The following is a 47,229-nucleotide window of genomic DNA, read 5'->3' as shown; positions in this document are numbered from 1 at the left end:
AATAAAATAATAACGTTCCTTAAACAAAAAACCTGATTTAATAGTTAAATTTTCACAAAATTCAAACAAATCAAAAAATATACAGCAATAAAGTTCAATTCTGTTTAGATTTTTAACGAATTGTTTTTTAGCTTTTTATAATTCATCTTCCAGCTTAAATCTAAATTTTAAAATAAGACTGTTTCTTTCTACTTCGAGATTTATCCAGATATCTTCTTCAGATTTTAAAAGGTTATTTATTTGCTGAAGACTGTATTTGTAAGGTGCATTTTTGTTTATACTTACAATAATATCACCCTTTTGTAATCCGCATTTTTCGGCAGCTGAGTTTTTCCGAATATTAACGATTTCATAAACAGGTTTTAATGAAAACTTGTATCTGAAATTACCATCTTTTACTTCATTCTTTGTAACTTCGTCTAATGTTGAAGCTACTTTTACCATCTCTAAATGCACCGTTTCCTGAACCCATTGCAAACCATTGTGCTGAACGGTGATTCCGCTTTTATTGTAAGTAAAGGGTTCAGAAAATTTACTGTTTTTTCTGAGATACATTTTTTTATCTGCATAGTCTAAAACTACAGTAAAGCGCTTTAAAACTTCGCCACCAACAGATCCTATCCGATCGGGAACCATTTTTACATTTCGGATAGATGTAGAATCAGGAAATGAAACAATTGGCTTTTTAAAATTAAAATCATCAATTAAGAAATTATCGATTTTAGCCCGATGTCCTTCAATATCACCACTAAATCCTTTGCCTAAAAAATCAGGAAAATTCTTTTTAGGCAATTTTATTTTATTATTCTCAAAAATCCAAAAGGCATCACTATTGCCTATATCAATGAGTAATTTTGCGGGTATTTTATCATCATTTACCACTGCTGTAGCATAAATATAAGGCTTCGATCTCTCGATAGTTATAGGAACTTCATTAAATTTCTTACTGAGCCTTTCATGTGTTGACTTATCGTTTACATGTACAACGACTCTCTTTTTTTGATAATTGATTTCGACTATATTATTTTTAAAAAACTTATAGCCTATTATTCCGTTTACAGGAATCCCAATATGCGAAGACAAATTAAAACTCTGATCTAAAATAATATATACTAAATGATTGCTGGATTTTAACCCGTGTGATTCTAAAACATTATTCGTCGATTTTAAGCCTTCTATTTCATCTTCGCTTCCTAAGCCTCGCAATTTTATTTTCTGAATGTTATGAAAACTCACTTCTTGTTTTTCTTCCATACTAAACAAAATAGTTTCTTCGACACCGGAATCGAGGAGAAAATTTAGTTCGATACCATTTACTTTTATTGGAATAAAAATAAGGTTATTTATCAGTTTGAAGGGAATAGTCACCTTCTTACTGTGCTTTTCGATCTCAAAATCACCCTGTGCCAGAAGTGATAAAGATGCTAAAAGCCCAAAAAACAACATGAAATATTTTTTCATTGATAATATTTTATGATAAAATTACTAAAAATATTGATAATTGTTACATTTTAATAAGTACCCGTAATGTTTACGTTAAATTCGAAAAAAAAATGCAAATTTGCACTTCAATAATAAAACTCATGCCAACAATTTCACACAAAGGCAGAAACATGCCCGAATCTCCGATACGTAAACTTGCTCCTTTTGCAGATGCTGCAAAACAAAAAGGAAAAAAAGTGTATCACTTAAACATTGGTCAACCGGATATCAAGACACCCGAAGTGGCCATCGAGGCGGTAAAAAATATTGACAAAACTATTATCGAATACAGTCCGTCTGCCGGATATGAAAGTTATAGAAAAAAATTAGCTCAATTTTACCAACGTCAAAACGTAAATGTTAACTCAGAAGACATCATTATTACTACTGGTGGCTCTGAAGCCTTATTGTTTGCATTGGCCACAATTACAGATCCGGGAGATGAAATTATTATTCCGGAACCTTTTTATGCTAATTACCATGCCTTTGCATCCTCTACGAGTGCAACTGTAATTCCGGTAATTTCGACTATCGAAAGCGCCTTTGCTTTACCAAGCATCGAGACTGTCGAGAAATTGATTACACCAAGAACTAAAGCGATATTAATTTGTAATCCTGGTAATCCAACAGGTTATTTATATTCAGAAGCCGAAATAAAACAATTGGCAAGCCTGATCAAAAAACACGATTTGTATTTAATTGCTGACGAGGTTTATCGTGAGTTTTTATACGATGGTGATGATGTTCATTATTCTGTAATGAATCTTGAAGATGTACAGCAAAATGTAATCATGGTCGATTCAGTTTCAAAACGCTACAGTATGTGTGGCGCAAGAATTGGATGTCTGGTTACTAAAAATAAAGATGTTCTGGCAACGGTTATGAAATTTGCTCAGGCGCGTTTGAGTCCCCCTACAATTGAGCAAATTGCCTGCGAAGCTGCAATAGATACGCCACAAAGTTATTTTGATGATGTAATTGCCGAATACAAAGGCCGTCGCGATACTTTAATTGCAGAATTGAATAAAATTGAAGGCGTAATTGTTACCAAACCGAAAGGTGCTTTTTATTGCATCGCACAATTGCCAATAGACAATGCTGATGATTTCGCACAATGGCTTCTTGAAACCTATGATCTTAACGGAGAAACGGTTATGGTAGCTCCTGCTGCAGGATTTTATTCGACCCCGGGAATGGGATTGAATCAGGTACGAATTGCTTATGTTTTAAACAAAAAAGATTTAGTAACTGCTGTAAACATTTTAAAAGAAGCGTTGCTGGTTTACAACAAAAAATAACAACAAAAAACAAAAACTCTCAAAAGACAATAACACCTTATGTTATTGTCTTTTGTCTTTTAAAAAAATACCATTTTGGTTTTAATTTAAATTATATCCAAAATGGAACAATTAAATAGTAAAAACGATAGAAAAGGTTTCCTTTTTATTAATTATCTTTACCGCCTTAAAAAGATATACCCATTATAATAGTAGTTTTTAATGATAAATAACGAAGATTTTTTAGACGAAATAGGAGACAATCATTTTAGCAGCAATGCACAAAACCCTGTAAGACAGGATGCTTTTGATCTAAGTGATGACGAAAAAATAGAAAAAATAAAAAAAGACGTTGAAAACATCCTACAGACTTTAGGAATGGATTTAACGGATGACAGCATAAAAGGTACTCCAAACCGAGTAGCAAAAATGTTTGTAAAGGAGATTTTTGGTGGTCTTAATCCTTCAAAACAACCAAAAGCTTCAACTTTTGATAATAATTACAAATACGGTGAAATGTTAGTAGAGAAAAACATTACCGTTTATTCTACCTGCGAACACCATTTATTACCCATTATCGGACGCGCACATGTTGCTTACATTTCCAGCGGAAGAGTGATTGGTTTATCAAAAATGAACCGAATTGTAGAGTATTATGCAAAAAGACCTCAGGTTCAGGAGCGTTTAACGATGCAAATTGTTCAGGAATTACAAAAAGCTTTAGGTACTGAGGATGTTGCCTGCGTTATCGACGCAAAACACCTTTGTGTAAACTCAAGAGGAATTAAAGATATCGAAAGCAGCACTGTAACGTCTGAATTTGGTGGAAAATTCAAAGATCCTCAAACTAAGAGAGAATTTTTAGACTATATTAAATTAGACACTCAGTTCTAGTTTTATACAATATTTCTATTATATTTATGGTCTAGCCCTGATAGCAGCGGTATCCTTTTATGGTGGGGTTCACCATAAAAGATATAGCGAATAGCAGGATTAGCTCCTAAAACATCAACAAACATTTATACAATGCCATTATATACAACCCAGCCACTAAAAATATACAATTCGCTTTCGGGTGAAAAAGAAAATTTCAAACCAATCCATGAAGGAAATGTTGGAATGTATGTTTGCGGACCTACGGTTTATAGCAATGTACACTTAGGAAATGTGAGAACTTTTATGTCGTTTGACGTGATATTCAGGTATTTTTTACACTTGGATTACAAAGTTCGTTATGTACGTAATATTACAGATGTTGGGCATATTGTAGATGATGTTGATGAAGGTGAAGATAAAATTGCAAAAAAAGCACGTTTAGAGCAACTAGAACCTATGGAGGTTGTGCAGCGCTATACGGTAGATTTTCATGATATTCTGAAATCTTTTAACTTTTTACCGCCAAGTATCGAGCCTACAGCAACAGGACATATTATTGAACAAATCGAAATCATCAAAAAAATCATTGATACGGGAATTGGCTATGAAGCCAACGGATCTGTTTATTTTGATGTTGTAAAATATAACGAAAATCATAATTACGGAATTTTAAGCGGCCGAAATATCGAAGATATGCTGGCTAATACCCGTGATCTTGATGGTCAGTCTGACAAAAGAAATCCTCAGGATTTTGCACTTTGGAAAAAAGCAGAACCGGAGCACATTATGAGATGGCCTTCGCCGTGGAGTGACGGTTTCCCGGGATGGCACTTAGAATGTACTGCGATGAGTACCAAATATCTTGGTAATCATTTTGATATTCACGGTGGCGGAATGGACTTGAAATTCCCGCACCATGAATGTGAAATCGCTCAAAACGAAGCTTGTACAGGTCAGTCTCCGGTAAATTACTGGATGCACGCTAATATGCTTACCTTAAATGGTAAAAAAATGGCAAAATCGACCGGAAATAATATTTTGCCTGGAGAGATTTTAAGCGGAGACAATACAATTTTAAGCAAACCTTTCTCTGCATCTGTAACTCGTTTTTTCATGTTACAGGCGCACTATAGAAGCATTCTTGATTTTTCTGATGACGCTATTGTAGCTGCAGAAAAGGGATATAAGAGATTAATGGAAGCGGTTGATGCTTTGCCAAATATTTCGGCAAGCGCAACAAGTTCTATAGATATTGCTTCCTGGAAACAATTGTCTTACGACGCGATGAACGATGATTTTAATACTCCTATTTTAATCGCACAATTGTTTGAAGCTGTTCGTTATATCAATTTATTGAAGGAAGGCAAAGAAACCATTTCTGCCGAAGATTTAACTTCATTTACAACTGCAATTAACGCTTTTGTATTTGACGTTTTAGGTTTAAGTGATGACAAAGGAGCTGATGCTAATAATGATAAATTAGAAGGGGTTGTAAATATGCTTATCGGGATGAGAAATCAGGCAAGAGCCGATAAAAACTTTGCACTTTCTGATCAGATTCGTGATCAGTTGATCGCTTTAGGTATTCAGTTGAAAGACGGGAAAGAAGGAACCAGCTTCTCTATATAATCAATTCATTTTCTAATAAATCATGAAAGTAACGACTCCATTTGTTTTATTAGTTCGTTTTTATCAAACTGCCATTTCGCCTTTTACACCGGCAAGCTGCAGATTCGAACCGACTTGCTCGACCTATATGATTCAGGCCTTGCAGACTCATGGATTATTTTATGGAGGATATCTGGGAATGAAAAGAATTTTGAGTTGCCATCCTTGGGGAAGAACGGGCTACGATCCTGTTCCGGAAAAGAAATGTTCACATAAACATTAACTTTTTATAAAGACCAACGACTCTTTAAATATTTATTTTTACAACATAAAAAAACAATTTAATATATGACACTTTCCTCAAATATCATTTGGAATCCTTCAGAAGGAATCGACTTAGGATTTTTTATGATTCGTTACTACAGTTTAATGTTCGTAATCGCTTTTGGTTTAGGCTGGTTAATCATGAAGAAGATTTTCGAACGCGAAAATGAATCACTTGAGAAATTAGATTCTTTATTTGTTTGGACTGTTTTAGCTACTTTAATAGGAGCGCGTCTTGGACATGTTTTATTTTATGATTGGGAATATTTCAGAAATCATTTACTAGAGATTTTCTTACCATTTAGATTTGAGCCTAAGTTCGAATTTACCGGTTTTCAGGGATTAGCTAGTCATGGAGCTGCAATCGCGATTATAATCGCGATGTATTATTACAGCAAAAAGATTTTAAAACGTCCGTTATTATGGATTTTAGACCGTGTAGTAATTCCGGTAGCGAGCGGTGCTATATTTGTTCGTTTGGGAAATTTTTTTAATTCTGAAATCATCGGAAAAGAAACTGACTCAGCATTCGGAATTCGATTTTTACATGATGCTTTTAGCAAAAACGAAGTGGTACAAAAAACCGGAATTGCAAATCCTAAAGAAGCTTACAATGCAATTATAAACGATCCTAAATTTGCTAGTTTATTGGCAGAAGTTCCTGCTAAACATCCTACTCAATTGTACGAAGGTATTGCCTATATATTTGTTTTTGCTACCTTATATTTCTTGTACTGGAAAACCAATGCAAGACTTAAATCAGGATTATTATTCGGATTGTTTTTAGTTCTTTTATTTGTAGTTCGTTTTATCGTAGAATTTGTAAAAGAAAGCCAGGGAGGTATTGAAGATCAATTAGGCATTTTCTCAACAGGACAATGGTTAAGTATTCCTTTTATCATTATTGGATTATTCTTTATCATAAGAGCACAAAGAAATCCTTTATCAGCATCTTAAAAAAACATTTCATTATATAAAAAATGCCCAATATTTAAAATATTGGGCATTTTCTTTTTACAAACATACCGAAACACCTATCTCAATATTCTTCGTATTATAGCCGGCATTTTCGCTATTTAATCCTGCATTAGATACATGCCGGACACTAGATCGGATATCAAAACTAAACTGATGTATTTTTGCCGAAATTCCTAAAGCTAAAACATCCGAAAAAGCGAATCCATCAGACATTCTTTCGGTTTCAGTATCTGTAATCATAGGCCCGATACTCGCCAAAGCATAAATCGAAAATGTTTTACCAATAGGTTTTCTTACCAGAAATCCCAGATTTAAAACATATTCATGTATATTCTTCAACTTTGTATATTCTTCTCTTTTTTGGATATAATCTGGCGTTTCAGGCTTTACAAAATAAAAATTAAGCAATTGATGTGTGGCAAAATTAATTTCGGGCTGAATTAGAATTTCATACTGAAAGTGTTTCGTTTCTTTTATTCGATAATACAATTGAGCTTTATAAAAGTGATTGGTAAAAGTGTAGTTTCTATTATTGAACTCACTTCCACAACCGTAATTAAAACCTATTGCAATTTTATCATTTTTACCTTGCGCAGCAACGAAAAATACAACACAAAGGAACAATATAACCAAAAGTAATTTTTTACTCATAAGCAATCTTTATAAGTTTAAATATAGCACAAAAAAAAGATCCAACTTCCGTTGGATCCTTTTTAATTTATATCAACTTGCAATTATGCTTGTTTGTGTTTTTCTTCAATTGTGTGTTTCTCATCAGTTGAAATCGTGTCTACCAATACTGGTGTAGCGATAAATAATGAAGAGTAAGTTCCTACCACAATACCTACTAACATCGCGAAGATAAATCCTCTGATAGATTCTCCACCAAAGATAAACATCGTCAATAATACAATGATCATCATTAATGACGTATTTAACGTTCTTGATAATGTAGTATTAATAGAAGCGTTTACAATATCTTCGAAACTACCTTTACGGTTTCCGATGATAAACTCTCTTACCCTGTCGAATACAATTACGGTATCATTCATAGAATAACCAATAACAGTAAGAATCGCAGCGATAAAGTGCTGATCCATTTCCATGTGGAAAGGCATGAATTTATAACATAAAGAGTAGATTCCTAATACAAAGATAACGTCATGCGCTACAGCTGCGATCGCTCCTAATGAATATTGCCATTTACGGAAAGAAACCATTAAGTATAAGAAAATTGCTGCCATTGCTCCAAGAACTGCCCAATATGAGTTAGTTTTGATATCTTCAGAGATAGAAGCTCCAACTTTAGAAGCTTGCAATACACCGATTCTTTTTCCGTCAAATGAGTTGATGAATTTATCGTAAGAAGTGTTTGGATAATACTTTTGCAATGCATTGTATAATTTTTGATTCACTTCTTCGTCGATAGCTACACCATCTTCTTTAATCTTATATTTTGTTGTAATTTTTAACTGATCATCATCACCTAAAATTTTAGCTTCAACAGGAGTTCCAAAAGCTGCAGATAACTCATCTGAAACAGTTGTAGCATCAATAGGTTTTTCAAATTTAACCTGAAATGTTCTTCCTCCAACAAAATCAACACCTTCATCTAATCCGTTCACAAAGAAGATAGAAGTTAAACTTACTACAACTACAATAGAAGAGAAGATATATGTGAATTTTTTGATTTTAATAAAGTCAAAGTGGAAATTAGTAAACCAGTTTTTAGTAATGTTTGTAGAGAAAGTTAAATCACCTTTTCCAGCAATATTTCTGTCGATGAAAATTCTAGCGATAAAAATTGACGTAAACATAGAAGTTACGATACCAATAAGTAAAGTTAAAGCAAAACCTTTAATTGGTCCTGTTCCAAAAATAAACAAGATAGCTCCAGTTAAAACGTGTGTTACGTTCGCATCAATAATAGAACGCATTGCTCCGTGCCATCCGTAAGAAGCAGCAACTGCCTCAGACAATGATTTACCTTCACGTAATTCTTCTTTTGCTCTTTCGTATATAATAATATTCGCATCTACCGCTGTACCTAATGTAAGTACGATACCTGCAATACCTGGTAATGTTAATACAAAACCAAAACTTGCCATAATTCCGAATAAGAAAAGTAAGTTCAATAATAATGCAAGATTAGCATACCAACCTGCTTTACCATAATAGAATACCATCCATAAACAAACTAATAAAAATCCTAATACAGATGAAATAGTACCTGCATCAATTGCAGCCTGACCTAAAGATGGTCCTACAACAGTTGATTGAACGATATCAGCAGAAGCCGGTAATTTACCTGCGTTTAATACGTTAGCTAAATCTTTTGTTTCAGCAACATCAAAAGAACCTGTAATTTCAGATCTTCCACCAGCAATTGGTCCGCTAGTAACACCCGGTGCAGAATATACGATGTTATCTAAAACAATTGCGATATAACCTTTTTGAGAGAAAGCTCTACCTGTTAATTCTTCCCAAACCTTAGCACCCTGGCTGTTCATTTGCATAGAAACAGCTGGTTTTCCTAATTGGTCAAAAGTATCTTTTGCATCAGTAACAACACCACCGCTCATTGCAGGAATGTTATCTCTGTTTCCTTTTAAAGCATACAATTCAACTACTTCAATATCTTTAGCAGTTTTGATATCTTTTGCCTGAGGATCTTTTATAGTCGTTGGTTTACTCCATACAAATTTTGCATTGTGCTGATCAGCTCCTAATAAAACTCTGATGTCAGCTCTTTTGAAATAGCTGTTTACAGCAGCTGTATCTTTTGGTGCAAAATAACCTAAAACTGGTCCACCACCCTGACCTACAATTTTGTCAAATAATGGATTGTTTCCTTTTTTAGTAGCAACTGAATCTTTAGCATCAGTTAATAAAGCATTTAATGAATCTTTAGCAACAGTTTTAGTTTCTGTTTTTTTAACTTCAGTCTTTTTTAAAGCCTCATTTGCAGCAACTAAGAAGTTACCGATTTCTTCAATTTTATAAGTTTCCCAAAACTCTAATTGAGCTTTTCCACCTAATAATTTTTTAATTCTATCCACATCCTTAGCACCTGGAAGCTCAACTAAGATTCTTCCTGTTTCTCCTAATTTCTGGATGTTTGGTTGTGTAACACCAAATTTGTCGATACGCTCTCTTAATACTTTGTAAGCACTTTCAACAGACTCATCAACTTTTCTTTTAATTACTTTTTGAACTTGCGAATCAGACATTTGAAAATCGATTCCACCTTCTCCTTGTAAACTTCTGTTTGCAAAAATATCAGGCGAAGCTAATTTTACTGTTCCATTTGAATTCGCTTCAAAAGCTTCAAAAAACTTATTTAAATACGTTTTGTTTCCTTCTAAATTTGCAGATGCATCAGCTAATGATTTATTAAATACTGGATTTTTAGAATTGTTAGCTAAACCTTTCAAAACATCTTTAATAGAAATTTGAAGAATCACGTTGATTCCTCCTTCTAAGTCAAGACCTTTATTAAGTTGTTTGTTTTTTACTTCATTATAAGTAAAATCCGAAAAACCAAGGTTGAACACTTTTTCTTTACCAATAGAATCTAAATATTTTAATTCCTTATCAGGATTATCTCCTGCAAAGGCTTTAGCCTCACTTTTGACATTATTTGCCACAAAAGTGAAAGAAAGTTGGTAAATACTTACCAATGCAAATAGAATTGCGAAAAATTTAATAAGTCCTTTATTCTGCATTATTACTAAAAATTAATTATGTTTTATTGTTTATTTTTGTTTTAAAGTCCCATAAAATAAGCCCTGACATGAGTTTTTAAAACTAAAAAATCGAGATCACGAATTACAACATTTTTTTTAAACCGAGCAAATATATAATTAACGAAAAGATTAACCAATTTATTTATTAATTAATCTTAAAAAAAAGACTGCAAAAGTGCAGTCTTTTCCTTTTTTTACGAAATTCGTTATACTAAAATCGATTTTAGAGCATCATTCATCCCTCTAACCGCATCTGCACTTTTAGCAAACAACGCTTTTTCCTGATCGTTTAATTTGATGTCTAAAATTTCTTCTACTCCGTTCTTACCAATTATACATGGTACTCCTATACATATATCGTTTTGCCCATATTCTCCTTCAACAAAAACAGAACATGCAATCATTTTTTTCTGATCGTTTAAAATACTGTCAACTAGGAAAGCAACAGAAGCTCCCGGCGCATACCAGGCTGATGTCCCTAAAAGACCTGTAAGTGTAGCTCCGCCTACCATAGTATCAGCAGCTACTTTTTGCAATACTTCTTCTGAAAGAAATTCTGTTACCGGAATTCCGTTATAAGAAGCCAAACGCGTTAAAGGAATCATTGTAGTATCACCATGACCTCCAATAACCATTGCCGAGATATCGTTTGCAGGTTTATCTAGAGCTAAAGAAAGATACGTTCTGAAACGAGAACTGTCTAACGCTCCTCCCATACCAATAATTCTGTTTTTTGGCAATCCTGTAGCTTTAAGAGCTAAATAAGTCATAGTATCCATTGGATTAGAAACTACAACAATTATAGTATTTGGAGAATATTTTAATACATTTTCAGCAACTGTTTTTACAATTCCTGCGTTTATACCAATCAATTCTTCACGAGTCATTCCTGGTTTTCTTGGAATTCCTGATGTAATTACTACTACATCACTTCCGGCAGTTTTAGAATAGTCATTGGTTACTCCAGATACTTTGGTATTAAAACCTGTATTTGTCGCACATTGCATAATATCCAACGCTTTTCCTTCGGCAAAGCCTTCTTTAATATCCAACAACACTACTTCGCTTGCAATTCCTCTATAAGAAATAACATCTGCACATGTAGCTCCAACATTTCCTGCTCCTACAATGGTAACTTTCATATTTTATACTTTATCGGTTATTAATTAATTTGTTTATTTGATAAAATCGACAATTCGTTTAATCGTTTAAGTAAATTTAAACAATTAAACGAATTGAGGATTAAAATTTATTATGCATCGATATTTGCGTAAACTGCATTTTTCTCGATAAATTCTCTACGTGGCGGAACTTCGTCTCCCATTAACATTGAGAAAACTCTATCAGCTTCGGCTAAACTATCAATAGTTACCTGACGTAAAGTTCTGAAACTCGGATCCATTGTAGTTTCCCATAATTGCTCCGCGTTCATCTCTCCAAGACCTTTATAACGTTGAATAGCAGCACTTCCTCCCATTCTCTCGTTGGCCTGGTCACGCTGAACATCGTTCCATGCATATTCTTTTTTGTTTCCTTTTTTAACTAAATATAAAGGTGGTGCTGCGATGTAAACGTGACCTTCTTCGATTAATTCTTTCATGAAACGGAAGAAGAACGTTAATATTAAGGTAGAAATGTGACTACCATCGACATCGGCATCACACATGATGATTACTTTATGATATCTTAGTTTTTCAAGATTTAAAGCTTTACTATCTTCTGCAGTACCAACGGTAACTCCTAAAGCGGTAAAGATGTTACGAATCTCTTCGTTTTCGAATACTTTATGATGCATCGCTTTTTCAACGTTCAAAATCTTACCACGTAATGGTAAAATCGCCTGAAAGTTACGATCACGACCTTGTTTTGCTGTTCCACCAGCCGAATCTCCCTCGACAAGGTAAACTTCACATCTTGCAGGATCCTGCTCAGAACAATCAGAAAGTTTTCCTGGCAATCCTCCACCGCCCATAACGGTTTTACGTTGTACCATTTCACGTGCTTTTTTAGCAGCGTGACGAGCTTGTGCAGCCAAAATTACTTTTTGGATAATGATTCGGGCATCATTTGGATTTTCTTCCAGATAATTCTCTAACATTTCTCCAACAGCCTGAGAAACCGGAGAAACTACTTCTCTGTTTCCAAGTTTAGTTTTGGTTTGTCCTTCGAATTGTGGTTCTGCAACTTTTACCGAAATAATAGCTGTTAATCCTTCACGGAAGTCATCTCCGGCAATTTCGAATTTCAGTTTATCCAGCATTCCGGATGCATCAGCGTATTTTTTAAGGGTTCTTGTTAAACCACTTCTAAAACCTTGTAAATGCGTTCCTCCTTCGTGCGTGTTGATGTTATTTACGTATGAGAAAATATTCTCTGTATAACTTGTATTGTAAATTAAAGCAACCTCAACCGGAATTTCACCTTTTTCGTGATCCATGCTGATTACGTGAGAAATAATTGGCTCACGGTTACCATCTAAATAACGAATGTATTCTTTAAGACCTTCGTCTGAATGAAAAACTTCGCTTTTAAATTCGCCTTTTTCATCTACTTCTCTCTTGTCTGTAAACGTGATTGTAATTCCTTTGTTCAGGAAAGAAAGCTCACGCATACGAGCTGATAAAGTATCATAAGAGAATTCTATAGTTTGAGTAAAAATAGTATCATCAGGATAAAAAGTCTGACGTGTACCTCTTTTTTCTGTTTCTCCAATTTGTTTAACCGGGTATATTGCTTTACCTCTTTCGTACTCCTGCTCGTAGATTTTACCTTCTCTAAAAACAGTAGATTTCATATGAACCGAAAGTGCATTTACAACCGAAACCCCAACACCGTGTAAACCTCCGGAAACTTTATAAGAATCTTTATCGAATTTACCTCCGGCACCAATCTTGGTCATTACTACTTCAAGTGCCGAAACACCTTCTTTTTTATGTAAATCAACTGGAATACCACGACCGTTATCTTCAACTGTTACTGAACCGTCTTCGTTAATTGCAACACCAATAGTATCACAATGTCCTCCCATCGCCTCATCAATAGAGTTATCAACAACCTCATAAACCAAATGATGTAGCCCTCGAACTCCCACATCTCCAATATACATCGATGGACGCATTCTTACGTGCTCCATTCCTTCTAATGCCTGAATACTATCTGCTGAATAATTGTTCTTCTTGATTTCTTCGCTCATATAATTTATTCTAAAAAATGTAATTATTGTCTAACACGCAAATATATAAAAACGCAAATTATATATCCGTTAAAATACCATTTAAAGCGCTTAAGTTATTAACATATTATCAAAAAAAGTCTAATAAAACAACCACAATCAATTTTAAAATGGAATTTTTTAAAATTCTCAATAGTAATAGAAAATTTCAATCCCAAAGCCTCGCAATAAATTCTGAATTCCAACACTTAAAAGACTTTAAAAACAAAATCCGAAACGACAATTTAATGTCATTCCGGATTTTGGAATTTGGAAATTTCAATATCGAAATTTTCCTTTTTTTATTATTTCTTATTAAAATCTCCTGCGTAAACTGAAGTCATTTTATCCAGACTTAAATACTTTCTTAAAACTATATTTACTTCTTCGACTTTTAACGCTTTAACTTTAGTTTCTAATGTATCATAATCTTCTAACGGAATTCCGTATTGCAAATAAGTGTTTACAAGATTCATTAAAGTATCATCACTACCCAATCTTGTTTTTCTTTCATTTTGCCAACTCACCAGGTTTGCTTTTAGCTCATCAGCTGTAAAACCATCTTTCAATGCTTTTGCAATTTCCTCTTTTGTAGCGGTTTCAACAGCATTCTTTTTAGTCGGATTTAAAAAAGCATAATACGACCATGAAGCAACATCACTTGTAATAGGCACATCAATAAATGAACCTGCTCCGTAACTTATCCCTTCTTTTTCTCTCAATCTCATCGGAATTCTTGCGCTTAAAAATCCTCCGCTTCCTATTATTTCATTAGCCATTACAAATGCAGGGTAATCTGCACTGCTTCTTGTCATTTTAAAACCAATTCTACCAAGCGCTACCGCATTTTCTTTATCCGGAGTTATAAAATCTTTATCTGATACTTTTGTTTCAAAATAAGTAGGTTTAGCTAATTCATAGTTTGATTTTGAATTCCATTTCCCAAAAGTATTTTCTAAAATCTCAGCTGTAGATTTTCCTTCTAAATCTCCTACCACACTTCCAACTCCATTATTTCCTCCCAGAATATTTTTATAAAAATCTACAATTTCAGTTTGCTTGATTTTTTTAAATGCATCTATTTGTTCCTGAAGCGTTGGTGTATAAAAAATACTTCCTTTAGGGTAATTTGTCGTTTGTCTTGAAAGTTCCGTAAAAGCAACTGATTGCGGATCATTTAGATTTGCTTCTAAATAAGTGTTGTATTCACTGATTGTCTTTGTCAGCTCATTTTCAGGAAAAGTAGAATTTGTCAGTAAATCGTTTAAAATCTCCATTACTTCTTTAAAATTCTCTTTGTAAGTACTAATATTTACTGATAAAGTTTGTCTTGTAAAATTAAAATAAATACTTGATTTTAATTGATCTAAGCGATCGCTGATTTGTTCTTTAGTTCGTGTTTTCGTTCCTGTTTTTAACAACTGAGCCAAAATTCCTCCAGTATCTGATTTTCCGGTTAAATCCTTTTCGTTACTTACAGGAAACTGAAAACTAGCCTGAACCTTTCCGCCTTTTATTTCTTTTTTGATCAGGCCATATTTTGTACCATTGCTCAATTTGCCTTCTACAAAATTTTGTTTTAAGTTTTTGATAGAAGCTTCAAAAGCAGCTGCTTCTTTCTCTAAAGCTTTTCCTTTGTAATCTTTGGTTAAAGCCAGTAATTGCTCATCTGTATATTCTGCCGGTTTTACTCTTTGCTCGTCTTTAGACGGAATAAAAACTCCAACTGTTCTGTTATTGCTTCTAAAATACTTTTCAGCAACTCTTTGTATATCTTCTTTTGTTAGGTTTTCGACAGCATCTCTGTACAAAAATCCTAATCTGTAATCTCCCGCGCCAATAATCTCAGTAAGATTTATAGCAAATGAAATTGTATTGTTTTTTATACCTTCAATTTGTTTGATAATTTTTGCTTTGGCTCTGCTTACATCTTCATCGGTATATTTAGTCGATCCTATTTTATCCAGTTCAGATCTTACAATATCTTTTGTAACCTTAACATCTTTATCGTTAGGAACGGCAACTCCAAAATACATAAAACTAGCATCTCTGGTTGTTGGCTGCCAAAAATAAATACTCGATACTTTTTGGGTTTCTACCAATGTTTTATATAAATAACCCGAAGGATCAGCCGTTAGAATCTCTCCTAAAGCATCAAGCGCAGCATAATCTTTATCTACATAAGCAGCGGTATGATATAACGCGCCAATATTTTTACTGTCTCCTGCTCTGTTTAATTCAACATATTTTTCTCCGTCCTGAGCCGGTTCGATCGTATAGGTTTTATCCAGCGTTCTTTTAGGTTTTGGAATTGCTCCAAAATATTGCCCCACATATTGCAGTGCTTTTTGCTCATCAAACTTTCCGGCAATTATTAAAATTGAATTATCAGGCTGGTAATATTTCTCATAAAAAACCCTTAGCGTTTTGGCTTTTACGCGTTCAATATCTTCTTTACTACCAATGGTACTTCTTCCGTAATTGTGCCATACATAAGCCGAAGACAAAATTCTTTCCTGCAAAACTCCATCCGGATTATTTTCGCCAATTTCGAATTCGTTTCTAACTACTGAGAATTCTTTATCAAGATCGGTTTGTAAAATAGTCGCGTTGATCATTCGATCGGCTTCCATTTCGATACTCCATTTTAGATTTTCATCATTCGAAGGAAAAACTTCATAATAATTTGTTCGGTCTAACCAGGTTGTTCCGTTTGCATTTCCTCCTTTGTCAGAAAGCATTTTTTTAATATCTCCTAAATTTTTGGTACTTTTAAAAAGCATGTGTTCCAGCAAGTGCGCCATACCTTTTTCACCATAACCTTCATTTCTTGAACCTACATTATAAACAATATTCACGACCATATTGCTTTGGGAAGCATCGGGAATAAACAGTACTTTCAAGCCGTTATTCAGCGAATATTCTTTTACGCCTTCGACATTTTTGATGTACTTTGGGGTTTCAGTCTTTTTTTGTGCATAAACTGAAGAAAATGAAACAAGAGAGCAGCATAAGACACTGCTTAATAATAAGTTTCTCATAGATTACAGTTAAAGGATTAGTTAATTTTTGGTAACCAAATATAGTTTTTTTCCTAAACACAATACATCAATATTAACTTACTTTTAGTAATTTACGGCAAACCGTAATAGCAAAATTTACGCACAAAAAAAATCCGAAACCAACACTTATAATGCTGTTTCGGATTTTATATTATTTTAATCCAAATTGGAATTTGGAATTTATTAATTGACATTTAAAAAGCTAAACCTCTACTCCAGATTTTACGCTTTCGAAATTTCCTTTTAAGTGTGCAGCATTAGCTCTTCCACTCGGATCCTGATTTTCCTGCCATTTCGGAATCCATTTTCGTACTGTTTGCGCAGCACTAACTTGCGGATAAAATTTATGAAAAATTGATCTGTAAAGATACGCTTCTTTTGTTGTTGGTGAATTATACGGAAATTCAGCACTTGCTCCGGCCAATTGTTCATCTGAAACCTGAGTTGCACAATATTCAATCAATTCATCAATCCAGCTATATCCTACTCCATCAGAAAACTGTTCTTTTTGTCTCCATAAAACCTCAGCTGGCAAATATGGATGTTCAGGAGTATCGAATGCTTTTCTTAAAATGTATTTTTCGACACCATCGTATGTTTTAGGCTGTTTTTCTTCGGTTTTAACACGAATAGCAACATCTAAAAAATCTTTGTCTAAAAACGGAATTCTGGCTTCTAGTCCGTGTGCCATTGTTGTTTTATCGGCACGCAATAAATCGGCTGTAAATAACTTTTGAACTCTTTCGATGGTTTCATCCTGAAATTCTTCTGCAGAAGGTGCATTTCTAAAATACAAATGTCCTCCAAAAATCTCATCAGCGCCTTCACCGGAAAGAATTACTTTTACTCCCTGATCTGCGATTGCCTTAGATAATAAATACATTGGCACACTAGATCTTACCGAAATAATATCATAAGTCTCGATATGGTAAATTACTTTTTCTAAAACAGCAACACCTTCTTCTACCGTAAAATGTATTTCGTGATGATCTGTACCTAAAAATTCAGCTGCTTTTCTAGCCATAATATTATCTGGCGAATCAGCATCTAAACCTATAGAAAAAGAAGGCAACTTTTTACCACTATCTTTTAATAATCCCGAAGCAATTGACGAAATCAACGAAGTATCTAAACCTCCCGATAATATTACACCAACAGGAACTTCACTTAACAAACGTTTACGGGTTGCCTCGATTAAGGATTCACGTACCAAAGCAAAATCTAAAGCTTTATTAGCATTAGAATGATCTTCGTATTCTGGGTTATAATATTTTACAAAACCTGTTTTTCCGGTATAATAATGTCCCGGAGGAAACGTAGAAAATGATTTACACTGATCTGCGATTGATTTCATTTCTGAAGAAAAATAAATCCTTCCTCTTTCGTCCAGTCCGTAATATAAAGGTTTAACACCAACAGCATCTCTTGCCGCAATATAATTATCACCATCGATAATTACAAAAGCAAAATCGCCATCAAGCATATTACAAAACTTATATCCAAACTCTTCGTACAAATGCACGATGACTTCAGAGTCTGATTTTGTTCTAAAAGTATGGTTTTTTAAAACAGTATCTTTCAATTCCTGATAGTTATAAATTTCTCCATCATGCACCATCCAGGCCTTGTTTGTTCCCTGAATGGGTTGTTTACCCGATTTAAGATCAATAATCGATAAACTTTCATGGCAAATGATACTTCCATTTTCCATAATATGCAAATCACTTTCATCAGGACCACGATGCGACATTCTTGTAGAAAGCTCTTTTACGAGTTGCGGGTCTTTTCCTTTACCTATAACAGCCAATAATCCAGACATACTATTCTATTTTTTTATTTCTTTTAAGTTTTACTCACAACTAAAAGAGGTAAGCCCAATATAAAACCTTTTTATAATCCTCTAATTTTCAGCTAAAACAAAATTATAGTTTTAGCTTTTTTTGTATTTATATCGCTACAATATAAGCGATTTTAACATTGTTTTGGCTAATGCCAAATATAGAAAAGAAACTTAAATAATTATTGAAAAATAATTTTAAGTCACTGAAATAACAGAATTTAACATTATAAGACAAGAAAAACGCTCTCAGGATTGAGAACGTCTTTCGGAAATATAATATATACTAATTCTAAAAATTCCTTTTTTATGCTTTCGCGTAAGCGTCATCATGCACACTTGCAACGGCTCTTCCTGAAGGATCGTTCATGTTTTTGAAAGCTTCATCCCACTCTAATGCAATTTTTGTACTACAAGCTACACTTGCTTCCTGAGGCACACATAATGCTGCTGCATCACTTGGGAAATGTTCTGCGAAAATTGAACGGTAGTAATACTCTTCTTTAGAAGTTGGGGTTTGCAATGGGAATTTGTATTTCGCATTTGCCAATTGCTCGTCTGAAACTTCTTTGGCTACCACTTCTTTCAAAGTATCGATCCAGCTGTATCCTACTCCATCAGAAAATTGTTCTTTTTGTCTCCATGCTACACTTTCCGGCAACATATCTTCAAAAGCTTTACGAACAACCCATTTTTCCATCGGGTGTTCTTTGTTGATCATTTTATCTTGTGGGTTGATGCGCATCGCAACATCCATAAATTCTTTGTCTAAGAACGGTACACGACCTTCGATTCCCCATGCTGCCAAACTTTTGTTGGCACGTAAACAATCGTACATGTGTAATTTACCTAACTTACGAACGTTTTCTTCGTGAAATTCTCTTGCGTTTGGTGCTTTATGGAAATATAAATATCCTCCAAACAACTCATCTGCACCTTCACCTGACAATACCATTTTAATTCCCATTGATTTAATAACTCTCGCCATTAACCACATTGGAGTTGATGCTCTAACTGTAGTTACATCATACGTTTCTAAGTTGTAAATTACATCACGAACTGCATCTAAACCTTCCTGAATCGTAAATTTGATTTCATGGTGAATTGTTCCGATATGTTTTGCTACCACCTGAGCTGCTGCTAAATCAGGAGAACCGTCTAATCCCACTGAGAAAGAGTGCAATTGTGGATACCACGCATCTGTTGTATCATCTGACTCAATACGTTTTTGAGCAAATTTTTTGGCTACAGCCGAAGTAATAGACGAATCTAAACCTCCTGAAAGTAAAACTCCGTAAGGAACATCACTCATTAATTGCCTGTGAACCGCTGCTTCTAAAGCTTCTTTAATCGCTGGAATACTAGTTTCGTTGTCTTTTACTGCATCATAATCTGTCCAGTCTCTTTTGTACCATTGTACAAATTCACCGTCTTTGCTTGTCATATAATGTCCTGGAGGAAACAATTCGATTTTTGTACAATATCCTTCTAAAGCTTTCAATTCAGAAGCTACGTAGAAAGTTCCGTGTTGATCCCAACCAATGTATAATGGAATAATTCCCATATGGTCACGAGCAATAAAATACTCATCTTTCTCTACATCATAGATTGCAAATCCGAAGATTCCGTTCATTTCATCTACAAAATGAGGTCCTTTTTCTTTGTAAAGCGCTAAGATAACCTCACAATCACTTTCTGTCTGAAAGTTATATTTTCCTTCAAATTGTTTACGCAATTCTCTGTGGTTGTAAATCTCACCATTTGCAGCCAAAACCAATTTTTTATCTTCTGTAAATAAAGGTTGTTTTCCTGAAGCTGGATCTACAATCGCCAAACGCTCATGAGAAAGAATTGCTTTATCATTGCTGTAAATTCCGCTCCAGTCCGGTCCACGGTGACGAATGATTTTAGACATTTCTAATACTTGAGGTCTTAAGGTTTCGGCTTTTTGTTTTAGATCAAAGGCACATACGATTCCACACATAACTATATATTTTTATTTTTAAATTTTATTTTGATAAGGCAAAGATGCGTTAACGGTTACGATTGAAAAACACAAATACTAATTTCAGTTATAATTTTAAACCATAATTTTAATTTTACATATAAAATGTAAAATTTTAACACTAAAAAAAGGCTCAAACTTGAAAATTTCAATTTCAGGCTCAAACAAAGCACAAATCACAAGGTTTTAAAAAGATCTTTGAATTAAACTTTATGATATTTCAAAATCATTGAAACATTCACAAAGAGAAGAAAGAAAATAGTCGAAGAATTATTGTTTTTGTCAATCTTGTCATTTCAACGTAAGGAGAAATCACACTAGAAACTCGATAAAGACTGGCGATTTTTCTAAACGCAATAAACCCGACAGGTTTTAAAAAACTGTCGGGTTTACGATACGGAATTTCTACATGACTTTGACTTTGGTCAGTCTGACAAGATTGTGTGTTTAGCCCGCAAACCTTTGTCAAAGTTTAAAACTTTGACAAAGGTCTTATAGACAATAATCTATTTACGAAACACTCTCAATTGTATAATGCGTCTTATTTATTTCAAATTGAAACCCAACTTTATTCCCCATCAAATGCGAACCAAGCGGAGATTGAGGAGAAAGCGCAATAACATTTATACCATCAATAGTAATTTTAGGAAGCGCCACACTTACATACAAATAAATTCCGTTGGCTTTTACCAAACTTCCTGAAATGATATTTTCAGTTGTTTTTGTGGGATCTATTTTATCTAAAATCGCTTTTTGGGTTATCGCTTCTTTTAGTTTATTGGTAAGTTTTTCCTGCTCGATATGCATCATCGACAAAGCAGTTTCATGCTTATCTCCGGCGGAACCTTTTGCATCGTTTTTAGAATCTTCGGTCAAAGCCCAAATCATGTCTCTAAAAACGTCGATTCGGTCCTGAACCATTTGCAGGTAATGTGAATGTATTTTTTGTTTGAATTCCATTTTTTTTAGGTACTGAGGTTCTAAGTTACAAAGGTGCAAAGGTTTTTCTTCTTTGTGTAATTTATTATTCAAAAAAAGCATCGGGATAAATCACTTTTCCTCTTACTCCTGATAATCCATTTTTTGCTAAAACGGCCACCATGCAATTTTCTGCAGGAACATCAAAAGGCATTTCGATTCCGTACTTATTGGTTAATTCATATCCAAATCTTGGATAATATTTTTCATGTCCCAATAATATAATTGACTTATAGCCTAATTCTTTGGCTACTTCGTGACTGTACAAAATTAATTTTGAGCCCACTCCTTTTCCCTGAAATTCAGGCAAAACTGAAACCGGAGCCAATGCTAAAGATTCATAGGTATCTATATCATTTTCGATTTCAAGTTTGGTTAATAAAATATGTCCAACAATTTTATTATCTACTTCGGCAACAATCGATAATTCCGGAATAAAAGTATTTGACTTTCTTAATCTCTCTACCAAAAATTGTTCTTTATGATCACTGTATTCTTCATTTTCAAAAGCTTTTTGTATTACCTGAAAAACACTTTTGTGATCTTGTTCCGTTTCTTGTCTTAATTTAATTTCCATTCTAAACATTTTAATTTATTCAACTTATCTAACCGCAAAGGGCGCTAAGTTTTTTTTATATTAAAGTCTAAATAAAAATGTTAAGCGCGTGAGATTATGTACTCGATTCTTTCAATCCCTAAGTCCGGGAATAACACAAAGATCGACCAAAAAAGCATGAGTTACAAGTTCCGAAATATTTAAATTAATTCAGGAATGTATAGCTTAAAAGTCATTCGAAAAACTTTGTTTCTGATAGTTATTGCGAAATAATTCTACCAATTTAACGAATTCCATAACAATTTAATTTTACCCAAAAGCAGGTAAAGATTTTCTGCTTAGAATATTTTCAGAGAAAAAAAACTTTGCGGTTATTTTTCTATCCGGAACCTAAAATTTTACCACAAAGAACACAAAGATTTTATACGTAGAAGATTTCTTAAAAACACAAAGTTCGAAAAGCTTTATGTTGAACTAGCTTTGCGAACTTTGTGTTTTATGTATTAGCGTAAAAAAAAACTTTAAGCGCTTTGCGGTTAAAAAACCTTAAAAATCGAATTTATAATTTGCTCCAACTAATACCTGAAATCCTTGTACAGGATAATTAAGCCATTTTTCGTAAGCCTGATTTCCAATATTATTCAGTTTTAAGAAACAAGTTAAACGTTCGTTGTATTTGTATCCTAAATGCGCGTTGGCATCAAAATAGCTTTTTAATGTTGTAATAACAGGATCAGTTCCTAAATCTAAGTTCGACTGCATGTCTTTACGTTCTCCTACAAAGAAAACATTTAAACCTGCATACCATTGTTTCGTAATATTTACATCAAGATTCGAACTTATTTTCATTGAAGGTAAATTCCATGCTTCTACACCATCGTATTTGTAGCTATTGAAAGTTCCGTTGATTCCAAAAGAAACATTTCTTGAAAAATCAGCTTTTAATTCTCCGTAGAAACGGAAGGTTCTCACATCATCATAAACTACTCCAAAAGAGTTTCCGAAAGCATAATTCTGGTTGGAGAAATCCTCTGTATAATCATTGCCTTTGTACAATGCTTTGTCTTTTTCGTTTAAATACGAACCTGTCAGGTTATAATTGATATTGTTTGCCAATTTACCTTTTAAACCTGCAAAAACAGTATACTGATTACTTGTTGGACGCATATTTAATGTTGGAGATAAAAACGGATTATCATTCACAAAATCAGCGTAGGAGTTTTGCTCTAAACTACCATTTACTCCCGTGTAGAAAATCATTAAATCGCCTACTAATTTATAAGAAGCATTTACTTTGGGATAGATAAAAAACTTGTTTCCGCTGTTTTCAGAATCTAAACCATAGAACAATCCAGCTCCTAACTCAAGTGTCCAGTCGTTTTCAAGAATTACAAAACTTGGTTCGATCCCAAAATTTGTCAAACTGTATTTCAATGGACTTGTATTATCACGAGCATAATTATGTTCAAAAGATCCGCTTACGTGATCCACAATAATATTCGTGTTTATCGATTGATCCATTACTTCTACCCTGAAAGAAGGCTTTACATAAAAACGATTTTCTGAAGAAGAAAAACTATCTGAGAAATGCGTGAATTTAGTAGATATTTTACTAAAAATCCCTTCATTAAATTCGATATTTCCACCTAAAGAAATGGTATTATAAGAGTGATTTGGATTGATTCCTCTAATTAAATCATCGCGCGTTTGTCCTGCTAAAGTCGATCCAAAATCAGCCGGTAAACCATACCAGTTATAAATCTGATTTTGATATCCTAAATCAACGTTCCATGACATATCACGATTGTTTACACCGTAACCTACATTTAATGCAGTATCATAAAACTCATCATTTAAATCTACATCTTTAATTCCGCCCTGCGAAGAGTGATGACGAAACATTCCCGCTACATAATCGTTGTTTCCTAAATCCTGATTCACGAATAATTCAGCATTTAGAGTTCCATAATTTCCAACTCCTAAAGTTGCATAATTATTAAACAGTTTTTCTCTTTTTGATTTCTCAACACCTTCTGCTTTTCCTTTTGATGGCGTAAAAGTCGAAGCCACAGGAACCGACAAAATACTATATTTAATAGTTTCTTTTGGCTGATTTCCAGTATCGTCAAGCGAAGGCGTTTCCTTTACTTTAAAGGCATCTGAAATTGTTGGCGAATAGGGTTTTACCACATTTACTGTTTCAGTACCAATTGTTTCTTCTTTTTTCTTTTGAGCAAACGAAACCTGGACAACAAACAATACTAGTAAAATGATGATTTTATTCTGGCAATTAATTCTCATATTTCTTTATTTTGAGAGAATAAGAAAAAAGAGCAAAGAAGCAAGACTTCTCTTCGATTCCTAAATTTCTCTATATTTTTTATTATATTTTCTAATATCTTTCTTCTTTGTTCTATTCTCTTTGTTCTTTATTCTATTATCTCTAAACTAAGCTTCCCACTCACCTTTGGCTACAAACTGAGCTTTTCCTCCTATTTGAATATCAAAGTCGTTATCGTTTAAACTTCCTTTAAAATAAATTTGCGATGGACGGTTGATGTAGTCTCCCTGATAGTTAATCAAGTCAATTTCAGGTTTATGATATTTTAATAGAAAAGCTTGCAAGCACGTACTCGCGCTTCCTGTTGCGGCATCTTCTACCAATTGATTGTGTTCGATACACAACATTCGGCTAAACAATTTTGAACCTTCTAAATAATAAAAATACAAAGCCTGATGTGCTGTTTTGCAATTCTTTTTAAGCCAGTTTTCTGTTTTGTCTTTGTCTAAAACTAAATTCTCTAAAGCTCTTTTACTGCTTAATCCTACCATCACAAAAGCACTTCCGGTTGTTACTTCCTGAATTGGAAATTGGTTTTCAAAATCATGACTTTTCAGATTACTAAATACTGTAAAATCTTCTTTCGCAAAAATATCCCAAAACTTAGGCTGAGCAGCTTTTAACCAAATCAAACCTTCAGACTGATGAACTGAAATTGGCCCAATCGGAACATTTAATTTTATACTCTCCGGAGCATTATCAAATACTTTATTGATCAAAACCCACGAAGTTCCAATTATCGGATGTCCCGCAAATTGCATTTCCTGAGAGGGTGTAAATATTTTGATCTCGGCTTTATTATTTTCTATATCAAGTTTGGTGATAAAAGTGCTTTCGGCAAAATTAATTTCACGCGCAATTTGCTGCATTTCTACCGAACTTAAATTTCCCGCATCCAAAAAAACCGCCAATTGATTTCCGGCATATTTTTTATCAGCAAAAACGTCAACTATATAAAAGGGTAAACTCATAACTTGTAAAATGTGTTTTGTGAGATGTAAAATGTGTTTTTCGCTATGCTTCTTTTTACAGAAAACATTTTACTTTTCACTACTAAAAACTATTTATTAATCGAAGAATTTGTCTTAGACTCTTCTAATTTTATAGCGCTCAATTCTTTTTTAGCTTCTTCGACAACATCCGGATAATCGGTAAAATTGTTGATTACGTTATCTAAAATATAAGTCGCCTGATAACTGTCTTTTAATCCGTAGAAGTTTTTCGCCATTAAAACCAAACTCTTCGCTCCGTAATATTTATAAGCCGAATAGTTTTTAGCCAATTTCTGAACCGAAACATTTGATGCATCAAACTTGCCTTCTTTTGTTTTAAAATAAGCATCATAATACAACGCTTCTGCCGCTAATTCTCCTTTTGATGTTGCTGATAATTTCGCGTAAGCTGCTTTTGCTTTATCTTCATTACCCGTTTGCATTGCTGCGCGCGCTACAATAATTTGCGCATCGGCTTTTACGTTAGCATCTGCTTTTGCATTTTGCAATACTTTGTCTGCGTATACAACCGAGTTATCGTAATCTTTTTTGTCGTAGTAACATTTCATCAAATTCGCCTGAGCAAAACTTTTATTTTGAGAAGAATCAGCTTCATCGTCTAAACGTTTCAAGACCGGAATCGACTTATCGCAATCTTTTGCTTTTAAGTAAATCTGCGCTAATTTCATTAAAGATTGTTCTGTAAACTCACTTCTAGGCTGATCGATTACATATTGATAATTAGCTACTGATTTTGTTTCTGAACCTTCTGCATAATACAATTGTGCCAGATAAAAATTAGCTTCTAATGAATGTAATCCTGTTTGAAATTTATTGATATAACCTGTAAAACCGGTAATAGCCAGTTTGCTGTTATTTTGGCTGTATTGTTTAAATGCAGCATCATAAGTATCATTATCCAGTTCAGCATCTGTAACGGCAACAAAATCTAAAGTACGAACCCAGGTAGCATATTCATCTACTTTTCCTGAATCTACATAAATCAATCGTGCGGTCGAAACTGCTTCTAAAGCCTCCGGAGTTTTAGGGAATTCTGCCGCTACTTTTTTGAATTTAGTTAATGCCAAAGCATCACGATCTGAGTTGTAATAAATCAAACCTTGTTTTAAAATTGATTTTGAAGTAAAGGCTCCGTTTTTATATTCAGAAATTAAATGATCGTACGTTTTAAGTGCCTGATCGTTCTTTTTCTCCGCTGCATAAGTATTTCCTAATTCATACAAAGCATCGTCACGATACTCTGATTTTTTATACATCTGAAGGAAATTATTCAACTCATCGATTTTCTTATCATTTTTAGACATGAATCCGTAAGAAATCGCTTTTTGAAACTGAGCATAATCAGCATCAACACCTCTTGCTTCGATTGCTTTTGCGTAAGCTTCATTGGCAGCAGTGTATTTTGAATTTACAAAACGACAATCTCCCAAACGCAAATAAGAATCATTCAAACGAACTTTATCTTCTTTTGAGTTGTCGATTTGTGCCTGAAATGAATTTCCTGCCTGATCGTATTCTTTCAGTTTAAAATACGTGTATCCAATATTATAATTGATGTTTTTATATTCGTCGGTTGTTTTCGCCGCAGCCAATCCTGCAAATTGTTTGTAGCTCAACAATGCGTTCTGAAAATCTGCCGTAACATATTCGGTTTCTGCTTTCCAGAAAGTAGCACGTGCTGTAAATTCAGGTGTTTTTTGTTCGCTGATCGCACTTTTAAACATTTTTCCTGCTTCCTGATAATTCGATTCATTATACAATTCTAAACCTCTGTAAAAAAGCACTTTTTGGTACGCTGCTTTGTTTTCTGCCGATCTGTTTTTCTCTAATAAAGTCAACGCTTCTTTGTAGTTTTTAGTCGAAATATAAGAATCAACCAATAATTTTTCTACTTCAGATCTGCTAGAATTGTTTGGATATTTTTTAAGGAAATCAAGCAAAATTGCCGGAACAGTTTGATAAGCGTTTCCGATATCATAACTCACTTTAGCATAATTTAAAGCGGCATCTTCCTGAATTTGTGCATTAAAATCCATTTCAGATGCATTTTTAAAAGCGTTTAGAGCTTCTTGTTTTTTGCCTGTATTCAAATAACTTAAACCTAAATGGTAATACGCATTTTGCGCTACGAAATCTTTTCCTTCAATGATTTTATTGAATTGAGAAATCGCTTTTTCATAATCTTTTCGCTCATAATACGCATAACCTAATTGGTAGAAATCTGTATTATTCCACTTTCCTTTTTTACCTGCATATTGCTCTAAAAACGGAATTGCTTTGTCGTATTGTTTTAAATTGAAATAGCTTTCGCCGATGATTTTATTTAGTTCTGATTTCTCAAGCTCATTTGATTTAGACATCGCTTTTTGTCCTAAATCAATCGCTTTTTGAAAATTTCCTAATTTAAAGTTCATATCAGCCTGATAGTAAGACAGTTTTTCTTTGTACTTTTCTTCGCCTGAAACTTCATCAAAGTACTTGGTAGCTTCTTTATAATCATCACCTTCATACGCCATGAAACCTAAATAATATTTGGCCTGAGAACCAAATTCAGCAGAATTCACCACTTTATTAAAATAAGTAGTTGCTTCTTTTTTCTTTTTAGCATTAAAGTAAGCATAACCTTTCTGGAAATTAAACTTATCCGAGTCTGATTTGCTCATGTAACTTTCATCCACTTTATCAAACCATAACAGTGCTTTTGGATAATTTCCCTGTTCGAAGAAATATTGTGCAACCTCGATATAAGCCTGATTTTGTTTGGTACTTGTTGGATAATCTGTAACGAATTTTTCCATCAAAGCATCAGCATTCGCTTTGTTGGTTCTAATGGCACAATTGGCGATATAATAAGCACAATCTGACTGAACTTCTTCGGTGGTAGCATTGTTTTTTACATGTTCGAAAATAAGTTGTGCCGAGGCATATTGTTTGTCATTATATAAAGCCAGTGCTTTGTCAAATTCCTTTAAATCGTAAGTATAAATAGCTGATTTTTGTGCCGAAACTATGGTCGAAAAAAGGATAATTGGTAATAAAAAGAACCAGGAAAGTTTACGCATTTTAATTATATTTAGTATTCAAATGTATCATTTTATACCGTTTATAACGAAACGTTTCAGGCTTTTATTATGAACAAATTTTTTAATGCTTGTTATAAAACAGCTTATTAGACTCCAAAATATTGGTTCTCAAACTTTCTGAGACATAATTCTTTTCTTAAGATAAAAATTCTGTCTATTTTTATTGCCGCAGATTGCAAAGATTCGCACAGATTAAATTCAATTTTTCTTTAGAAAAAACAACAAAATCATTTTAATCCTTTTAATCTGTGGCCACTTTTAAAAAATTCTTGCCGAAATGATTCAAATTTATTTTGAATCGAAGCGTTATCTTATTACTTTTACCAATCAAATCAATTTATTATGTCACAAACCGTACTATCTCTTAAAGAAGTCACTATATATCAGGAAGGAAGAAAAATTTTATCTCATATTAATTTAGATGTTAACCACGGTGAATTTATCTACATCATTGGAAAAACCGGATCTGGAAAAAGTAGTTTCTTAAAAACTTTATATGCAGATTTACCATTATCTGAAGGTGAAGGTCACATAGTTGAGTTTGATTTGGCAACTTTAAAAGAAAAAGATATTCCGTATTTGAGACGTAAAATTGGAATCGTATTTCAGGATTTCAAATTACTTCCGGACCGTTCTGTAAAAGACAATATGCTTTTTGTTTTAAGAGCGACAGGCTGGGTTGACAAAGACGGAATGGAACGCAAAATTGATGAAGTTCTGGATAAAGTGGGTATGAAAGAATACCTTAATAAAATGCCGCACCAACTTTCTGGTGGTGAGCAGCAACGTGTTGCGATTGCAAGAGCTTTGCTTAACGATCCTGAATTTATCCTTGCCGATGAGCCAACCGGAAACTTAGATCCGCAAACAAGTTCTGAAGTTTTAGAGGTATTGAAAAAAATTAATGCTAATGGTAAAACCGTTATCATGGCTACTCACGATTATGCTTTATTATTAAAATTCCCGTCTAAAACATTAAAATGTGAAGACGAAAGAATTTTTGAAGTGGTGCAACGAAGCGTGTAATGCTTTCGATACTTATTCCTACTTATAATTATAATGTTGTTCCGCTTGTTTTAGAGCTTAAGCAACAAGCTGATGAATTAGGAATTGTATATGAAATCATTGTACAAGACGATGTAAGCCAAAATTTTATTACTGAAAATACCCAGATCAATTTATTTCCAAATTGTTCTTTCGCTATTAATACTGAAAATTTAGGCAGAGGAAAGAACATCAATTTAATGTGCTCTAAATCGAAGTATGATACAGTGTTGATTCTGGAAGCTGATGCTTTGCCTGAGCACAAATCATATCTTAAAAACTATATCGAAATACTTTCAAAATCAAATCCTAACGTGATTTTTGGAGGTGTTAAATACCCGCAAACTATTCCTTCAAAAGAAAAATTACTCCGCTGGAAATACGGAATAAACAGGGAAACTAAATCTATAAATCAAAGGATTAAGAACAATTATAATTTTGTTTTTAGCTGGAATTTATTTTTAAAAAAAGAAATCCTTTCGCAATTTCCTTTCCCTGAATTTATAAAGGAATATGGTTATGAAGACGCGGTTTTTATCGAAAATTTACGATTGAATTCTGTTCCTGTAATGCATATCGAAAACTTCTTAATTCATCATAATAACGAAGACAGTTTTGCTTTTATAAAAAAATCTGAAAGAGCGGTTGAAAACTTACACCATTTAATTGCTTTACATAAAATTGATCCTGAAAAAATTAGACTGAGCAAATTTCACCTTACTTTGAAAAAGTTGCATCTTATCACAATTGTAAAGGCAATTTACCTAAAGAAAAAAAAACAAATCCTAACGAATTTAACTTCAGAAAATCCGAATTTGTATTTACTGGATTTTTATAAATTAGGCTATTATTGTAATTTAAAAAGATAATCGGTTATGGTGTTTTTTTCTGTTGTTATTCCGCTATACAATAAGGCCAATTATATCGAAAGCACCTTAAAAAGTGTTCTTGATCAAACTTTTACAGATTATGAAATCATTGTTATTAACGACGGATCTACTGATGAAAGTGAAGCTGTTGTACGCCAATTTAATGACAAAAGAATTCAAATCTTCCATCAAAAAAACCAAGGCGTTTCTGTAGCACGAAATCTTGGAATTGAAAAATCTACAGGAAAGGTGATTGCTTTTCTGGACGCTGATGATTATTGGTTTCCGAATCACTTGCGGGAATTGGCTCATTTATATTCTGACTTTCCCGATTGCGGAATTTATTGTTCGCGTTATAAAATTAAAACAGCCAAAAACCACTTTCAAACGCCATATTACAACGCAATAAACCAATCTTTTAGAGGAATTGTAAAAGATTATTTTGCATCAAATATTCCTTTTAGAATTACCTGGACTTCATCTCTGGCAATACCTAAAGAAATTCTTGAAAACGCTGGAAGTTTTACGCCTGGCGTAACAAATGGACAAGACTTAGAATTATGGACCAAAATTGGAATACAATATCCGGTGGCTGTAAACAATACGATTACCGCTATTTATAACAATGCCATTCATGATAGTCTCGCCAAAAAGAATATAGGTTCGATGCAGTTAATGAATTTTGACCAATTTAAAACCTCGGAACAAGAAAACCCTTCTCTTAAAAAATTTCTGGATTTGTATCGAATCGAATATGGTTTTAAATATTATGTAGCTGGATATAAAGAAAAAAGCGACTTCTATCTAAAAAATGTCGATAAGAAAAACATCAGTTCAAAAATTCGGTTTTTATTGAAACTTCCTCCTTTTTGTTTGCATTTTCTTTTTAAATCGAATAGCTTTTTAAAAAAATGTGGAATTAATTTTTCTGTTTATAATTAGAATATTTTAAAAATTCATCAAAGTTTCTAATATAATCTTCTTCGATATAAACGTCTGAAGCAACCACCAAACAAACAGAACCCGAAGAAAAATTTTGAAGTTCGCGCCAGATTCCGGGATTAATTAATAAACCTTCGTAAGGTTTGTTTAAAGTCACAATTCGTTCGTCTTCTCCATCGTTCAGAACAACATCAAAACTACCGCTTAAAGCAACCAAAAACTCCTGAAGTTCTTTATGCGCATGTCCGCCGCGTTCGGAACCACTTGGAACATCGTACAAATAATAAACGCGTTTTATATCAAACGGAACAATATCATTTTCTATGACCGAAAGATTTCCTCTGGGATCTTCTATTTTAGGAATCGGTAAAATCTGTATTCCGTTATTCTTTAATTTCATACGATATTGTTTCAAATTTTTCGTGACCTTCTTTGGCGCTTTTCAGAGCTTTTTTGAGTTCTCTAAATTGTAACTTATTTTGTTTTAAATCGAAAAAAAGCTTCACAAATATCCAATAAATATAATTGCTTTTAAAAATTCTGGTAAACAATGCGCCTTGAATAAAGTACTTTTCTCTGATGCTTTTTTTGTCTGATGAAGTGAGTTCCTGATGTTTTACAATTACTTGTGAATCAAAAACCAATTGCTGTCTTTTGTTCTTTAAATCAAATAGAAAAATGGCTTCTTCTCCCATTTCGAATATTTCTCCCAATCCAAAATTTTCATCAAAACGAATTTTAAATTGATCAAGAATAGCAGTATTGAAAGTCATTTCTATAGAGCTGGTATTCAAAATATCAAAAACGTTCAAATTCGTTTTAGAACTTTGAGGATACTTTTTTATTAAATCGCCATTTGCTTTGACAGCACAAAATCGAATTGCCGCGGCATTCGGAAATTGATTGTAAGCTTTGATTATTGTCGAGTCAAATCCTTCCTGATATACTACATCATCATCTGCAAGGACAAGAATTTTTCCGAGAGCATTTTCTAATGCCAGATTTCGGCTTTTGGATAAACCTTTTTCGAAAGAATTTATCACTCTGATATTCGAATATTCTGATTTTAAAATTATTCCTTTCTCAGTTTGATTGACGATTAAAATTCGGAAATTAGAAAAATGCAAAAACGGAAACATAGGCAACAGAAAGTCTAATGAATCCCGATGCATTGTAGCGATCAAAATTTCAATATCAGTTTCCTGAAAAAAACGTTCTGTTTTGTCTTTCATATAAAAACAAATGTAAAAAATAGTAAACGAAAAGAATACTGCAAAAATCTGCTTTTTAATTTAATTGTAAATTACTTCCCAAAAACCGCTATTATATTTCTTATTTTTGATCGTTTCAAACGCTGTTCTATTTATGCAAAACCTTCCATTAGTTTCTATTATTTGTTTGTGCTACAATCATGAACAGTTCGTGGTCGAGTCTCTACATTCCGTTTTAAACCAGAGTTATAAAAATATTGAACTTATTATAGCTGATGATTGTAGTAACGATGCTTCGAAAAAAGCGATTACAAAGTGGCTGGAAAATTATCCTGAAATAAAATTCATTTCCAACGAAATCAACTTAGGAAACACCAAAACATTTAATAAAGCACTAAAATTTGCAAAAGGAGATTATGTAATTGATTTGGCTGCCGATGATGTTTTATTACCAAATTGTGTAGAACAACAAATTGCCACTTTTTTAAATTCTGAAATAAAAAACCTGGCCATTGTTTACGGAAATGCCGAAATTATCTCAGAGAATAATGCGCATCTTCGTTATTATTACGATGTTAATACAGAAAACAAAGTACTGAAAAAACCTGCAACGGGAGATATTTATTCATCTATATTAGGCCAAAGCTGTATGATTTGTTCTGTTTCTTCGATGGTAAAAAGAGAAGTTTTAGACGAACTAAACGGCTATGACGAAAATCTGGCTTACGAAGATTTAGACCTTTGGATCAGAGTTGCCAGAAACTATAATTTTGAATTTATTGATTCGGTTTTAATTCAGAAAAGAGAATTGGAAAACTCATTAGGAAATCAGTTTTACAGAAAATTGAGTTCCCGAACCAGAAAAATAAACCATTCGACTTACCTTATTATAAAAAAAGCGATTGCCTTAAATAAAACAAAAGCCGAGAACAAAGCCGTATTAAAACGTGTTCATCAGGAAATGGTGAAAGCACAAAAAACGTACAATTTTGGTTTGTTTATCAAATATATTCCGTTGGAATTGAAGTTAAGATTTTAAAACAAACTTTTTCTAAAATACACACACAAAACCATCAGATAAATAAAATTATCAAAAGCCTGCGCCATTACAACACCTTGTATCCCGAAATACTGCATGAAAACCAAATTCGAAAAATACAAAAGAGCAAGAGAAGCTACTTCGGCAATAATAAAAGCTTTAGTCAGTTTCTTAGCAAAAAACTGATATCCTAAAATAAGAAAAGCCACTTTGAAAACATCACCTATAAGTTGCCAAAAGAAAAGTGAAGCAACAGGCAAAAATTCTTTGGTAAACAATACCTGAACAATAAAAAAACGAGCAAAATAAACGACTACTAAACCCATCATAAAAACGGGTAAAATAGATTTGTAATACTGCCAAAAGATACTTTTTGTTTCCTGATTTCCTTGCGCCATTGAAAGCTTAGGCAAAAAATAAACGGTTAGAATTGTACTTACAAAAAGCATATAATACGTTGAAATACGCGTCATACTTTCCCAAAAACCAGCTTGTTCGATACCTAAAGTTGCAATAACACTATTTCTAATGGCCAAATAAACTATTGGTCCTAAAACGGATGAAACCAATGCCATTAAAGAAAAAGGCAATAAATCTTTTATAATTTTAAAATCGTATAAATGCAAACGAATGGTCTGCAAAAAATTGATTTCTTTTTGTACAAAATAAAAAGTAACAAAAAACAATAAAGCCGGCGTAATAACAATTGCCAATAAAGCTCCCAACGTTTGAAACTGTAAAATCATTAAAAGAGAAAACAATAATCCTAAAGTATTTCCAATAATATTAACCCAAATCACTCTTTTGAACTGACTTAAGCCATTAAGAACCGCCAATAAAAAAACAGATACGGCATACCAGGGCAAAGCCAAAGCAAGGATTTTGAAAACAAGAGTATAATCAAAAGCTGAGCTTAAAATTGTATTGTTCCAGAAAGAAGCAAAAAAATATAAAACACCACTTAAAACAAAGGCAACAAAAACCAAACTAATAAAAACCGTAGCCATTATTTTTTGAAGCACTGCTTTGTTTTTATGATTTTCTGCCACATATTTTATAATACCACTCTGAAAGCCAAGGGTCGAAATACTTTCTAAAGAGGTTAAAAAATTACGCAAATTCCCCACCAAAGCCATTCCGGCAGGACCAACAAAAATGGCCAATACTTTTGACGTTATTAACCCAATTCCGATTTTAATGGCAATGCTAAAACTGTTTAAAGAAGTAATTTTAAACAAAGTCGTTTGAGTTATTTTTCTCAGCGCGTTCAAACTAATATTGATTTAAAACATCAACAATAAAGCTAATCTCGTCCTCTGTTAAAACAGGACTCATTGGTAAACTCAAAATCTCATCATGAATTTTCTCCGTTATAGGATAAAACAAAGCATTCCACTCTAAAAATGCTTTTTGTTTGTGTGGAGGAACAGGATAATGAATAACGGTCTGAATATTATTTTGAGCTAAATACGCTTGCAAATGGTCTCTTTTTGAGGTTCTGATTACAAACAAATGAAAAACATGATTAGTAGAAAAATCCCAAAACGGCAGTATTATTTTATCGCTCTTAATTTCTGATAAATATCGTTTTGCAACAATCCTTCTCTTTTCATTATCTGCATCTAAATTTGGCAATTTCGCATTTAGAAACGCCGCCTGAAGTTCATCTAATCTTGAATTTACACCAATATATTCGTTGAAATACTTTTTCTCAGAACCGTAATTCCGAAGCGAGAAAAGCACTTTTGCCAATTCAGAATCGTTTGTTGTTATTGCACCGCCATCGCCCAGACAACCTAAATTTTTACCGGGATAAAAACTGTAAGCGATTGCTGATTTTAGATTGTTGATTTTAGATTTTAGATTGTCATTTTTGCTATCATCAAAATTTGGAATTTGGAATTTAAGATTATTGGAATTTGTCTTAGCTCCATGCGACTGCGCAGCATCTTCAACAATTATTAAATCATTTTCGATTGCTATTTCGGTGATCTTGTCCATTTCAGCCAATTGACCGTACAAATGAACGGCTAAAACCGCTTTTGTTTTCAAAGTGATTTTCTCCCGAATCAAATCCGGGTTTATATTGTAGGTTTCCAACTTTGGTTCAACCAAAACCGGAACTAAATCTGCCTGTAAAATCGCCAGAATGCTAGCAATATAAGTATTTGCAGGAACGATAACTTCATCTCCTTTTTGCAACTTCCCAAGCTGAATATATCCTTTAAAAATCAAAACCAAAGCATCAAAACCATTCCCGACTCCAATACAGTATTGAGTTTGGCAATATTCGGCAAAAGCCTTTTCGAATGTTTCGACTTCTTTCCCTAAAATATACCAACCATTGTCTAAAACCAATTTCAGTTTTTCCTGAAATACAGTTTCATAAGGTTCGTTTATTTTTTTTAGGTCCAGAAATGGTATCATTTTATATCAATTTTATAAAAATCCTGATTATAAACCGTACATCCTAATTCTTCTTTTTGTTTTAAAAGTCCTGCATGATAACCGCTTTCGTTTTCTTCATTTACGATTCCCATATCAAAAAAGCGTTTGCCTTTTCTTTTGTACTTTTCGATCAAATTAATGAATAAAAAATCAAGCGCTCGAAACTCCTCTCCTTTTTTTGACGTAGCTCCATATTGAGATTTTACCACATTTTCGGTTTCAAAAATGGTAATTCCGGCAATAATTTCATCATTTTGATAAACCGAATATTGCCTTATATTTTCGGGGAATTTTTGCTTTAAAAGTGCAATTTCTTCTTTTGTATGAACAGGTTTTACATTGAATTTCTCCAGTAATCTTGGTGCTAAAATTTCATCCCAAAAAGGTGCAAAATCTTCCTCTTCGAAAATATCCAAATCCAAATCTTCAATGCGTCTAAAATGTTTTAATTTACTTTTAGAAATTTGCAAAGGCAATTCAAGATTAACCGCCAGATTCATTTCTTTTCGATCTAAAACGGCTCCTCTTTTAAACAAAAAAAAGTCGGTTTCGTTGTTTCCTTCAGGAAAATAAAAATTAGGAATAGGTTTGTAGTAAAAGGTTTCAAACAAATTCTGTTTCAAAAAAAACAAAACGGCATCTAAAATCGCTTCTACTTTTTCGCCATTTACTTTATTAGAATATACCAATCCGCCATAAGTAAGTCCCTGATGCGAATAAACAGAATTCCCAACTTTATTGGCTGGCAAAATACTTACCAGTTTTTCGTCGTGATAAACCAAAAGCGAAAAATCTTCAAAACGATTTTTATGATATTCCATAAAATCACGATGAAACAAAAATGTAGCGTTTTTGGCCTGAGCCAGAAACTCATTCCAAATAGTATAATCGTTCTGATCGTATTTTTTTACGGTGTATTTTGTCATTTATTATTGTTGCTTTTTTTGTCACGAATCGCACGAATTTACACTAATTTTTCTCTGCATAAAATACAAAACAAATATGCACACATTTTTTGCAGTCGACATGATTCGTGAAAATTAGTAAAATTGATAGCAAATAAACCTTATTTATGGTCAAACGCCGGTAAATACCATTTGAATTTTACTGCCAATAATCGCGCAGTAATTATAACAACAGAAGTTACGAGATACAAAATATCATCTTCGAGGTTGAGTTTTTTTAGTGCAAAAAATACAATTCCGCCAAAAATACAAATCGTAGCATAAATCTCTCTTCTAAAGATTGTTGGAATTTCTGTACACAAAATATCACGGGTTACACCGCCAAAACAAGCTGTCATGGTGCCCAATGCAATACAAATTACGGGATGCAAACCTGTCATAATCCCTCTTTCGAGACCAATTAAAGTAAAAACACCCAACCCAATGGTATCAAACAAAAACAAGGAAGTTCGTAGTTTATCAAACTTTTTTCTAAAAAGAATTGCCAATCCAAAACCTAAAATAATAACATAAACATATTTTAAATCCTGCATCCATCCTACTGGCGTTCTGCCTATTAAAACATCACGAAGCGTTCCGCCTCCCACTGCCGTTACAAAAGCAATGATAAAAACACCAAACGGATCTAGTTTTTTATGCATTGCCGTTAAAGCGCCGGACATTGCAAAAGCCATTGTACCAATAAGGTCTAATAAATGAAACATTTTATTTTTTTTAAGGTGCAAAGGTACAAAGGTGCGAACGCACAAAGACTCAAAAAAGTCAATTATTTTAATTTATTTTGTAACTTTTTTCTTTAATTTTTATTTCTGTCTGAGGATTAATCTTTTCGATAGCTTCAATAAACCTTAGTTTATCTTTTGGCGAAATCAAAACCGTATCAAATTTATTATACAAAATTTCAATTCTGCTAAAAGAAAGCGCAGGAGAACTTATGATATTATAACTATCAGAAATTCGCTTAATACTCGCAATGTCAATTGATAAATTATAGAATATCCCGCATTTTATAAATACCTTTTTATTCTCGATAATATAAAAAGTAGTCGAAAACATATAAGCAATAAAAGCCACTACAAATAATATAAAGGCAAAACCAATCCACTTTTCATCATAGAAAAGCCTTGTAAGGATTAATCCAAAAAGCAAAACTAAAAGCACAATAAACCAGACGTCGATCTTAGATTTAAATTTTTCCATTTACCGCTTATTTCTTTACGTAAATTGGGCTTCTTTTCAGCAAATAAGTAATCGAATCCATCCAGCTGTCTTTGATATTCAGGAACGGTTTACGGCTTTGTGAGTAAATTTTTGTGCCGTTTTTGTACATATCAAAATAAACCATGTAATTGTAATACGTTAGATTACTTGAATTTGTAGTGGACACATCGTTTGTTTTTACCTTTTTATTATTGTCGCTCACTTTGGCATTTCCGCTGTTATAAGTCGAAGACGTTGAACCTTCGGTAATGGTAAACGAAACTTTTGCAGCAATAATATTATCGACTCCCAGAATTTTTTGAAGATCCTCGATTGGAGTTTCATCAATATTTTTATAGTCAATTCCCGCTTTATGCAGCAAACTATTCGTAACCCTTAAATCCTGAACCGTTAAAGGAAAAAGATTCGCCGATTTGTCTAACAATTTATTATAAAGATCATTTTGAGCAAATTTGGCCATTTCTTCAGACTCTTCCATAGTACCTGAATTCACATACGGAACAGGCAGTACAGCAATCGTATTGGGCTTCATTTCTGAGGAAGTAACCTGAACAGAATTAGTATTAGAAGGAGTATTATTTTCAGAGACATCAAAGGTTTGAGAACGGCCGCTGGCAAAATCAATTCTCGCAATTTGAGAAACATCAAGCGAGATTTGAAGTGTTTCTCCCGGCAAAGAATATTCAACCGTTTTATCAGACATCTTTGCAATCGTACATTCAATAATCTGATAATCTCTTTTTATTATTTTATCTAGTTTTTTTCCGCCCTGAGCAAATGCAAAAACAGAAACAAACAACATCATTATTAAGCTAACAACTTTTTTAAAGTTCATGGTATTTAGATTAAATTTCCCTACTCTTCGGCTTTTCGGGTTCGCCTTTTACAAAAAATATGCTACTTCAATTCACAAATTTTAAGCATATATAAAGTTACGAAATCGTCTTGTTTAATCTCCTTAATACTACCATTTTTTTTAGGAGCAATTTCCCGCTTTTCCTTTCAAACGAAGTTCACTGAACTACAAAATAAAATAAAAACTAAGTGAAGTAATCTTTTGTTTTTTAAAGAAAAAACAAAAGGATTTCCAGTACAATCGGGGCTAGGGATTCGTTTTCATTAGCAATAAATCATCAGCAAAATAATTTTTATTTCAAAACACCATTACATATTTTGAGTATAGAAATTGTAGTCTTTTAAAATCACCCTCAAAAAATCGCTGCTATTACCGGTTTGATTTTTAATTCCCGTTACGCTTTCAATCTTAGCGACTAATTTGTAAATCACTTCATGATCATTTCGGGCTTCAGCGTTCTTAAAAGTTTCTTTAATAATACGCATATCATTATCAGACAATTTAATAACCAGAGGATAAGTAGGAACATAAGCCTCGCCTATTTCTTCGAGAATTGTATGACTAATATCGATTTTATTTTTTAGCGTAATAACAGCAGTTCCCGCCACCATATCGCCTAATCGTTGCGCTTTTTTACTCGACACGACACTTACTATAGCCACTATACCATACAAAAGTGTAATATCTATTAATCTAAAAAACCAGCGCATTAAATAATCTCCAAATCCGGCCTGATAACCATCTATTTTTACCACTTTTATTTTTACCAGTTTTTTTCCAATAGTCTGACCTTCAAAAATACTTTCTAAGGTTAACGAATAAATGAAAAACGGAAAATAAAGAATTAAAACAATCGAAATTTTGGACCAGTTATCTAATCTGTCAAATAATTTACCGAAATTTAACCAATAAAAAAACACAAGCGAAATCACGGTTATATAGGCCAGTTTAATAGCCAAATCGATGAAATAAGATCCTATTCGCTCGCCTGGTGAAGCGGCAATAAAATTTATTTTAACATTTTGCGTAGTATTAATAGATAATTCTGACATATTTTATATTTTAGCCTACAATGAGAGAAGTCGCCTTCATAAAACAAAATAAAGAAAAATGGCTGGAGTTTGAACTCGCTATTTTTGGTAAAGCTAAAAAAAATCCTGATGAGTTAGCTAATTTGTACATTCAAATGATGAATGATTTGTCCTACGCGCAAACGTATTACCCAAAAAGTAAGACCGTTGTGTATCTCAATCACCTCGCTTCGCAGATTTATCAAAAAATTTACAAAACCAAAAGAACCGAAAAAAACAGATTCCTGGAATTCTTCAAAACCGAAGTTCCTTTGCTACTTTACGAATACAGACGCTATCTTTTGTATGCCTTTATCTTATTTTTTGCCACGCTGGCAATGGGTGTTGTTTCAGCAAGATACGATCAGAATTTTGTTCGCTTAATTTTAGGCGATCATTATGTCAATATGACTTTAGACAATATCAAGAAAGGAAACCCTATGGCGGTTTACGGCACCGGAAGCAACTGGGGAAGTTTTATTGGTATCACCATGAACAACCTTTACGTAGGCGCAAGATGTTATATTTACGGCATATTTGGCGGATTGGGAACTTTTTACATTTTCCTTCAGAACTCCTTGATGTTAGGGGCTTTTCAGTACTTTTTTTATGATCAGGGCGTTTTCTGGAAAAGTGTTCGCGGTATCTGGATTCACGGTTCTATGGAGATTTTTGCCATTGTAATCGAAAGCGCAGCCGGATTTATTTTAGGAGCTTCGATCCTGTTTCCTAAAACTTATTCGAGATTAAATTCGCTTAAAATAGGTTTCAAAAACAGTTTCAAAATATTCCTGAGTACCTTTCCTTTTACCATAAGCGCAGGATTCTTAGAAGGTTTTATAACACGATATTCTATCGATATGCCCAATTGGTTAAGCAGTTTTATCATCTTATTTACACTAGGCATCATTTCATTTTATTATTTGGTTTATCCATTCATTGTTCACAAAAAAATAACTTCATTATAATGTTCGAACTTTACAAAAAACGTCAACTCGGCGACTATATAATAGATTCCTTTACTTTTTTCAAACATTTCGGAAAACACTTTTTCAAGATTTTCTTCGCCATAAATGCTGGTATGCTAGTAATTGCCGGTGCATTAATGTATTTATTTTTACAAATAAATTTTACGTCGCTGACCAGTGATAGTTTCGAAAAAACGACACCCGATGATTTTTTAAATTATTTTGACAGCTATCCTCTTATTAGTGGTTTTGCAATACTATTTTTAATTGTAATCGTACTTCTGTCTCTTTTTAATTCCTCCTATCCTATTTTATATTTAAAATTAATAGCTGAGAAAGGCACCAATAATTTTACCACACAAGAGATCTTAACCGCTTTTAGAAAAAGTCTTTGGAAAATATTTAAGTTCGGCATTGGAGTCGTATTCATCATCTTTCCTGTTTTATGCATCGTTATAATTGCATTGTTCCTTCTTTGCTTTGTCTTAGTTGGCATTCCTTTATTGATTGTAGCAATACCAACTTTATTTACCTGGATCAATTTGAGTTTTTATACCTATTTATCAGAAGACAAAGGTTTTTTCGAATCGTTAAACCACGCCTATCTTTTAACTAAAGAAGATTTCTGGTCTACTATAGGCGCCAGTTTTATTGTCATGATCATGCTTCAGATGGTGCAGGCCTCTATTACGATGTTCTTTTACTTTGTAGGTATATTTGCCCTTATCTTCTTTGCAATCGCAAATCCTGACATTGATAAAACACCTTTTACTCCTTCGCCAATATTGTTAATCCTGATAAGTATTGCATTTGTGCTGATTCTGACATTGAGCAATATTTTTAATAACATTTTGGTAATCAATCAGGGAATTATCTATTATAGTTTAGGAGCTGAAGATAAAATTCTGGCGACTGAAATTGATTCAATTGGAAATAATAATGAATAAAATCCTCCTCATTTTATCTTTTCTCTTTTTTTCCGGTATTTCGCATGCCCAGGATTCTTTTGCTACAGCCGAACCTCCAAAAATAAATTCTTTAAAATATACCGAGAAAGATATTCAAGTTGATTCAAGTACTGTCGAAGCCAAAACCTTCTCTAAAAACTTTAAGAAAAAATATACTGATCCTGATTTTGTATACGAAGAAAAAGTGCCCGAAAAAGGTTTATGGCAACGCTTTATCGAATGGCTTGCCGGCATTTACCGCAGTATTTTTAAGGAACAAAACGCTCAGGCATCTGTAAATTTTGTCACTATATTTTTAAGAACGATAGCCGTTTTAATTATTGTTTTTGTAATCTACTTAATCGCAAAAGCATTAATCAATAAAGAAGGACAATGGATTTTTGGTAAAAATTCGAATAAAAGAAATGTTTATTATTCTGATATAGAAAAGAACATTCATCTTTTGGATTTCGAAAAATTAATTGGCGAAAGTCTTCAGACGGGAGAAAAAAGAATCGCAATTCGTTACTATTATTTATGGTTACTAAAAGTAATGGCGCAAAATCATTATATCGAATGGGATATCGAAAAAACCAATTCGGATTATTTATACGAACTAAAAAAACCTGAACATAAAGAAGATTTTACCTATTTGTCTTATTTGTATAATTATATCTGGTACGGCGAATTTGCAATTGATGAAACCTCCTTTATAAAAGCCGAAAACCGATTTAAAAATGCCATAAAAACCTTTAGTAATGGATAAAAGCATCAAAATTTACATTGCTGTTCTGGTTTTTATTTTAACCCTGATTTTAGTAATAGATCGCGATCAGCCAAAGCCTATCGATTGGAGACCAACGTATGCTGTCAATGACAAAATTCCTTACGGATTATATGTTTTTGACAAGGAAATTAATGGCTTTTTTAAAAATCATAAAGTCGAACGAATCCCGGATGTAACGCCGTACGAATTTTTAGATTCAAAGTATAATGAAGATACGCTTGTAGAAAATTATAAAATAAAGGGAACCTTTATAAACATATCCGAAAACAATACAATTGACGAACAATCGATTAAAGAAATTTTTTATTTTGTATCGCACGGAAACAATGCTTTTTTAAGCATGAAAACTTTCCCGCAATATTTGCTAGATTCCCTGAAAGTAGAAGTTAATTCAGATTATCTCAATGCAAATAAAACGCAGCTATGGCTGGCGAACAAAAAGAATAAAAAATACACCTTTGCCCATCAATTAGACTATTATTTTTCTAAAATTGATACCTTAAACACTACCGTTTTAGGATATCAGGGCGCAAAACCAAGTAACGTAAAAGACATTAATTTCATAAAAGTTCCTTACAGACAAGGCTATTTTTATTTGCATACGCAGCCCGTTGTATTTACCAACCTTAATTTGCTAAAAGCAGATCATTATCAATATGCCGAAAGCGTTTTATCTTATTTACCAAAAGGTGATATTTTTTGGTATACCAAAGGTCAGAATAATGAAACTATTTCTCAGTCGCCATTGCGTTATATCCTGGCTCAGCCCGGATTAAAATGGGCGTGGTATTTCTTTATATTCGGAATGTTGATTTTTATTATTTTTAATGCGAAGCGTAAACAACGCGTTGTTCCTATATTGAAACCTTTGCCCAATTCGACAGTAGATTTTACCAAAACAATAGGGAATTTATATTTTCAGGAAGGCGATCATCGCAATATTATTGATAAAAAAATTATTTACTTTTTAGAAAAAACACGAACTGAATATTTGATTGATACCACAAAACTGGATGATACTTTTATTCAAAAAATGCATCATAAAACAGGAAAAAGTGAAACAGATATTCAGGAACTTGTATTTTTGATTAACGAACATCGAAATAGCTATCACGGAAGTCTTGAAGAAGATTTAATCCGAATTAATAATGCAATAGAAAAGATTATACATTAGATAAAAAAATATTTGCCACAGATTAAAAGATTAAAATGATATTTAAATCTGTGAGAATCATTATAATCTGTGGCAAAAAAAACATGATTAACGCAGAATTAAATAAAATATTTGCCACAGATTAAAAGGATTACACGGATTAGAAAAAATTAATCAATTTTAATACAAATCATTTTTAATCTTTTATCCCGATAGCTATCGGGAGTGAAAAAAAACAACCCTGAAAACAGACCAAACATGGACGATATCAACACAACAGAAAACGAAATCACCAACGAAAACGTGAATTTTGAAACCAGAATAAATCTATCACCGCTTTTAGATCACGTAAACAGTATCAAAAAAGAACTTGAAACCGTAATTGTAGGACAGCACAAAATGATCGATCAGCTTTTGGTTGCCATTTTATCAAACGGTCACGTTTTGCTCGAAGGTGTTCCGGGAGTTGCTAAAACCATTACAGCGAAACTATTATCAAAAACGTTGAATATTGGCTTTAGCCGAATTCAGTTTACACCGGATTTAATGCCATCGGATATTTTAGGAACTTCAATTTTTAATTTAAAAACTTCGGAATTTGAATTTAAAAAAGGACCAATTTTCTCTAATTTAATTTTAATTGATGAGATCAACCGTGCGCCAGCCAAAACTCAGGCAGCACTTTTTGAAGTGATGGAAGAACGTCAAATTACCATTGACGGATCTGCTTACCAACTTGAAACGCCTTTTTTGGTTATTGCAACACAAAACCCAATTGAGCAGGAAGGAACCTACCGCTTGCCGGAAGCGCAATTAGACCGTTTTCTATTCAAAATTACAATTGATTACCCAAAATTAGACGAAGAAATCCTGATCATTCAAAGAGAGCATTTATTGCAGGATCACGGAAAGTTAGAAGCGATAAAAACCATACTTTCTGCTGCCGAGATAAAAGAATATCAGGCCTTGGTAAAACAAATAAGAGTAGAACAAAATCTATTGGAATATATTGCCAGAATTGTAGTAAACACGCGCGAAAATGCCTTTTTATATTTAGGAGCTTCGCCTCGTGCTTCGATTGCGATTCTAAACGCTGCCAAAGGTTTTGCCGCCATTCGCGGACGCGATTTTGTAACTCCTGAAGATATTAAAGAAGCTACGATTCCGGTTTTACAACATCGTGTAATTGTAGCGCCTGAACGCGAAATGGAAGGCATTACAAGCTCTGAAATTATTAAACAAATTATAGAAACAGTCGAGATTCCGAGATAGTTTTCAGTCGCAGTGGCAGTTTTCAGTGCTATGATTAATAACAAACCTTTTTTAATGAAATATTCTAAACTATTTTTTCTGTTTCTTTTTGGTAGTACGTTGGTGAGTTTTAAACCAATGAATATCAAACAGGCGAATACGACCAACACATCAATCTATTTTGCGAGCGACAAGCAACAAATCGAAACATTGATCAGGAAAACCTATGAATGGATCGAAACCAAAAAAACTCAAAGCGACTTTGATGTTATCGAAAATAAAAAAGGGGATAAATATGTGGCGCTAAATACAAAAACACACAACAAAATAGTATCAGAACTTAAAAACTCGAACTTTTTTGCACAACAATTTATCGACCATTATAACAAAATTGGGCTGAAAATTGGCGAGAATCTTAAGACCAATAAAATCAAATATTTTGTTGGCGAATTACCTCCATACGGTAACGATAGCAACCCATGGTGTGATTGTCAGGATAATCCGGAATCGTATTGGAAAACATTAAAAGTAAACGACTTAAAAATCCAAAGTAACAAAGCTACATTTTACTGGACCTGGACTGAATGGAAAGATAGTCCTAAGTACAAAGTAACTGCAGTTAAAGAAAATGGAATCTGGAAAATAGCCGCTTTAGACGGTTTTGATTATAATAGCTTTACTAAAATATAGTAAAAAGACCTTTAACCTTAATTTTAATAAAATTGAAATTTATAAAAAGCCTTTACCTCAATAACCTCTTCTTCTATATGCTTTTGGGCATTATTGGATTATTTGTTTGTGCTTTTATTTTTCCAAACTTATACAATGCGGTTTGGTTTGTAGTCTTGGTTTTAGTGACTTTTTTCGGGCTTGACATTTTAATTTTATACTTAACCAAAACAGGAATAGAAGCCGAAAGAATAACACCGGAAAAACTTTCGAATGGCGATTTAAATCCTATAACCATTAGCATAAAAAACCGTTATACATTTAAGATTTCAATTAAGGTTATAGACGAAATTCCGTTTCAGTTTCAGGTACGTGATTTCAAAATTATAAAAACCATAAAAGCTTCTGAACAAAAAGAATTTGGTTACGATTTGCGTCCAACAGAACGCGGAGAATATTATTTTGGATATCTGAATATTTACGTTTCTTCTCCTTTAAAATTGGCTTCGAGAAGATTTTCTTTCGATAAAGATAAAATGGTTCCCACCTATCCTTCTTATATTCAGCTGAGAAAATATGATTTATTGGCTTTTTCGAATAATTTATACCAGTACGGAATCAAAAAAATCCGTCGCATTGGTCACACGATGGAATTTGAACAAATCAAGGAATATGTTCAGGGCGATGATCTTAGAACGCTAAACTGGAAAGCTACGGCAAAGAAAAACTCGTTGATGCTCAACCAGTTTCAGGACGAAAAATCACAATCGGTTTATATGGCGATCGACAAAGGCCGTGTGATGCAAATGCCTTTCGATGGTTTGAGTTTACTCGATTATGCCATTAATTCGACTTTGGTATTATCAAACGTCATTCTGAAAAAACAGGACAAAGCCGGAATTTTTGCATTTTCTAAAAAAGTAGAAAACAGAGTTTTTGCCGAGAAAAGAGCTTCGCAAATGCAGAAAATTCTCGAAACTTTATACAACATCAAAACCGATTTTTTCGAAAGTGATTACAGCCGTTTGTACGTTGATATCAAGAAAAACATCAATCAGAGAAGTTTGATTATTTTATATACAAACTTCGAAACCATGGACGGTTTAAACCGACAATTACCTTATTTAAAAGGAATTGCAAAAAGTCATTTACTAGTTGTGGTCTTTTTTAGTAATACAGAATTAAATACGATCATCAACAAAAAAACCGATACGATTCAGGAAGTTTATGACAAAGTAATTGCAGAAAAATTCATGTTCGAAAAACGATTAATCGCCAACGAACTCAAAAAATACGGAATACATTCCGTTTTAACTCAACCTGAAAATCTGACTTTGGATGCTATCAATAAATATTTAGAAATAAAAGCGAGAGGAATTTTATAGAAGTTTTAGAAGATGTAAAGAATAAGC

38 protein-coding genes are annotated in these 47,229 nt (G+C 33.2%); 16 read left to right on the top strand and 22 right to left on the bottom strand.

Translation table 11 applies throughout. The features are described from left to right. Positions 1-135 precede the first annotated feature (135 nt). Positions 136-1,461 (bottom strand): PDZ domain-containing protein, encoded by a 1,326-nt coding sequence (locus FLACOL7796_RS19520; RefSeq protein WP_173972470.1) that lies wholly within the window; start codon positions 1,459-1,461, stop codon positions 136-138. 122 nt (positions 1,462-1,583) lie between these two features. On the opposite strand from FLACOL7796_RS19520, the gene FLACOL7796_RS19515 reads away from it, so the two are divergent. The 5 genes from FLACOL7796_RS19515 to lgt all read left to right on the top strand — a co-directional run bounded on the left by FLACOL7796_RS19515 (position 1,584) and on the right by lgt (position 6,524). Beyond that, positions 1,584-2,780 carry a pyridoxal phosphate-dependent aminotransferase gene (locus FLACOL7796_RS19515; RefSeq protein WP_173972469.1) on the top strand — a complete coding sequence of 399 codons (1,197 nt, stop codon included), beginning with the start codon at positions 1,584-1,586 and terminating at the stop codon, positions 2,778-2,780. 201 nt (positions 2,781-2,981) lie between these two features. After that, on the top strand, positions 2,982-3,653 hold the full coding sequence (gene folE, locus FLACOL7796_RS19510) for a GTP cyclohydrolase I FolE (protein WP_173972468.1): 672 nt from the start codon (positions 2,982-2,984) through the stop codon (positions 3,651-3,653). A 132-nt stretch (positions 3,654-3,785) separates the two neighbouring features. Beyond that, a complete protein-coding gene (gene cysS, locus FLACOL7796_RS19505; RefSeq protein ID WP_173972467.1) occupies positions 3,786-5,264 on the top strand; it encodes a cysteine--tRNA ligase in 1,479 nt (492 codons plus the stop codon). A gap of 22 nt (positions 5,265-5,286) precedes the next feature. Further along, positions 5,287-5,526, top strand: a complete 240-nt coding sequence (yidD, locus tag FLACOL7796_RS19500; RefSeq protein ID WP_173972466.1) for a membrane protein insertion efficiency factor YidD — start codon at positions 5,287-5,289, stop codon at positions 5,524-5,526. Positions 5,527-5,591: 65 nt separating this feature from the next. Next, positions 5,592-6,524 (top strand): prolipoprotein diacylglyceryl transferase, encoded by a 933-nt coding sequence (lgt, locus tag FLACOL7796_RS19495; protein WP_173972465.1) that lies wholly within the window; start codon positions 5,592-5,594, stop codon positions 6,522-6,524. Positions 6,525-6,581: 57 nt separating this feature from the next. Here lgt and FLACOL7796_RS19490 read toward each other — a convergent pair whose 3' ends face one another. The 12 genes from FLACOL7796_RS19490 to FLACOL7796_RS19435 form a co-directional block, all read right to left on the bottom strand. Continuing rightward, positions 6,582-7,196 carry an acyloxyacyl hydrolase gene (locus FLACOL7796_RS19490; protein WP_173972464.1) on the bottom strand — a complete coding sequence of 205 codons (615 nt, stop codon included), beginning with the start codon at positions 7,194-7,196 and terminating at the stop codon, positions 6,582-6,584. Between the two features lie 83 nt (positions 7,197-7,279). Next, on the bottom strand, positions 7,280-10,270 hold the full coding sequence (secDF, locus tag FLACOL7796_RS19485; protein ID WP_173972463.1) for a protein translocase subunit SecDF: 2,991 nt from the start codon (positions 10,268-10,270) through the stop codon (positions 7,280-7,282). A 227-nt stretch (positions 10,271-10,497) separates the two neighbouring features. Then, entirely contained in the window at positions 10,498-11,433 is a 936-nt protein-coding gene (mdh, locus tag FLACOL7796_RS19480) for a malate dehydrogenase (protein WP_173972462.1), read from the bottom strand. Between the two features lie 110 nt (positions 11,434-11,543). Further along, positions 11,544-13,484: a DNA topoisomerase (ATP-hydrolyzing) subunit B gene (gene gyrB / locus FLACOL7796_RS19475; protein ID WP_173972461.1), complete on the bottom strand. Its 1,941-nt coding sequence runs from the start codon at positions 13,482-13,484 to the stop codon at positions 11,544-11,546. A 323-nt stretch (positions 13,485-13,807) separates the two neighbouring features. Beyond that, the gene (locus tag FLACOL7796_RS19470) at positions 13,808-16,543 is read right to left on the bottom strand and encodes a M16 family metallopeptidase (protein WP_173972460.1); all 2,736 of its coding nucleotides are present in this window, start codon (positions 16,541-16,543) and stop codon (positions 13,808-13,810) included. 223 nt (positions 16,544-16,766) lie between these two features. After that, a complete protein-coding gene (gene asnB, locus FLACOL7796_RS19465; RefSeq protein ID WP_173972459.1) occupies positions 16,767-18,383 on the bottom strand; it encodes an asparagine synthase B in 1,617 nt (538 codons plus the stop codon). 325 nt (positions 18,384-18,708) lie between these two features. Beyond that, positions 18,709-20,385, bottom strand: coding sequence for an asparagine synthase B (asnB, locus tag FLACOL7796_RS19460; protein WP_173972458.1), 1,677 nt, complete (start codon positions 20,383-20,385; stop codon positions 18,709-18,711). Positions 20,386-20,916: 531 nt separating this feature from the next. Next, a complete protein-coding gene (locus FLACOL7796_RS19455; RefSeq protein ID WP_173972457.1) occupies positions 20,917-21,366 on the bottom strand; it encodes a hypothetical protein in 450 nt (149 codons plus the stop codon). Positions 21,367-21,430: 64 nt separating this feature from the next. After that, on the bottom strand, positions 21,431-21,961 hold the full coding sequence (locus FLACOL7796_RS19450) for a GNAT family N-acetyltransferase (protein ID WP_173972456.1): 531 nt from the start codon (positions 21,959-21,961) through the stop codon (positions 21,431-21,433). 525 nt (positions 21,962-22,486) lie between these two features. Next, the gene (locus FLACOL7796_RS19445; RefSeq protein ID WP_173972455.1) at positions 22,487-24,241 is read right to left on the bottom strand and encodes a TonB-dependent receptor; all 1,755 of its coding nucleotides are present in this window, start codon (positions 24,239-24,241) and stop codon (positions 22,487-22,489) included. Positions 24,242-24,388: 147 nt separating this feature from the next. Then, on the bottom strand, positions 24,389-25,252 hold the full coding sequence (locus tag FLACOL7796_RS19440; protein ID WP_173972454.1) for a PhzF family phenazine biosynthesis protein: 864 nt from the start codon (positions 25,250-25,252) through the stop codon (positions 24,389-24,391). Between the two features lie 89 nt (positions 25,253-25,341). Continuing rightward, a complete protein-coding gene (locus FLACOL7796_RS19435; RefSeq protein WP_173972453.1) occupies positions 25,342-28,356 on the bottom strand; it encodes a tetratricopeptide repeat protein in 3,015 nt (1,004 codons plus the stop codon). Positions 28,357-28,719: 363 nt separating this feature from the next. Between FLACOL7796_RS19435 and FLACOL7796_RS19430 the strand changes: the two genes are divergently transcribed. From FLACOL7796_RS19430 to FLACOL7796_RS19420, 3 genes are read left to right on the top strand one after another with little or no spacing between them, the layout of a single operon-like run. Further along, positions 28,720-29,403, top strand: a complete 684-nt coding sequence (locus FLACOL7796_RS19430) for a cell division ATP-binding protein FtsE (protein ID WP_173972452.1) — start codon at positions 28,720-28,722, stop codon at positions 29,401-29,403. Then, entirely contained in the window at positions 29,403-30,290 is an 888-nt protein-coding gene (locus FLACOL7796_RS19425) for a glycosyltransferase family 2 protein (RefSeq protein ID WP_173972451.1), read from the top strand. Before FLACOL7796_RS19430 ends, FLACOL7796_RS19425 begins: the two co-directional genes overlap by 1 nt. A gap of 6 nt (positions 30,291-30,296) precedes the next feature. Next, positions 30,297-31,232: a glycosyltransferase family 2 protein gene (locus FLACOL7796_RS19420; protein WP_173972450.1), complete on the top strand. Its 936-nt coding sequence runs from the start codon at positions 30,297-30,299 to the stop codon at positions 31,230-31,232. Here the strand turns inward: FLACOL7796_RS19420 and FLACOL7796_RS19415 are convergent. Beyond that, positions 31,210-31,632, bottom strand: a complete 423-nt coding sequence (locus tag FLACOL7796_RS19415) for a sugar 3,4-ketoisomerase (RefSeq protein ID WP_173972449.1) — start codon at positions 31,630-31,632, stop codon at positions 31,210-31,212. The genes FLACOL7796_RS19420 and FLACOL7796_RS19415 overlap by 23 nt on opposite strands. Beyond that, complete coding sequence (locus tag FLACOL7796_RS19410) at positions 31,616-32,464, bottom strand: glycosyltransferase family 2 protein (protein WP_173972448.1); 849 nt, start codon at positions 32,462-32,464, stop codon at positions 31,616-31,618. Before FLACOL7796_RS19410 ends, FLACOL7796_RS19415 begins: the two co-directional genes overlap by 17 nt. Before the next feature lie 133 nt (positions 32,465-32,597). Here FLACOL7796_RS19410 and FLACOL7796_RS19405 point away from each other — a divergent pair, with 133 nt between their 5' ends. Next, a complete protein-coding gene (locus FLACOL7796_RS19405) occupies positions 32,598-33,482 on the top strand; it encodes a glycosyltransferase family 2 protein (protein ID WP_173972447.1) in 885 nt (294 codons plus the stop codon). Here FLACOL7796_RS19405 and FLACOL7796_RS19400 read toward each other — a convergent pair. The 7 genes from FLACOL7796_RS19400 to FLACOL7796_RS19370 form a co-directional block, all read right to left on the bottom strand. Further along, on the bottom strand, positions 33,479-34,753 hold the full coding sequence (locus tag FLACOL7796_RS19400) for an O-antigen translocase (protein WP_232067413.1): 1,275 nt from the start codon (positions 34,751-34,753) through the stop codon (positions 33,479-33,481). The genes FLACOL7796_RS19405 and FLACOL7796_RS19400 overlap by 4 nt on opposite strands. A gap of 1 nt (position 34,754) precedes the next feature. Next, positions 34,755-35,909 (bottom strand): DegT/DnrJ/EryC1/StrS family aminotransferase, encoded by a 1,155-nt coding sequence (locus FLACOL7796_RS19395; protein WP_173972446.1) that lies wholly within the window; start codon positions 35,907-35,909, stop codon positions 34,755-34,757. Beyond that, complete coding sequence (locus tag FLACOL7796_RS19390) at positions 35,906-36,856, bottom strand: GNAT family N-acetyltransferase (protein WP_173972445.1); 951 nt, start codon at positions 36,854-36,856, stop codon at positions 35,906-35,908. Before FLACOL7796_RS19390 ends, FLACOL7796_RS19395 begins: the two co-directional genes overlap by 4 nt. Before the next feature lie 140 nt (positions 36,857-36,996). After that, positions 36,997-37,599 (bottom strand): trimeric intracellular cation channel family protein, encoded by a 603-nt coding sequence (locus FLACOL7796_RS19385; RefSeq protein WP_173972444.1) that lies wholly within the window; start codon positions 37,597-37,599, stop codon positions 36,997-36,999. Between the two features lie 67 nt (positions 37,600-37,666). After that, positions 37,667-38,095: a PH domain-containing protein gene (locus FLACOL7796_RS19380; protein WP_173972443.1), complete on the bottom strand. Its 429-nt coding sequence runs from the start codon at positions 38,093-38,095 to the stop codon at positions 37,667-37,669. Positions 38,096-38,102: 7 nt separating this feature from the next. Next, a complete protein-coding gene (locus tag FLACOL7796_RS19375; protein WP_173972442.1) occupies positions 38,103-38,951 on the bottom strand; it encodes a hypothetical protein in 849 nt (282 codons plus the stop codon). A 329-nt stretch (positions 38,952-39,280) separates the two neighbouring features. Further along, positions 39,281-40,024 (bottom strand): RDD family protein, encoded by a 744-nt coding sequence (locus FLACOL7796_RS19370; RefSeq protein WP_173972441.1) that lies wholly within the window; start codon positions 40,022-40,024, stop codon positions 39,281-39,283. Between the two features lie 20 nt (positions 40,025-40,044). Here FLACOL7796_RS19370 and FLACOL7796_RS19365 point away from each other — a divergent pair, with 20 nt between their 5' ends. The 7 genes from FLACOL7796_RS19365 to FLACOL7796_RS19335 all read left to right on the top strand — a co-directional run bounded on the left by FLACOL7796_RS19365 (position 40,045) and on the right by FLACOL7796_RS19335 (position 47,202). Further along, positions 40,045-41,010, top strand: a complete 966-nt coding sequence (locus tag FLACOL7796_RS19365; protein WP_173972440.1) for a stage II sporulation protein M — start codon at positions 40,045-40,047, stop codon at positions 41,008-41,010. A gap of 113 nt (positions 41,011-41,123) precedes the next feature. Further along, positions 41,124-41,957, top strand: a complete 834-nt coding sequence (locus FLACOL7796_RS19360) for a hypothetical protein (RefSeq protein ID WP_232067412.1) — start codon at positions 41,124-41,126, stop codon at positions 41,955-41,957. After that, positions 41,950-42,723: a DUF4129 domain-containing protein gene (locus tag FLACOL7796_RS19355; protein ID WP_173972438.1), complete on the top strand. Its 774-nt coding sequence runs from the start codon at positions 41,950-41,952 to the stop codon at positions 42,721-42,723. Before FLACOL7796_RS19360 ends, FLACOL7796_RS19355 begins: the two co-directional genes overlap by 8 nt. After that, on the top strand, positions 42,716-43,918 hold the full coding sequence (locus tag FLACOL7796_RS19350) for a DUF4350 domain-containing protein (protein ID WP_173972437.1): 1,203 nt from the start codon (positions 42,716-42,718) through the stop codon (positions 43,916-43,918). Before FLACOL7796_RS19355 ends, FLACOL7796_RS19350 begins: the two co-directional genes overlap by 8 nt. Positions 43,919-44,155: 237 nt before the next feature. Further along, positions 44,156-45,169: an AAA family ATPase gene (locus tag FLACOL7796_RS19345; protein WP_173972472.1), complete on the top strand. Its 1,014-nt coding sequence runs from the start codon at positions 44,156-44,158 to the stop codon at positions 45,167-45,169. A gap of 54 nt (positions 45,170-45,223) precedes the next feature. Continuing rightward, positions 45,224-45,838 carry a hypothetical protein gene (locus FLACOL7796_RS19340; RefSeq protein ID WP_173972436.1) on the top strand — a complete coding sequence of 205 codons (615 nt, stop codon included), beginning with the start codon at positions 45,224-45,226 and terminating at the stop codon, positions 45,836-45,838. Between the two features lie 77 nt (positions 45,839-45,915). After that, the gene (locus FLACOL7796_RS19335; protein ID WP_173972471.1) at positions 45,916-47,202 is read left to right on the top strand and encodes a DUF58 domain-containing protein; all 1,287 of its coding nucleotides are present in this window, start codon (positions 45,916-45,918) and stop codon (positions 47,200-47,202) included. Positions 47,203-47,229: the final 27 nt, after the last annotated feature.

This window comes from Flavobacterium bizetiae (genome assembly GCF_902804475.1).
Taxonomy (GTDB): Bacteria; Bacteroidota; Bacteroidia; order Flavobacteriales; family Flavobacteriaceae; genus Flavobacterium; species Flavobacterium bizetiae.
Note: the sequence above shows the minus strand (reverse complement) of the source record. Positions and strands in the feature narration are given on the sequence as shown.

Bases quoted from the DNA above. Each gene is read 5' to 3' on its own strand.
- FLACOL7796_RS19355 (WP_173972438.1), top strand. From the start codon at position 41,950: ATGAATAAAATCCTCCTCATTTTATCTTTTCTCTTTTTTTCCGGTATT.
- mdh (WP_173972462.1), bottom strand. From the start codon at position 11,433: ATGAAAGTTACCATTGTAGGAGCAGGAAATGTTGGAGCTACATGTGCA.
- FLACOL7796_RS19520 (WP_173972470.1), bottom strand. From the start codon at position 1,461: ATGAAAAAATATTTCATGTTGTTTTTTGGGCTTTTAGCATCTTTATCA.
- FLACOL7796_RS19440 (WP_173972454.1), bottom strand. From the start codon at position 25,252: ATGAGTTTACCCTTTTATATAGTTGACGTTTTTGCTGATAAAAAATAT.
- FLACOL7796_RS19410 (WP_173972448.1), bottom strand. From the start codon at position 32,464: ATGAAAGACAAAACAGAACGTTTTTTTCAGGAAACTGATATTGAAATT.
- secDF (WP_173972463.1), bottom strand. From the start codon at position 10,270: ATGCAGAATAAAGGACTTATTAAATTTTTCGCAATTCTATTTGCATTG.
- FLACOL7796_RS19415 (WP_173972449.1), bottom strand. From the start codon at position 31,632: ATGAAATTAAAGAATAACGGAATACAGATTTTACCGATTCCTAAAATA.
- lgt (WP_173972465.1), top strand. From the start codon at position 5,592: ATGACACTTTCCTCAAATATCATTTGGAATCCTTCAGAAGGAATCGAC.
- FLACOL7796_RS19430 (WP_173972452.1), top strand. From the start codon at position 28,720: ATGTCACAAACCGTACTATCTCTTAAAGAAGTCACTATATATCAGGAA.
- FLACOL7796_RS19490 (WP_173972464.1), bottom strand. From the start codon at position 7,196: ATGAGTAAAAAATTACTTTTGGTTATATTGTTCCTTTGTGTTGTATTT.
- FLACOL7796_RS19370 (WP_173972441.1), bottom strand. From the start codon at position 40,024: ATGTCAGAATTATCTATTAATACTACGCAAAATGTTAAAATAAATTTT.
- yidD (WP_173972466.1), top strand. From the start codon at position 5,287: ATGAAAGTAACGACTCCATTTGTTTTATTAGTTCGTTTTTATCAAACT.
- FLACOL7796_RS19380 (WP_173972443.1), bottom strand. From the start codon at position 38,095: ATGGAAAAATTTAAATCTAAGATCGACGTCTGGTTTATTGTGCTTTTA.
- FLACOL7796_RS19450 (WP_173972456.1), bottom strand. From the start codon at position 21,961: ATGGAAATTAAATTAAGACAAGAAACGGAACAAGATCACAAAAGTGTT.
- cysS (WP_173972467.1), top strand. From the start codon at position 3,786: ATGCCATTATATACAACCCAGCCACTAAAAATATACAATTCGCTTTCG.
- FLACOL7796_RS19385 (WP_173972444.1), bottom strand. From the start codon at position 37,599: ATGTTTCATTTATTAGACCTTATTGGTACAATGGCTTTTGCAATGTCC.
- FLACOL7796_RS19455 (WP_173972457.1), bottom strand. From the start codon at position 21,366: ATGGAATTCAAACAAAAAATACATTCACATTACCTGCAAATGGTTCAG.
- gyrB (WP_173972461.1), bottom strand. From the start codon at position 13,484: ATGAGCGAAGAAATCAAGAAGAACAATTATTCAGCAGATAGTATTCAG.
- FLACOL7796_RS19335 (WP_173972471.1), top strand. From the start codon at position 45,916: ATGCTTTTGGGCATTATTGGATTATTTGTTTGTGCTTTTATTTTTCCA.
- FLACOL7796_RS19470 (WP_173972460.1), bottom strand. From the start codon at position 16,543: ATGAGAAACTTATTATTAAGCAGTGTCTTATGCTGCTCTCTTGTTTCA.
- FLACOL7796_RS19395 (WP_173972446.1), bottom strand. From the start codon at position 35,909: ATGATACCATTTCTGGACCTAAAAAAAATAAACGAACCTTATGAAACT.
- FLACOL7796_RS19360 (WP_232067412.1), top strand. From the start codon at position 41,124: ATGCTAGTAATTGCCGGTGCATTAATGTATTTATTTTTACAAATAAAT.
- asnB (WP_173972459.1), bottom strand. From the start codon at position 18,383: ATGTCTGGATTATTGGCTGTTATAGGTAAAGGAAAAGACCCGCAACTC.
- FLACOL7796_RS19425 (WP_173972451.1), top strand. From the start codon at position 29,403: ATGCTTTCGATACTTATTCCTACTTATAATTATAATGTTGTTCCGCTT.
- FLACOL7796_RS19435 (WP_173972453.1), bottom strand. From the start codon at position 28,356: ATGCGTAAACTTTCCTGGTTCTTTTTATTACCAATTATCCTTTTTTCG.
- FLACOL7796_RS19515 (WP_173972469.1), top strand. From the start codon at position 1,584: ATGCCAACAATTTCACACAAAGGCAGAAACATGCCCGAATCTCCGATA.
- FLACOL7796_RS19445 (WP_173972455.1), bottom strand. From the start codon at position 24,241: ATGAGAATTAATTGCCAGAATAAAATCATCATTTTACTAGTATTGTTT.
- FLACOL7796_RS19390 (WP_173972445.1), bottom strand. From the start codon at position 36,856: ATGACAAAATACACCGTAAAAAAATACGATCAGAACGATTATACTATT.
- FLACOL7796_RS19375 (WP_173972442.1), bottom strand. From the start codon at position 38,951: ATGAACTTTAAAAAAGTTGTTAGCTTAATAATGATGTTGTTTGTTTCT.
- asnB (WP_173972458.1), bottom strand. From the start codon at position 20,385: ATGTGTGGAATCGTATGTGCCTTTGATCTAAAACAAAAAGCCGAAACC.
- FLACOL7796_RS19350 (WP_173972437.1), top strand. From the start codon at position 42,716: ATGGATAAAAGCATCAAAATTTACATTGCTGTTCTGGTTTTTATTTTA.
- FLACOL7796_RS19345 (WP_173972472.1), top strand. From the start codon at position 44,156: ATGGACGATATCAACACAACAGAAAACGAAATCACCAACGAAAACGTG.
- folE (WP_173972468.1), top strand. From the start codon at position 2,982: ATGATAAATAACGAAGATTTTTTAGACGAAATAGGAGACAATCATTTT.
- FLACOL7796_RS19365 (WP_173972440.1), top strand. From the start codon at position 40,045: ATGAGAGAAGTCGCCTTCATAAAACAAAATAAAGAAAAATGGCTGGAG.
- FLACOL7796_RS19340 (WP_173972436.1), top strand. From the start codon at position 45,224: ATGAAATATTCTAAACTATTTTTTCTGTTTCTTTTTGGTAGTACGTTG.
- FLACOL7796_RS19420 (WP_173972450.1), top strand. From the start codon at position 30,297: ATGGTGTTTTTTTCTGTTGTTATTCCGCTATACAATAAGGCCAATTAT.
- FLACOL7796_RS19405 (WP_173972447.1), top strand. From the start codon at position 32,598: ATGCAAAACCTTCCATTAGTTTCTATTATTTGTTTGTGCTACAATCAT.